At 64.8% G+C, this 57,671-nt stretch carries 47 protein-coding genes and 1 other RNA gene (2 of these 48 cut by a window edge); 16 read left to right on the plus strand and 32 right to left on the minus strand.

Translation table 11 applies throughout. The annotated features are described in order from the left end of the window. The 3 genes in view from FRC98_RS03935 to FRC98_RS03945 are tightly spaced (at most 45 nt apart) and all read left to right on the plus strand, a layout consistent with a single transcriptional unit that may run on beyond the window. A protein-coding gene (locus FRC98_RS03935; protein WP_146980004.1) for a hypothetical protein crosses the window boundary here: on the plus strand, positions 1-218 show its 3' portion. 985 nt of this gene lie to the left of the window's left edge; 218 of the gene's 1,203 nt are visible here — the last part of the coding sequence; the start codon falls outside the window, past its left edge; it ends in the stop codon at positions 216-218. After that, on the plus strand, positions 215-1,471 hold the full coding sequence (locus tag FRC98_RS03940) for a hypothetical protein (RefSeq protein ID WP_146980005.1): 1,257 nt from the start codon (positions 215-217) through the stop codon (positions 1,469-1,471). Before FRC98_RS03935 ends, FRC98_RS03940 begins: the two co-directional genes overlap by 4 nt. A gap of 45 nt (positions 1,472-1,516) precedes the next feature. Next, entirely contained in the window at positions 1,517-3,154 is a 1,638-nt protein-coding gene (locus FRC98_RS03945) for a vWA domain-containing protein (protein WP_146980006.1), read from the plus strand. A gap of 151 nt (positions 3,155-3,305) precedes the next feature. On the opposite strand, the gene FRC98_RS03950 is transcribed toward FRC98_RS03945, so the two are convergent. Beyond that, complete coding sequence (locus FRC98_RS03950; protein ID WP_146980007.1) at positions 3,306-4,055, minus strand: hypothetical protein; 750 nt, start codon at positions 4,053-4,055, stop codon at positions 3,306-3,308. Positions 4,056-4,082: 27 nt separating this feature from the next. Next, on the minus strand, positions 4,083-5,729 hold the full coding sequence (ffh, locus tag FRC98_RS03955; RefSeq protein ID WP_146980559.1) for a signal recognition particle protein: 1,647 nt from the start codon (positions 5,727-5,729) through the stop codon (positions 4,083-4,085). A 486-nt stretch (positions 5,730-6,215) separates the two neighbouring features. Between ffh and FRC98_RS03960 the strand changes: the two genes are divergently transcribed. From FRC98_RS03960 to ssrA, 4 genes are all read left to right on the plus strand, one after another. Further along, a complete protein-coding gene (locus FRC98_RS03960; RefSeq protein WP_146980008.1) occupies positions 6,216-7,292 on the plus strand; it encodes a tetratricopeptide repeat protein in 1,077 nt (358 codons plus the stop codon). A 122-nt stretch (positions 7,293-7,414) separates the two neighbouring features. Then, positions 7,415-7,912, plus strand: a complete 498-nt coding sequence (locus tag FRC98_RS03965; RefSeq protein ID WP_146980009.1) for a hypothetical protein — start codon at positions 7,415-7,417, stop codon at positions 7,910-7,912. A gap of 234 nt (positions 7,913-8,146) precedes the next feature. Beyond that, complete coding sequence (gene smpB / locus FRC98_RS03970; protein ID WP_146980010.1) at positions 8,147-8,611, plus strand: SsrA-binding protein SmpB; 465 nt, start codon at positions 8,147-8,149, stop codon at positions 8,609-8,611. A 106-nt stretch (positions 8,612-8,717) separates the two neighbouring features. Beyond that, positions 8,718-9,108: a transfer-messenger RNA gene (gene ssrA / locus FRC98_RS03975) on the plus strand. A gap of 73 nt (positions 9,109-9,181) precedes the next feature. Here ssrA and FRC98_RS03980 read toward each other — a convergent pair. Next, the gene (locus tag FRC98_RS03980) at positions 9,182-10,042 is read right to left on the minus strand and encodes a LysR family transcriptional regulator (RefSeq protein WP_146980011.1); all 861 of its coding nucleotides are present in this window, start codon (positions 10,040-10,042) and stop codon (positions 9,182-9,184) included. Positions 10,043-10,290: 248 nt separating this feature from the next. Here FRC98_RS03980 and FRC98_RS03985 point away from each other — a divergent pair, with 248 nt between their 5' ends. After that, positions 10,291-10,983 (plus strand): NAD(P)H-dependent oxidoreductase, encoded by a 693-nt coding sequence (locus tag FRC98_RS03985; RefSeq protein ID WP_146980012.1) that lies wholly within the window; start codon positions 10,291-10,293, stop codon positions 10,981-10,983. 189 nt (positions 10,984-11,172) lie between these two features. Here FRC98_RS03985 and FRC98_RS03990 read toward each other — a convergent pair whose 3' ends face one another. From FRC98_RS03990 to FRC98_RS21265, 6 genes are all read right to left on the minus strand, one after another. After that, positions 11,173-11,694, minus strand: a complete 522-nt coding sequence (locus tag FRC98_RS03990) for a hypothetical protein (RefSeq protein ID WP_146980013.1) — start codon at positions 11,692-11,694, stop codon at positions 11,173-11,175. Positions 11,695-11,777: 83 nt separating this feature from the next. Beyond that, positions 11,778-12,473: a nucleotide exchange factor GrpE gene (locus FRC98_RS03995; protein ID WP_146980014.1), complete on the minus strand. Its 696-nt coding sequence runs from the start codon at positions 12,471-12,473 to the stop codon at positions 11,778-11,780. A 51-nt stretch (positions 12,474-12,524) separates the two neighbouring features. Further along, entirely contained in the window at positions 12,525-14,006 is a 1,482-nt protein-coding gene (locus tag FRC98_RS04000; protein WP_146980015.1) for a lysophospholipid acyltransferase family protein, read from the minus strand. A 127-nt stretch (positions 14,007-14,133) separates the two neighbouring features. Next, on the minus strand, positions 14,134-15,153 hold the full coding sequence (locus tag FRC98_RS04005) for a putative porin (protein ID WP_146980016.1): 1,020 nt from the start codon (positions 15,151-15,153) through the stop codon (positions 14,134-14,136). A gap of 122 nt (positions 15,154-15,275) precedes the next feature. After that, positions 15,276-16,268 carry a hypothetical protein gene (locus FRC98_RS04010; RefSeq protein ID WP_146980017.1) on the minus strand — a complete coding sequence of 331 codons (993 nt, stop codon included), beginning with the start codon at positions 16,266-16,268 and terminating at the stop codon, positions 15,276-15,278. A 146-nt stretch (positions 16,269-16,414) separates the two neighbouring features. Next, on the minus strand, positions 16,415-17,194 hold the full coding sequence (locus tag FRC98_RS21265; protein ID WP_230467253.1) for a hypothetical protein: 780 nt from the start codon (positions 17,192-17,194) through the stop codon (positions 16,415-16,417). 303 nt (positions 17,195-17,497) lie between these two features. Between FRC98_RS21265 and FRC98_RS04025 the strand changes: the two genes are divergently transcribed. Together FRC98_RS04025 and FRC98_RS04030 are read left to right on the plus strand one after the other, a co-directional pair. After that, complete coding sequence (locus tag FRC98_RS04025; RefSeq protein ID WP_146980018.1) at positions 17,498-19,414, plus strand: type I restriction enzyme subunit R domain-containing protein; 1,917 nt, start codon at positions 17,498-17,500, stop codon at positions 19,412-19,414. 293 nt (positions 19,415-19,707) lie between these two features. Next, on the plus strand, positions 19,708-21,474 hold the full coding sequence (locus FRC98_RS04030) for an RCC1 domain-containing protein (RefSeq protein WP_230467254.1): 1,767 nt from the start codon (positions 19,708-19,710) through the stop codon (positions 21,472-21,474). A gap of 812 nt (positions 21,475-22,286) precedes the next feature. Here the strand turns inward: FRC98_RS04030 and FRC98_RS04035 are convergent. The 13 genes from FRC98_RS04035 to FRC98_RS04095 all read right to left on the minus strand — a co-directional run bounded on the left by FRC98_RS04035 (position 22,287) and on the right by FRC98_RS04095 (position 39,804). Further along, positions 22,287-25,838 carry an RCC1 domain-containing protein gene (locus FRC98_RS04035; protein WP_146980020.1) on the minus strand — a complete coding sequence of 1,184 codons (3,552 nt, stop codon included), beginning with the start codon at positions 25,836-25,838 and terminating at the stop codon, positions 22,287-22,289. Between the two features lie 854 nt (positions 25,839-26,692). Beyond that, positions 26,693-27,655 (minus strand): hypothetical protein, encoded by a 963-nt coding sequence (locus tag FRC98_RS04040; protein WP_146980021.1) that lies wholly within the window; start codon positions 27,653-27,655, stop codon positions 26,693-26,695. Between the two features lie 45 nt (positions 27,656-27,700). Then, positions 27,701-28,741, minus strand: coding sequence for a hypothetical protein (locus FRC98_RS04045; protein ID WP_146980022.1), 1,041 nt, complete (start codon positions 28,739-28,741; stop codon positions 27,701-27,703). A 717-nt stretch (positions 28,742-29,458) separates the two neighbouring features. Beyond that, positions 29,459-29,944, minus strand: coding sequence for a cupin domain-containing protein (locus tag FRC98_RS04050; protein ID WP_146980023.1), 486 nt, complete (start codon positions 29,942-29,944; stop codon positions 29,459-29,461). A 63-nt stretch (positions 29,945-30,007) separates the two neighbouring features. Next, a complete protein-coding gene (locus FRC98_RS04055) occupies positions 30,008-31,501 on the minus strand; it encodes a phytoene desaturase family protein (protein WP_146980024.1) in 1,494 nt (497 codons plus the stop codon). Between the two features lie 90 nt (positions 31,502-31,591). Next, a complete protein-coding gene (locus tag FRC98_RS04060) occupies positions 31,592-32,332 on the minus strand; it encodes a cytidylyltransferase domain-containing protein (RefSeq protein ID WP_146980025.1) in 741 nt (246 codons plus the stop codon). Further along, on the minus strand, positions 32,329-32,877 hold the full coding sequence (locus FRC98_RS04065; protein ID WP_146980026.1) for an acyltransferase: 549 nt from the start codon (positions 32,875-32,877) through the stop codon (positions 32,329-32,331). Before FRC98_RS04065 ends, FRC98_RS04060 begins: the two co-directional genes overlap by 4 nt. 157 nt (positions 32,878-33,034) lie before the next feature. Continuing rightward, entirely contained in the window at positions 33,035-33,646 is a 612-nt protein-coding gene (locus FRC98_RS04070) for a hypothetical protein (RefSeq protein ID WP_146980027.1), read from the minus strand. A gap of 131 nt (positions 33,647-33,777) precedes the next feature. Continuing rightward, entirely contained in the window at positions 33,778-34,143 is a 366-nt protein-coding gene (locus tag FRC98_RS04075; RefSeq protein WP_146972808.1) for a response regulator, read from the minus strand. A 105-nt stretch (positions 34,144-34,248) separates the two neighbouring features. Then, positions 34,249-35,715, minus strand: coding sequence for a methyl-accepting chemotaxis protein (locus tag FRC98_RS04080; protein WP_146980028.1), 1,467 nt, complete (start codon positions 35,713-35,715; stop codon positions 34,249-34,251). Between the two features lie 129 nt (positions 35,716-35,844). Continuing rightward, positions 35,845-36,756, minus strand: a complete 912-nt coding sequence (locus FRC98_RS04085) for an alpha/beta fold hydrolase (RefSeq protein ID WP_230467255.1) — start codon at positions 36,754-36,756, stop codon at positions 35,845-35,847. 175 nt (positions 36,757-36,931) lie between these two features. Beyond that, the gene (locus FRC98_RS04090; protein ID WP_146980030.1) at positions 36,932-37,693 is read right to left on the minus strand and encodes an alpha/beta fold hydrolase; all 762 of its coding nucleotides are present in this window, start codon (positions 37,691-37,693) and stop codon (positions 36,932-36,934) included. Positions 37,694-37,719: 26 nt separating this feature from the next. Continuing rightward, positions 37,720-39,804: a PAS domain-containing hybrid sensor histidine kinase/response regulator gene (locus FRC98_RS04095; RefSeq protein ID WP_230467256.1), complete on the minus strand. Its 2,085-nt coding sequence runs from the start codon at positions 39,802-39,804 to the stop codon at positions 37,720-37,722. A gap of 465 nt (positions 39,805-40,269) precedes the next feature. Here FRC98_RS04095 and FRC98_RS04100 point away from each other — a divergent pair, with 465 nt between their 5' ends. Next, positions 40,270-42,114 carry an ABC transporter ATP-binding protein gene (locus tag FRC98_RS04100; protein ID WP_146980032.1) on the plus strand — a complete coding sequence of 615 codons (1,845 nt, stop codon included), beginning with the start codon at positions 40,270-40,272 and terminating at the stop codon, positions 42,112-42,114. A gap of 88 nt (positions 42,115-42,202) precedes the next feature. Continuing rightward, on the plus strand, positions 42,203-44,722 hold the full coding sequence (locus FRC98_RS04105; RefSeq protein WP_146980033.1) for a helicase-related protein: 2,520 nt from the start codon (positions 42,203-42,205) through the stop codon (positions 44,720-44,722). Between the two features lie 18 nt (positions 44,723-44,740). Here FRC98_RS04105 and FRC98_RS04110 read toward each other — a convergent pair whose 3' ends face one another. Then, positions 44,741-46,066 carry an MATE family efflux transporter gene (locus FRC98_RS04110; RefSeq protein ID WP_146980034.1) on the minus strand — a complete coding sequence of 442 codons (1,326 nt, stop codon included), beginning with the start codon at positions 46,064-46,066 and terminating at the stop codon, positions 44,741-44,743. A 395-nt stretch (positions 46,067-46,461) separates the two neighbouring features. On the opposite strand from FRC98_RS04110, the gene FRC98_RS04115 reads away from it, so the two are divergent. Genes FRC98_RS04115 through FRC98_RS04125 form a run of 3 tightly spaced genes read left to right on the plus strand, consistent with a single transcriptional unit; the run spans position 46,462 to position 48,640 of the window. Beyond that, positions 46,462-47,427, plus strand: coding sequence for a hypothetical protein (locus FRC98_RS04115; protein ID WP_146980035.1), 966 nt, complete (start codon positions 46,462-46,464; stop codon positions 47,425-47,427). A 17-nt stretch (positions 47,428-47,444) separates the two neighbouring features. After that, positions 47,445-47,906, plus strand: a complete 462-nt coding sequence (locus tag FRC98_RS04120; RefSeq protein ID WP_230467257.1) for an SRPBCC family protein — start codon at positions 47,445-47,447, stop codon at positions 47,904-47,906. Beyond that, positions 47,903-48,640 (plus strand): hypothetical protein, encoded by a 738-nt coding sequence (locus FRC98_RS04125; protein WP_146980037.1) that lies wholly within the window; start codon positions 47,903-47,905, stop codon positions 48,638-48,640. Before FRC98_RS04120 ends, FRC98_RS04125 begins: the two co-directional genes overlap by 4 nt. A 25-nt stretch (positions 48,641-48,665) precedes the next feature. On the opposite strand, the gene FRC98_RS04130 is transcribed toward FRC98_RS04125, so the two are convergent. From FRC98_RS04130 to FRC98_RS04140, 3 genes are all read right to left on the minus strand, one after another. After that, positions 48,666-49,124 (minus strand): DUF427 domain-containing protein, encoded by a 459-nt coding sequence (locus tag FRC98_RS04130; RefSeq protein WP_146980038.1) that lies wholly within the window; start codon positions 49,122-49,124, stop codon positions 48,666-48,668. 91 nt (positions 49,125-49,215) lie between these two features. Beyond that, a complete protein-coding gene (locus tag FRC98_RS04135; protein ID WP_230467258.1) occupies positions 49,216-49,779 on the minus strand; it encodes an FKBP-type peptidyl-prolyl cis-trans isomerase in 564 nt (187 codons plus the stop codon). Between the two features lie 233 nt (positions 49,780-50,012). Beyond that, positions 50,013-50,177 (minus strand): DUF1328 domain-containing protein, encoded by a 165-nt coding sequence (locus FRC98_RS04140; protein ID WP_146980039.1) that lies wholly within the window; start codon positions 50,175-50,177, stop codon positions 50,013-50,015. Between the two features lie 310 nt (positions 50,178-50,487). Between FRC98_RS04140 and FRC98_RS04145 the strand changes: the two genes are divergently transcribed. Further along, entirely contained in the window at positions 50,488-52,422 is a 1,935-nt protein-coding gene (locus FRC98_RS04145; protein ID WP_146980040.1) for a response regulator, read from the plus strand. Positions 52,423-52,445: 23 nt separating this feature from the next. Here FRC98_RS04145 and FRC98_RS04150 read toward each other — a convergent pair whose 3' ends face one another. From FRC98_RS04150 to FRC98_RS04175, 6 genes are all read right to left on the minus strand, one after another. After that, positions 52,446-53,090 carry a CatA-like O-acetyltransferase gene (locus FRC98_RS04150; protein ID WP_230467259.1) on the minus strand — a complete coding sequence of 215 codons (645 nt, stop codon included), beginning with the start codon at positions 53,088-53,090 and terminating at the stop codon, positions 52,446-52,448. 28 nt (positions 53,091-53,118) lie between these two features. Next, complete coding sequence (rpe, locus tag FRC98_RS04155; protein ID WP_146980042.1) at positions 53,119-53,790, minus strand: ribulose-phosphate 3-epimerase; 672 nt, start codon at positions 53,788-53,790, stop codon at positions 53,119-53,121. Between the two features lie 22 nt (positions 53,791-53,812). After that, positions 53,813-55,135 carry a 16S rRNA (cytosine(967)-C(5))-methyltransferase RsmB gene (gene rsmB, locus FRC98_RS04160; protein ID WP_146980043.1) on the minus strand — a complete coding sequence of 441 codons (1,323 nt, stop codon included), beginning with the start codon at positions 55,133-55,135 and terminating at the stop codon, positions 53,813-53,815. A 15-nt stretch (positions 55,136-55,150) separates the two neighbouring features. After that, a complete protein-coding gene (gene fmt, locus FRC98_RS04165; protein WP_146980044.1) occupies positions 55,151-56,149 on the minus strand; it encodes a methionyl-tRNA formyltransferase in 999 nt (332 codons plus the stop codon). Between the two features lie 18 nt (positions 56,150-56,167). Continuing rightward, on the minus strand, positions 56,168-56,734 hold the full coding sequence (gene def / locus FRC98_RS04170; protein WP_146980045.1) for a peptide deformylase: 567 nt from the start codon (positions 56,732-56,734) through the stop codon (positions 56,168-56,170). Positions 56,735-56,842: 108 nt separating this feature from the next. Further along, positions 56,843-57,671, minus strand: the 3' portion of a protein-coding gene (locus tag FRC98_RS04175; protein ID WP_146980046.1) for a J domain-containing protein. 47 nt of this gene lie beyond the right edge of the window; only the last 829 of its 876 coding nucleotides appear in the window; its start codon lies off the right edge, out of view; its stop codon occupies positions 56,843-56,845.

Genomic DNA, 57,671 nt, shown 5'->3' on the forward strand with positions numbered 1-57,671 from the left:
TGGTCACCGTCGATGCATCGGCCGATGAGGCGCCGGCGGTGATCGGCATCATGAGCGCCTGTGAGGCGACGCCGACCTGTGTGGCGGCCACCGACACCGCTGAGACCCTGGAGTTTACGGTGCCCGCCGATGGCGACTACTTCGCCATCGTCGACAGTCTCACTCCGCGCCAGGGCGACTACAGCGTGTCGATCGACATCAGCGAGGTCGGGCAGTGATGCGACCTTCCTTTCATAAAACGCCATTGCTTCGGCGCACGCTGACGCTCCTGGCCGCGCTCGCGCTCAGTGTGGCCTGCTCCTCGGAGCCCGACGGCCCCGACCGCCCCATCGATATCGCCGAGGACGTTGGAGCCGATACCGACTCCGGCGATCTGGACGGCGGGCAGCCCGACGCCGACGCTGCGGATCCCACCGACGTCGAGGACGATGCCGACGATACCGATGTGGATGCGACGACGCCCGATGCCGACGCCGAAGATCCTGACGCAGCTGACGCGGATGTCGATGAGCCGGATGCGTCCGACGCAGATGCTGACGAGCCGGACGCCGAGGAGCTCGACGCGTCGGATGCGGAGGAGCCGGATGCGGAGGAGCCGCCGACCGAATGCGACGCTGCTACCCTTGATCTGGGTGTGCTCGAGGCCGGCGCGAATGTGGTCGAGCTTCGTGCTGATCTGGGCACTGTCGCCGGGTTTGATGCCTGTGAGGGGAGTGCGCCCACCGACTCGGTCATTCTCCGCTTCGAGTTGGCGGAAAATAGCCAGATCGCGTTCCCGTCTTCCGATGCTACCTTGTTGCAGTCGACGTGCTCGGCAGTCGGAGCATTTTGCGTAGACGCCGGCGTCGCTTTCAATGCACTCAGCGGTGTCGAGCTCTACGTTGCAGTTGAACGGCCGACGGAGGCGTCGTCGATTACGATCGACGTGACGCCACTTGTCCCATGCTCGCCCGAGGGTGAGCGCACCTGTGTCGATGGTGCACGCATTGAAGCGTGCACGACTGGGTTCGCCTCTCCTCAGGTAGCAACCCGTGTTGTCGTGGATTGTCCACAGGGGTGTGAGGACAACGCGTGTCTCGGAGACACGTGTGCAAACCCAATCCTGGTGGACTCCGCGGTCACCGTCGAAGCTCCGGGGGAAGCGCTCTCCAACAGTTTCGATAATCAGGGCGCGACTGGCTGCAGCTGGGATACGCCCTCGCTCGGACGAGAGGTGGTCTTTCAAGTCGATCATGTCGAGGCCGGCGAGAACATCGAGATCACGATCACGGACCCACTTCGATTCTACCGAGTCTCGATCATGCAGAGTTGTTCTGAGACTGCGGAGTGCCTGGAGAGCGCGGTTCTCGGTTCGGTGCTTACCTACGAGGCACCTGCTTCCGGGACCTATTTTGTGGTGGTGGACGCGGAGTTCGACCTGCCAGCTGCCCCTGAGATCAGCGTGGAAGTTCACGCAGTAAGCGAGATTTAAGAGATTGCTAACCGCCCGCTTTGGCGTCGCGATAAGGAGCGTACGATGGGTTCGGAACGAATGAAAAATCGAGTCAGCAAACCGTTCGTCCTGGCGGTGGCAACGGTGATCAGCTCGGTGATGTTTACGCCGCAGGTCTTTGCGTGGAACTTCGACGACACATGCAGCCCCACTCAGGTCACTGAGGTTGAGGTCACGCGGCCCGGTGCGCTCTTTATGCTCGACCGCTCGGGATCGATGGCGAACACAGGGACCAACTGCTGGATATACTATTACGGCAACTACTACTACGGGCCCTACTGCAATCCGACCCTCTGGGAGATTGCTAAAAGCTCCATCGGACAGGTGCTGGCGTCTTTGACGTCATCGACGGCTCCCGACGAAGTGAAGTTTGGCATCGGGTACTTTCCAAACACGACGATCGCGTATCAGACCGGTGAGGATCGTCGCTACCAGATCGTCAACTCGATGAATAACACGGGTCCCAACGGGGGGACGCCAACGGATTCTGCCATCAATGCTCTGCGAAACAGCTGGTCGTTGAATCAAACGAACTATCCGGCGGCCGGGGTGTTGATCACCGACGGTGCTCCCAACGACGCGTCAGCGGCAGTGTCGCGAGCCTGCCAGCTGCGAAATGAAGGCAAGTCGATGTTTGTCGTTGGTCTCGGTGGTGGAACCGATACCGCGTTCAACAACAAACTTGCGGCGGCAGCTGGCAAGGGGTGTTGCGGATCCTCTGCAAACGCGTCGTGCTCCAATGGAATTGGCACCGATCCCTGTGTGAGTCCCGGTGTTGGAAAGAACAGCTGCTACGGTTCCTATCAGGCCAATAACCAGACCGAGTTCCGCAACGCCCTCCTGAGCATTGCGTCGGAGATTGCCTGCACCTTCCCGATCGATTTCTCGCAGTTCAGCAGTAACTCCGCGCCGGAGAATCCGGCGGCGGTGCGTGTGCGCATGAACACGGCTTCCGGTCAGATCCAGATCCCGCATAAGGACGCTAACGGTGGCCAGGGTTGGTTCTACGCCTCGGACAACCGAGAGCAGGTCACGCTCACACAGACCTATTGCGACCAGGTGCGGACCCCCGGGCAGGTTGAGAGCGTGGAGACTCAGCTGGCCTGCGATTGTCAGCAGCCCCAGGGCCAGGAGTGCGATGTGCCGAACGCGCCCTTCGGTGTGTGTCCGCTGGGTACCTGGATCTGCGATGAAGGCTATGACGTGTGTGAGCCCATCGCGGCGGATAGCTGCCCGGTGCCCTGCTTCGGGTTCCCCGAGGGTGAGTCTTGCCACACCGACAACGAGTTCCCCTTTACCGAGGGGCCCAATACAATCGATGGCGAGCGCAACCGCTGCAAGATCGGCGTGACGGTGTGCAAAGATGACGTGCCCAGCTGTGAACCGATCTACGAGCCGATGCCCGAACTTTGCGACGGGTTGGATAACGACTGTGATGGTCAGATCGATAACCTGTCGGCGAGCTGGAGTAAGCCGGAGTTCGCCAGTCTTTCGCTCAGCGGAACCAACTCCGGCGCGGCGTGTATGGAGCGCGATGTGTGCGTCTGCCCCAGCGGCACTGGCGAGCACTCCGGGGCCGGGGCAAACCAGAGCACCGAGTTCCAGAGCTTCGTGAGCGGCTGGGATCCCATCTGCACGTGTTCCGAAGGCGTGGGCTTTTAAATAAGGTCACGCGACCTCAGCATTGAGGTCGCGTGATCTGCCCGAAGCTGAATCCGCTGTGCAATGAAAAACGCCGGCCCTTTTCGGGGCCGGCGTTTTCTATTGGACGTCCATGAAGATCTCGGGTGTGGCGCATGAGGCTGTGTTGCGATCAGCCTCCGCCGGTCATCGAGAGCAGCAGCATAAAGGGAACTAGCACCGCCAGCATCGAGCGCCAGAAGCCAAGACCGAAGAGCAGGCGCGCGGCGGTGACCTCCAGATTGAAGAGCCAGACGACCATCAGAAAATGCCCGATCTCAAAGGTGCCAAGCGGCGGAATGAGCAGGAGCAGGTAGGTGGCCATCGCATAGCCGGTGAGCCTTGCGACCAGTCCCCAGCGCGCCTGCGCCACGCCGAAGATGCGCAGGGTGAGGTAGAGCATCGCCGTGTGCAGCAGATAGAGCGTGAGCGCGCCCATCGGCAATGAGGCGTACATCGCCCACTCGGCCAGGCCAGGGGCGATATTGAGCTCGGTGGCGTAGAGCTCGACCATCTCGGGGTAATGGGGCGAGAAGGCCTTGCGCCAGAGGGTCTGGGCGAGCGTGCCGACCATGACGGCGATGAGCCCAAAGCCCGCCGCCGGGGCCCAGCGCGGGTTGGCGATGAGCGCCGGGAAGAAGGTCCGCGGCGAGGTCATGGCCTGCACGGCCGTGAGCACAAAGCCCGAGGGGGTAAAGCGTCGCTCGCCAGCTTCCCACTCCGGGAGGGCGGGCATGTGCTCCTGGCGGCAGGGGCGGCACACGGCAAAGCCCCGAAGGTCGGTGCCGTGGCAGCCCCCGCAGATCTCGGCGCCGCAGGCGGTGCAGCGCGCAATCGACGGTGCCGAGGGGTGGTGCGCGCATGTGCGCGAAGATGCTGTCAAAAGGTGCTCTCTGCCCCGAAGGGGCGCTTACTTCTTGTTCTTTTTGCGGGCTTGCTTGACGGTGCGGCGCTTACGCTTGCGCTTGTTGGCCGAGAGCGACTTGCTCTTGGTGCCCTTGCTGCTGCCAAGCAGGCGCCCGCCCGGGGGCGAATAGCCCGGCGGGAGGTTGGGACCGTCGAAGCCGGGCAGGCCGCTCAAGCCGCCGCCGGGGCCACCGCCACCGCCGGCGCCGCCCATCAGGTCGCCCAGGATCGAGCTCATGTCCATGTCTTTCATGCCGCGGAGCTGGTTGAGCTGCTTGAGCCCGGGGATCTTTCCGAGAAGTCCGCCGCCGCCCATCGAGCTGAACTGCTGCATCATGCCGCGCATCATGTTGAACTGCTGGATGACCTGCTCGACCTTCTCTTTGTCATTGCCGGAGCCTTTGGCGATGCGTCGCACGCGGCCGGGCTGGCGGGTCAACACGTCGGGATCTTTCTTCTCGCGGGTGGTCATCGACTGGATGATCGCGCGGATCTTGGTCAGCTCGCTGTCGTCGATGTTGGCGTCCGCGGGCATGCCGCCGCCGAAGAAGGGCATCATCTCCATGAGCTCGTTCATCGAGCCCAACTTCGAGATCTGCTCGAGCTGGTTGTAGAAATCGTTGAAGTCGAACTCGCCAGAGAGCATGCGCATGGCATCCTTCTCGGCGCGCTGAGCGTCTTCTTCGCTGAGCGAGCGCTCGAACTTGTTCATCAGGCCCATCACATCGCCAAACCCTAAGATGCGGTTGGCGAGGCCTTCGGGGCGGAACTCCTCAAGGTCGTCGAGTTTTTCGCCCACACCGATGAATTTGATGGGCTTGCCGGTGACCTCTTTGATGGAGAGCGCCGCGCCGCCGCGGGCGTCGCCATCGAGTTTGGTCATGATGAAGCCGTCGATCTCCAGGCGGCTGTTGAACTCTTTGGCGGTGTTGACCGCGTCCTGGCCGATCATCGCGTCGGCGACCAGGAAGATGTTCTCAGGGGTGGTCGTCGAGACGATCTGCTCGAGCTCGTTCATGAGCACATCGTCGACGGCCAGGCGACCGGCGGTGTCGAAGAGGATCACGTCGCGATCCTGGTCTTTGGCCATGGCCACCGCGTCATTACACACCTGGACGGGGTCGCCACCCTCGACGGCGTGCACCGGTACGCCGAGTTGTTGACCGAGCACGCGCAGCTGCTCGATGGCCGCCGGACGGTAGACGTCGGCGCCGACCAGGAGGGGCTTTTTGCCGTGCTGGTCCATAAGGAGTTTGGCGAGCTTGCCGGTGGTCGTGGTCTTACCGGAGCCCTGCAGGCCGACCATCATGATCTTGGTCGGTCCGACGCGCGGGTTGGCAAAGACGATGGAGCTGTCGACCGGCCCCATCAACGCTTCGAGCTCGTCGTGGCAGATCTTGACGAAGTGGTCGCCGGGGGAGACCTCCATCTTGCCCTGGCTGCCCTTCGCCTTAACTTTCACGACCTCGCCGAGCGCCTTTTCTTTGACGCGGCCGATGAAGTCTTTGGCGATGCGGAAGTTAACATCGGCCTCCAGCATGGAGCGGCGGATGTCTTTGAGCGCCTCGTCGATGTTCTCTTCGGTGAGCTCGCGCTTGCCTTCAAAGCGCATACGGACGTCGCGAAAGCCTTTCGCGACAACGTCAAACATAGCCATGGGTGTGTCCTCGTATCGGAAACCGTTTTACTTCGCCGCGATCGTTCGTCGATGTCGTCGATGCGTCATCACGATCGGCTCGCGGCGGAACGCGAATAAAAGCGGAGGCCTCAGCGTGTGCACCCACTCCTCAGGCGTCTCGGCAAAGAGGGCAGGGGAGGGCGCACAGGCACCAGTGGGCCAGTCGATGGAGGAAGCATATGCGGCCCGCGCTTTAAAAGGTTGCCGGTCGCGCGGGAAGTCGCGCCGGCGAGCGCAGTCGGGCCACTGTCAGGTCGGCGGCCAACCTAGACACCGACCGGGGGTGTGTCAATCGCCGGGCCTGGCCGGGGCAAAACTTGCCCCACCTCCCTGGCGAGTCTATAAGCGGGCGCGAGGTGCCCGCCGATGGCGCTCCGGGCGTTGATCGTCGGGGAGTTGCTGGCGAGCTGCGCTATGTGCCGAGATTGAATCAAAAGAAACGAGTAACCTGGAGGCTCCATGCGAGCTGGACGCTGGCGTCAGAGAGTGGCCGTGGGCCTGATCGTGATCGGGCTCGGGGGAGGCTGCAAAGAAGAGCCCCGCGACCACCTGATTGAGGGGCAGCGGGCGCTGGCCTCCCGGGATGCGGAGCTGGCCGAGCAGCACTTTGAGGCCGCGCTGGCCGCAGAGCCCAACCTCTTTGAGGCGCGCCGGCTGATGGTCGATGTGGAGATCATGCGCGGCGACTATGCCCGGGCCGAGGCCGAGCTCAACGCGCTCTGGCAGGCCCGCGGATTTGATCGTGAGGAGGGCCTGAGCACCGCCGAGCGGGGTGCGCGTCGGCTGATGGCCGATCAGTACAACAAGCTCTACCGGGCCTGGGCCAGCGATATTGATCGCGCCAGCCACCCGGAGGTGTTTGAGGAGGTGGCGCTCAAGGCTCTCTCGTCAAAGAGCCGCGATACGGGCATCAACGAGATGTTGAGGGGGTTTTATCGGGAGCGCGCCGACCACTTTATCGACCAGGGCGACAAAATTTCTGCGGCCCGAGAGCTGGAAAAGATTCAGGGGCTGCGCACCTTCCCTGATACGCGTCAGGAGTACCTGGATCAGGCTCAGCGTCTGCGACGCGAGGCGTTTTTTGAAGAGGCGCGCGCGCGCTTCGCCGCCGAGATTCAGCCGGAGCTTGAAGAGAGCGGTGCGTACGATGCGGAGAACGAGCGGATATTGCTGGCGATTGAGCAGCCGGTGGACCGGCGGTTGAGCCCCTCCAGTGAGGAGTCCACGATCCAGGCCCGGGCGATGGCGCGTCAGACGCTCTTCCCGACGCTGGCCCAGCTGGCCGTCTCCATCGGTGGGCTCGACGCGGAGACGGTAGATATCGGCGCGATGAATGTACCTCAGGGGGAGGTCGAGCAGGAGAAGTTTCGGGTGGGGCGCTACGATATGGTGGCCGCGTTTACGCTGGAGAGCTTGATGGAGATGGCATTTGAGTACGCCGAAGAGCAGCGCCGGGAACACGGGGAGCCGATCGGTGAGTCGCCTGTGGAGTCTCCTGAAACGATGCCGGACGATGGTGGTGAAACTGCCCCTTGACGCATGCGTGATACGCCCTTTGACGAGGTGGGCCTTTTCCCTTGACTTGCCAGGGCGGGCTAGTCCATATCAGGCGCGCTACCGCCCCACCATTTCACCCTCAAGGACGCGGAGAGACTGCGATGAGCCACGAGAGCGAAGAAGAAGTTGAAGAGTCGTTGGATTTTGATGACGGCTTCGATCCGGAGATTGAGGAAGACATCGAGCTTGATGACGACTTCGATGCCGATGAAGAGGAAGAGGACTTTGTGCCCTCAAAATCCTCGTCGAGCAGCGACAGTGACCTGGTGGATGCCAACTACGCCGATGTGGTCAAGGCTAACCCCAAGCGCCTTAACGCCGCCCAGCGTAAGAAGGCAGCCTCGGTGATCGAGGGCATCATCAGCGACGCCGAGCTCAGCGATCCGGAGGGTCAGGCCCGCGCCTGGAAAAAGCTCTCCGATAAGTTCGGTGTGGCCGATGCGCGCCCCTTTGATATCAGCGCCGAGCTCACGGAGAACGACGTGATCGACCACCCGCGCTTCGGTGTGGGATTTGTCGTGCAGCTGCTCACCCCGACCAAGGTCGAGGTGATCTTTGAGGACGGGCTCAAGAAGCTGGCGCACAACCTCAAGCGCTGAACGTTGGCGGGCAGGGCTGCTAAGGCCCGGCTCTCCCGGCAGGTTGGATGCGAGGCGGCAGGCAAATGAGGCCTGCGCGCCTCGTGTCGTTTTACCCCCCTTAAAGCGCAGCGTCGGGGGGCTGTGGGGAATAGTCCGGCGGGCTCTCCCGTTGAGCCCCTCACGACAACCCGAGCTTGATGATTGGATTCTGGCGCAGTGACGCGCACCCCACCCCAAAGGGGCAGGAAGGCTATGAGCGACGCCGTTAAAAACATCACCCGAAACCGCAAAGCCTATCACGACTACTTTGTCGACGATGAGCTCGAGGCCGGCATGGTGCTGCTGGGCTCGGAGGTCAAGAGCCTGCGCCAGGGGAAGGTCAACCTGAGCGACGCCTACGCGCGTTTTGATAATGGCGAGCTCTACCTGGTCAACGCGCATATCAGCCCCTACGAGAACGCCACCCACACCAACCATGAGCCGGAGCGGGTGCGCAAACTCTTGATGCACAAGCGGGAGCTGCGCAAACTCTCCAATAAGGCGAATATCGCCGGCTTTACGCTGATCCCGCTGGCGCTTTATTTCAAAGGCAGCACCGTCAAATGCAAGATCGGCGTCTGCCGCGGCAAGAAGCTCTTTGATAAGCGCGAGGATCTGCGCAAACGCGACGCCGCGCGCGAGATGGCGCGCAGCCACGCACGAAACTACCGTCGTTAAGCTTGCTTCGTTGACAACGGTGTACATTCTTGTAGTAGTAACCCCCTGCGGCGCGCGTTGAGACTGACGCGCGGGTCATCTCGCGGGTTTGCAACACCCCTTGTACGGGGGCGCACTGGCTTCGACGTGGATACGGCGAGGTACGTGGCGTGTCGGAGGTCTCAGTAACTCCGTTATTAACTGCTGAGAACGTTATAACTGCCAACGATGACGCGCAGTTCGCGATGGCCGCGTAAGCAGCTTTTCGCGACAGATGCTCCTTAACCGGAGCCCGTTAATCAGAGCTTTGCCTATGGGCTTTGCTTAACGACATACAGTAGGCTTGGTGAGTCGGGCTTCATCCTTCGACGCCTCACGACATTCCGAAGGGTCCTCAAAGAGCATGGCCTGTCCGTGGACAGTGCTCGGAGAGGTTAAAAGTCAATCGCGGACTACACACGTAGAAGCGTACATTCAATGGTTCGCGGACGCGGGTTCGATTCCCGCCGCCTCCATCCGACAAAGGCCCGACACTTGAGAGAGTGTCGGGCCTTTGTGTTTTCCCGGGAAAGCAGCGGCCCGGCGATCCACCTAAGCGCAGGAGGGAAACATCACATCGATATCTGCGATCGCCCGCCATACGGCGTCGATTCGAGGCAGGTTGCGGACGCTGAGCGGGGCCACCAGATAGAGGTCGATGACCGGTCCGTCGGGAAGGTCCAGGTCCAGGGGGGTGAGCTCGGGGTAGATCGTGCTCAGCGCCCGGGTCATCAGCGCGACGCCTTGCCCTTCGCGAACAAGCTCCGCCTGCATCAGGTAGCTGTTGGTGGTCCATCTGGCCGGGGTCGAGACGTTAGCCTTTCGCCAGGTCTCTTCCGGGGGGGTAAAGCCCGGCATGGTGACGCCGATCCAGGGGAGGGCTTCCGGGGCCGCGTGGCGCCAACGCTCCAGACCCAGCACCGCTGTCGGCAGCCGGGCGACGCGTTGCACGGCATACTCACCGGTGTGCGGGCGCTCGAATCGCAGGGCCAGGTCAGCCTCACGACGCATCAGGTCGACGGAGGGGTATCCGGTCAGGATTTCAAAGCGCAGGTGCGGGTGACGTTTGGAGAGCCCGGGCAGCAGGCGCGAGAGCACGAAGACGGCGAGTGCCTCGGTTGTGGCGATACGAACCAGCCCCCCGACCCGGGCACGGAGGCTCTGCGCCTGATCCTGAATGTGTTGGGAGCGCCGCGCCATCTCTTCGGCGTCTCCGGAGATCCGCGTGGCCGCCTCGGTGGGCACGAGCCCCTGCGATGTTCGCTCGAAGAGTGCGACGTCGAGGACCCGTTCCATCTCCGCGATGCGACGACTGACTGTGGATTGCTCTACAGATAAAAGCCGCGCGGCTTTGGTGAAACTTCTCGTTTCGTAGGCGGCCAGAAAGTAGCGCACGCTCTGCCAGTCCAACATCTCAAGTTCCGTGCGTTTGGCGCGCGAGGGTATCGGTTGCGACCGGGCGCTGGTGCACCGTCTGCCGCACGGCGGCGCGCGTGTGGTGGGGTTTGCCTGCGTGACTGTTGATGATGCCGCGAAAGGAGCAGCGTGAAGCACCTTCAGGTATGCATGTTCGCATGGCGATCATCGAAAATCTGCGATTCTCAGGGCGCATCGCATGCGCATAATGGGGTGCATGACCGGTGCTTACAAGGAGAGTATCCATGCGTGACATCCTCGTTCTCGATGCCCACCCCGACCCCTCGCCGGAGCGCTTCGGACATGCGCTGGCCCAGGCTTACGCCGAAGAGATCCGTGACGGTGGTGCCCCGGTGCGTGTCCTTCGCTTGAGCGATCTGACCTTTGATCCGGTGCTGCGCGATGGCATCGACACCCCCCAGCCCTGGGAGCCGGATCTGCACGCCGCCATGGAGGCTATCGCCGGGGCGCGGTGGGTGACCCTGGTGTTTCCCACCTGGTGGGCGGGTCCGCCCGCGTTACTCAAGGGGTTCATCGATCGGGTGATGTTGCCCCATGTCGCCTATCGCCACGAGGGTAAGGCGTTGCCGACCGGGTTGTTGGCGGGGCGAGGCGCGAGGATCGTAACCACGATGGATGCGCCGAGCTGGTGGTACACGCTGGCGCACAGGCGATCGGTGCACGCCAGCCTGATTCAGGGGACGCTGCGTTACGTGGGGTTTGGGCCCGTCCGGGAAACGACCGTGTATACGCTGCGGGAGCTCTCGGAGGCGCAACGCGAGCAGAAGTTGCGTCAGGTGCGCAGCGCTGCGCGTAAGGATCTGGCTCGTGCCTCCCGGTGTCAGCCGGTCCACGACCAGGTGCTCGCCGACGCGCTGGCGAGGCGCGCTCCCGGGGGGAGTGCGGCGGTGATGATCGAGCAGGTTGGTGGCGCGTAGGCGCGCTTCGAGGGCAGGCGGGTGAGGGGAGGGCGTGGGCCTGGCTTTTCGGTGTGTCGGCGGGCGCCGAACTCGGCAGCGTTTGAGCTTCGTGGAGCCCTGGCTGGAGCGTGTGGGTCGACCCGCGCTTTGAGCTGCCTTCGGCACTTTCGCGGCGCGGGTCGACCTGTGGTGTGGAACCTCCCCGGGTCAGTGAGGGCGGAGCCGGGCCGGTGCCATGCGCTGCAGTCCCTGGCGCACCCCGGCGTTGACCACGCCGTAGGTGGCGCGGCCGCCGAGCGCGGCAGCGTGGGTTTGCCAGGGGATCTTTCGGGCGCCGGGGTGAGCGCCGAGCCGGGGTTTGATCAGCTCTTCGACCAGGACAAAGAGAGCGGTGTCGAAGGCCGCGCCTTTGAGCGGGCTTTTTGTGGCGCCCAGTTTTCGGCGTAGCAGGATGCCGCCCACGGTGCTTCCAACGCCGAGCCCGAAGCGCAGACGTCGGGCGGCCAGGCGGCGCGCCTTGCGGCGCATCTTCCAGCCAAAGCGTTTGTTGGCGCGGTCGATAAGCAGGCGTTGTGGATCTTTTCTATCGCGAAAGGCATCGCCTACGCGTGGCGTTTTGGGCTGTGCGGCCTCCAGCAGCGCGGTCATTTTGTTCATGGCGATCGACGCCACCGAACCCGCCACCAGGGCTGTGCCCAGTTTGAATGCGTTTTGTTTCCAGTCGCTCATCGTCTCCCTCGTCGTCTGGGTGTGCGGACGTTGTGGGAGAGAAGTTAAACACGCGGAGGGAGGGCCCGGTGGGCCGCTGCGCATCAGGACGCGACCACCACCTCGGCGTGGCGCAGCACGGTGCCGTCGTCGAGGCGAAAGCCGGGGCGGAGCACCTCCACGATCTGGCCGCGGGAGAAGTCTTCGCTCTCGCGCACATCCACCGCCTGGTGCAGCCAGGGATCCAGCGGCTCGCCAGCTTTGCCCAGGAGCTCGACGCCCTCATCGCGCAAAAATCGGACAAACTGCGCCTCGATGCCCAGCAGGCCCTCGCGCCAGGCGCCCTCGCTGTGCTGGATGGCGCGCCCCAGCGAGTCAAGCAGCTCGCCGAGGCCGCGGAGCAGGCGCACCCGCTCCTCCTGGCAGGCCTGCTCGGAGGCCTCGCCAACCCGGGTCTGGAGGGCTCTGGACTCGGCGATGAGGTGGGTGATCTGTTTCTCGAGGGCGGCGCGCTCGTGCTCGAAGGAGGGGGGCGCCGGCGCCGGCTCGGCGGGGGCCGGACGTGGGTGCTCGAGCTCGGCGCGAAGACGCTCCAGCTCGTGGTTTTGCTGGCGGAGCTCTTGTTGCAGCGTGCGGTTTTCGAGCAGCTCGGCGCGAAGGCGATCCTTGAGTTCCCGCTCTGTCTGCTCGGCACGTTTAACGCGCGCCTGCAGATCTTCGACTTCGTTCAGGAGGGCGTCGAGGACGTTCTGGGTGTACGCGCTGCCGCGCCGCATCAGGTCTCGGAGGTTCAGTCGCATAGCGTGCTCGGGAGGGGAGGGGGGGGGATGCTGGAATTTCAGCAACGTGTGTCAGGTGGCGTCTTCGAGCAGAGGCTCGGGCTCGTTCTCGATGGCGGAGGTGCGGCGCAGCTCCTCAACGTAGCGGGTCTGCAGGGCGTCGAAGGTGGTGATGAGGCGCTGGCGCTCGCGCTCCACCGCCGCCAGCAGGTTTTTGCGCGTACGAAAGAAGGTCCGCAGCAGGATGCGATCGCGGTAGACGAGGATCTGGCGCCACCAGCGCAGAAAGAAGATGCCGGCGGTGGGAAGGCTCAGCACGTAGAGCGCGATGAGCAGCGGGTGGAGCTCGGTGAAGCGGGCCAGGGTCCAGGCCTGGAGGGCGTAGAAGAAGGGGAAGGCCACGAGCCCGGAGACAAAGGCCGAGATGGCGACCATGGCTTCATCGGGGGCGCGGCGGATGAAACGCCGCACGATCAGCGCCGGGAGGATGTTGTTGAGCAGGCCGAAGATGGCCAGCGGGCCGGGCAGGATCAAAAAGAGCGTGAGCTTGAGCGCTTCGCGGTGGCGCCGGCGCTCGGCGGCGCCGTCGACCAGCAGGCCGTCGCGGATTCTCAGCTGGCTTAAGTGGTCGCGGTAGCGGCGCACATCCATGCGCACCCGGCCGACCACCGCCGGGTCGTGCTTCTGGAAAAAATCGACTGCGTCGGCGATGCGCTGCTCCTGCTCAAAACGGTCTTCCAGCAGGCTTGTGCTGCGCGGGGCGGGGGCGTCGTCGAGGCGCTCCTGGCGGCCGGAGCGGTCGTAGAGATCCAGCGCCAGCTGGTCGCCATCCACAAGCTGTGCCTTGAGCTTCGCGCCGTAGATCGCGCGGATGTCGCTGACGAGCTCATAGTTGCGCTCGTCCTGGATGTGGGTGGAGAGTCGGCGCATCTCGTCCTGCAGGCGCTCGGTGAGCTCGCGCACCGCCTCGCGCGGATCTTCGGCATAACGCTCGGCGTAATCAGCCACCTCCATGGGCTCGCCGAAACGAATCAAGACGCGGGAGTGGAAACGATCGCGGTCCTCGAAGTTCAGGCCCACGGGTTGAATGCGGCCGCCGAGCTCAAAAGCGTTGCGGGCCTCGGCGGCCAGCGCGATGCGGGCGGTGCCCGTCTTTAAGTCGCGCACCATCTTCTCGGGCGAGTTGCGCCCCTCGGGGAAGATGCCGATGCACCCGCCTCCTTCGAGCGCGCGGTAGGCTTCCTCGAAGCTGTCTTCGTTCTGCCCGGTGCCGCTGCCGTCTTCGGCCCGGTAGATGGGGATCACGCCGAACTCATGAAAGAGGGTGCGGGCGGCCAGGTTTTTAAAAAGCCCGCTGCGCGCCATGTAGCGGATCTGGCGGCGGGTCTGGGTACCGAGCACCACCGTGTCCATGATGGAGTTGGGGTGGTTGGCCGCAAAGATCAGCGGGCCCTGCTCCGGGATATGCTCGCGGCCGGAGGACTGCACCTCGGCAAAGTAGAGCCCGACCGCCGAGCGCAGCAGCCTGCGCGTGATGCGATAGAGTCGGGACATCGGAGAGCCTCGGGAGGGCGGTGGGCGTCGGGAGGAGTGAAGCGCTGAAGGTCTGGGGGCATCTTAACGCCGGGCGGGGTCGGGGGGAAGGCGCTCGACGCTGGTCACCGCGCTCACTCCGCCCCGTTTAAAACCCCGCGTGCAGCGTTAGCCAGCCGGTATGCGCCATCTCCCCATTGCGGATCGCCAGATCGTAGTTGGGGATGAATTTGAGAAAATGCCCGTCGATGAATAGGGTCGCGCCCAGGGTCACGCGTTGGGTCAAGACGCCGCGCTCGCGAAGCACCCCGTAGCGCGCGCCCGGCCCGAGCTCCAGGGTGTTGACCAGGGGCAGGCGGTACTGCCCATGCACGTACGCGCCCCAGTTGAGCTCCTCGGAGGCGTCCTGCGTGTTGGGGGCGAGCATCAGCTCGGCCTGGAGGTTCCAGGCGTCGGTCCAGTACATCAGCGCCACGTCGATGACGTGGGGATCGGGCACGGGCTGCACGAGCGTGGCGCCGGTGGGGTCGTCTGGCGAGGGGAGGGGCGCGTTGTCGGCGAGCATCAGGCCAAAGTAGGCCAGGTGCAGGCCGAGGCCGTTCTCAAAGTCGAGCAGAGCGCGGGCGCTCAGGTAGTTGCCGTCGCCCCCGGGCAAAAGCGCGCGCTCGGCCGGGTCGGGCATAAACCAGCCCAGGCTTAAGTCGAGCTCGGCTGTGCCCACCGGCAGCGTGCCGACCACCTCGGCGCCGGGCAGGCGCACGTCAGTAAACGTGCGCAGCATGGAGCGGCGCACAAAGGGCATGCGGCTGGCGAACATCAGGTCGTCGGCCGGAGTGGGGCGCACAAAGATGCCCGCGCGCAGGACGAGGCCCTCGGTGGGGTAGACCTCTACAAAGGCGTCCAGAAGGTCAAAGCTCCCCGAGGCCGCTTCACCGCCGATGTACGCCTTACCCCATTGGGTCTGCATGGAGCCCGAGAGGCGCGCGAGCTGAATGAACGCCTCCTGGTTGGGCGTGTGGCTGCCGCCTTCAAAGACCCAGCCCACGCGGGTGAGCCCGCCCAGGCTGAGTTTTCGGTGGTCGTCGTCGAGCAGCGTGTAGGCGCTGCCGGTGGCCGGGAGAAGGGTGAGAAGGAGAAGCGTTGCAACACAAAACCAGCGGGGACTCATTACGTTACTCCAGCACAACATTTACATCTGAGACCCGGCGCAAGATTTGGATTTTCCAGTAGGGGGGGGCGCGCCAGGCCTGGCGAGCGGGCCCCCAGAACTCGGTGCGATGGCGAGGACTGTCAAGCCGGTGGCGAGTTTGAGGCGGTGCGCTCCCCGGCGAGGAAGCGGTAGGCCGCCAGGGGCACGATCACCATCATAGGGGTCGAGTAGAAGAGCATCAGAAGGTACGCGCCCAAGATGGGGCCCGTCAGAATCACCTGGGCCAGTCGGTGGATGACGTCATTGGCGATCACCTCCACGAAGAGGTTGGAGAGGTCGGCCAACCCGTAGGTGATCGCAATCTGGATCTGCATCGCGAGCAGCCCGCTGAGTTGCATGATGAGGTAGATCCAGACAAGCCGGCCCCACTGTGTCCGGGTCATGCGCAGTGCCGTCACCGGTGCGCTGAGCAGGGAGCGTCCCTCAAAGAGCATAAGTGGCACGAAGGGGAAGAGCAGGATGGTGATGAGCGCCGTGACGGCGCGTCCCTCCCAGATCAGCGCCGCCGAGGACGTGGTTGTCTGCAACACGACCTCAAGTCCGGAGCTCACAAAGCAGAACAGGAGCGCCGCAAGCACCATCGGCAGGGTCCGGGGAAAGGTGCGCTTGATGGCGACTGCGATCGAGGTGGGTTCGCCCTGGATCGTGTTCGCGTTGGCCAGGAAGAGACTGACGACGTAGAGCCAGGCTGCCGGCAGGCTGGCGAGCATCAGGAGCTGATTGGGCGTGAAGTAACCCCCTAAAAACTCTTTTGCGAGCATCCACACTCCGCCGGCGGCCAGGGCGATCGACCCCAGCACCAGATGGCTGGCCATCCAGACCCGAAACAACGCGGCGAACATGCGCCCCCAGGCGGTGGTGGGCCGGGCATCGGGGTCACGGCGTCGGGCGCGGCGAACGAGAAAGAGCAGCGCCGTCAGGAGCATGAACGCCATCAGCAACGGATCCACCTCCTCCGCGAGTGACGTCACGATGAGAAAGGCCAGGAGAGCTGCGCACGCCAGCAGGGCATGTCCGAGCTGCTGAGCCTGGGTTTTCCAACCTGAGGGGGGAACGTGGGCGCGATCGGACATGGGGGCTCCGTACTCTGGGGAGAGATGATGTGGCGGGTGTGCTTTGAGGTTGGGTGGTTGGGTGGTTGGGTGGTTGTGGGGCGCCGGGGTTTGCGGGGTTGGTCGATTCGTGTGGGCGGTGGCGGGTTTGCGGGGTTGAGGGTCGTTCAGCGCTCGACGTCGAAGCTGCCCTCGATGGTGAGCGTGGAGCCCTGGCGGGGGCCGGTGCCCTCGACCGTCATGGCAAAACTGCCGGCAAGGCGAGTGGCGTCGGCGGTGGTGATCTCCAGCGTCCAGCGGGTGACGTCGTCGCCGCTGAAGGGCTCGCTGACGCAGTGGCTGTTGTTGAAGTTCAGCCCGCGCCAGGCTTCGGGCAGCGCGTCCAGGCCGCTCCAGCCGTTGTCGAAGGTGGAGAGCGAGAGCAGCCCCACGTTGTTCCAGTTCTCATCGGCGCAGCTCAGCGAGGCTGGGGAGGCGATGCTGATCTGCACGTTTCGCCCCTGATCCGGGAAGTAGAGCTGCGCCGAGTAGGCGCCGCCGACCGGGCCCACCTCCACGCTATGGGAGGTGTAAACGACCTCATCGTCCACGCGCCAGACCACGGTGGATTCGGGGGCTTCGCACAGGCCCTGCTCGGTGCAGACCTCGTCGCCGGAGCAGGTTCCGCAGGAGGTCTGGCAGACCGGGTCCAGCCCGCAGGTGCGGGCGGAGCAGTCCGGGGTGCAGGTGTCGGTGTCGGGTGTGGTGTCGGCGTCGGGTGTGGGGTCGGCGTCGGGTGTAGCGTCGGTGTCGGCGTCGGGTGTGGGGTTGGTGTCGGCGTCGGTGTCGGTGTCGGGGGAGGTGTCCGCATCCGGGGAGGTGGGATCGGCGTCGGAGGAGCAGGCCGGGGTGAGGATGGCGAGCAGGATGGCGAGGGCGGTGAGGGGGAGGTGGCGAGAGGAGAGCATGGGGGCCTCGTTGCTAGGGGGGGAGGAGAGAGAACAGATATGGGGAAGGGATAGCGCAAAGGAGTGGGGATGTCGCGGGGGGGAGAGAGGTTTCAGGGGGTTTCAGGTGCTCGTGTGGGCGGCTGGTGGGGCGCGTGTTGTGGTTAGTCACGCTCTCGAACTCGAGTTCGAACTCGACCGCGATCACGGGCTGGATCTCGATCTCGATCACGGGCTGGATCTCGAGCTCGGTCTCGGTCTCGATCACGGGCTGGATCTCGATCTCGATACACGATCGACCAGATCGACCATACGCCCGGGGTGGTGGCCAATATCAGCGAGCATTCGCGCCAGTTGGCCGAGGCGCTGAAGGCCAAAAAGCCCATTATTGTGACCACGCTGCATAAGTTTCCGGTGATCGCCGATCAGGTGGAGGAGCTCAGCGGGCGGCGCTTTGCGGTGATTGTGGATGAGGCGCATAGCTCGCAGTCTGGCGAGATGGCAGCGCAGATGAAGAACATCCTCTCGCCAGATGGGCCGGGGGAGGTGGGGGATGAGGCGTCGGATGAGACGATGGGGGATGAGGCGGCCGATGTATACGCGCTGGCCTATGCGGCGGCGTTGCAGCGGGGGCGGCGCAAGAATCTGAGCTTTTATGCGTTCACCGCCACGCCCAAATACAAGACCCTGGAGCTTTTCGGACATCAGGATGAGGCGGGGGAGCCGGCGCCCTTCCACCTCTACTCGATGAAGCAGGCCATCGAGGAGGGGTTCGTGCTGGACGTGCTGCAGAACTACACGACCTACAAAACCTATTACGGGCTGGTGAAGCAGGTGGAGGAGGATCGGGTGCTCGATAAGCGCAAGGCCTCCCGGGAGCTTGCGCGCTTTATCTCACTGCATCCGCACGACCTCTCGCAGAAGACCGAGGTGATGGTCGAGCATTTCCGCCAGAACGTGATGCGCAAAATTGGCGGGCGAGCGCGGGCGATGGTGGTGACACGCTCGCGGCGTCATGCGGTGCGCTACCGCAAAGCCTTTGACGCCTACATCAAGGCGCAGGGCTACGAGCGCGACATCAAGGTGCTGGTGGCGTTCTCGGGCAGCATCGAAGACCAGGGGCAGACGCATACCGAGGTGGAGATGAACGGCGGCATCTCGGAGCGGGAGCTTCCGGAGCGCTTTGCCGAGGACCCCTATCGGATTTTGATTGTCGCCAACAAATACCAGACCGGCTTCGACCAGCCTCTCCTGCACACCATGTACATCGACCGGACCCTCCACGGGATTCAGGCCGTGCAGACCCTCTCTCGCCTCAACCGCACGATGGCCGGGAAGGAGGAAACTTTTGTGCTGGATTTTGCGAACCGGCGCGAAGACATCCTGGAGTCGTTCAAGCCCTATTACGAGGCCACGGCCATCGAGGAGCGCCTCGACCCCCAAAAACTCTACGAGCTGCAGACCACGCTCGACGCGTTTCGCATCTATTACCCGGAAGAGGTGAAGGCGTTTGGCGAGATCTTCTTTCGCGCCAACCACAGCAAACGCGACCACGGGAAGCTCAACGGCTGCCTGGCGCCAGCGTCGGATCGTTTCAACGTGGAGAGCGAGGAGGTGCAGAACGAGTTTTTAAGCACGCTCACCTCGTATCTGCGCGTGTACGCCTTCCTCTCGCAGGTGGTGCCCTTTGGCGACGCCAAACTGGAGATGCTCTACGTGTTCGGTCGCATGCTCGCCAGGCACCTGAAAACCAACCGCGACCCCGGCGAGGCGTTGGAGTTGGGGGACGACGTGGCGCTGAAGTATTACCGGCTGGAAAAGTTGGAGGAGGGCGCCATCGGACTTGTGGGCGATGGCAAAGTGCGCGGCCCGAGCGATGTGGGGACCGGGAGTGAAGACAAAGAGAAGAAGGTCGAGTTGTCGCGGTTGATCGACACGTTGAATCAGCGGTTAGGGACGGAGTTCAAAGAGGCGGACCAGCTCTTCTTCGACCAGATTGAGGCGGAGATGCGCGCCCATCAGGTAGTGCAGGAGGCCGCCCTGGCCAACGACCGCGAGAACTTTGGCTACTCCGCGCGCGACGTGCTGGAGGATGTGCTGCTGGGGCGGCACGAGCAGAACGGGGCGATCATCGACCGGATTTTTGATGAGGAGAATCGGATTTATGGCGAGACGGTGATCCGGTTGTTGTTGGATCGGGCGTATGAGGGGATTCGGGAGGGGGAGGGGGAGGCGGTGTGAGGTGGGGCGGGCACGCCTGTGCAGGGTTGCGTTCGGAGGGCGGTCCGGCTATCACTGGAGCCGTTCACTTCAACCTGATGTGGTAGTACGCCGTTAGCCAGCGGGGATGTCGCGTTTGTTGGTTTGAGAGTATGTGAGCGTGCGTTTTGCGCTGTTCATCACCGTCTCGATCGTACAAATAGCGACATCGACTTTGGCTCATGGCGTCGTTCCGGGAGGGCCCTGCCATGCCATACGTTCGATTGAGTTTCATTGTCTGTAGTTTGATGTCTGCTTCCGGGTGTATTTTTGCTGTGGATACATCACCTCTCTGTGATGACAGCGAGCCGGATTGCGAAAACGGCGTTTGGATTATTGTTGATGCCGGGGATGTAGGCGACGTCGACTCTGACACTGACGCTGATGTTAATCCTGACGTTGAGCCCGACACCGACACCGACCTCCCTCCCGACCTCAGCCTGGAACTCACCGGTGGCGAGGAGAGTCCCTATGTCATCGACGAGGCCACGGGCGTTGTGAGTTTTGATGCGGCCTGCGCCCCCGATGGCTGCACCCTGGACGCGTGCACGTTGAGCTTTGAGGGCGGTGAAGCCGTGGCGCTTGAGAGCTGCACGGAGACCATCGAACTGACCACCGCCGAGCTCAACGCCGAGGGCAGCTGGACGCTTACCGTGAACGCCACCCTCGACGAGCAAAACGAGAGCACGTCGACGACCTTTGATGTGCGCTACGCCTTCGACGCGGGCATTGAGGGGCTTGCGATCGGCGAGCACACGTTTAGCCATCCGCCTGAGCTTGAGAGTTTTTGCACCCGCGAGGATTGCGAGCTCACCATCGCCTGCACCGACGCCGAAGGTGGCGAGCTGGCATGCGAGGATCTGGCCTTCCCCGAGGGCGAGGCCAGCGTCAACATCAGCCTGATCGCCTGCGCCGCGGGTCTGGAACCGGAGCATTGCCTGGGCGAGCAGACCTACAACTTCGCCTTCGTGCCCCCTACCTGGACGCAGGTCGCCACCGGCGCCGCCCACTCCTGCGGGATGCTCGACGATGGCACACTCTGGTGCTGGGGCAACAACGGCAGCGGTCGCCTGGGAGACGGGTTTAGCACCCAGCGCGATCAGCCCACTCGAGTGGCCGGCGATGGCGTGTGGATCCATGTGAGCGCGGGTGGGCAGCATACCTGTGGGATTAAGGAGGGGGGGAGTTTGTGGTGTTGGGGCGACAACGCCGCGGGACAGGTCATTCCAGGATCTGGCAGCGACTCATCTTATCCTACGCCGCAAGATGTAAGTGAAGGTTTGACCTGGACGCAGGTTGCCACCGGAACGGCACATACCTGTGCCATTACCAGTGATGAAGCGCTTTATTGTTGGGGGCGTGATGAGACGAGTCAGCTCGGAACCGGCACGGCAACCAACGGTCGGGTGCGGGTGAGGATTGACGGGAGCATCGAGCGCTTTGTAGCCGTCGCCGCCGGCGATGCGCATACCTGCGCGGTGACGGCGGACGATGCGAATGCGTGGTGTTGGGGGAGTGCGGGGGAAGGGCGGCTCAACGGGGATCCGGATGCGGGCTCGGGGCCGGTGAAGGTGCAGGGGGTTCCGGGATTGTCGAGTTCGGTGACGACGATGGTGGCGACGGGCGGAGCGCATTCGTGTGCGATTGTAATTGGTAGTTCTGCAGACCAACTTTTTTGCTGGGGTAGCGACTCTTTTGGGCAGGTTGGACATAATATTAGCCCAACGGTGATGACGGTAGTGGGACTGTCTGACGCCGAGATGGTCTCTGCGGGTAAGGACCACACCTGTGCCGTCGCTGCGGGGGCGGCATATTGTTGGGGCAACAACGCGTATGGTCAGTTAGGTCGTTCTGGTGGCAACGAGCCCGCTCAAGTTAGCGAGCCAGCTACGGGGTGGCTCGACATCGCTGCCGGCGGTGAGCATTCGTGTGGGATTGCTGACGGTATGATGCGTTGCTGGGGACTTAATACCGTAGGCCAACTGGGCCACACCGGTAGTGGCTCCAACCCAACCCCCATCGCCTGGCCCTACACCCCTTAAACTCGGGCTCTGGCCAACACGTCCCATCTAAAACCACCCCACCCCCGGCAAGCGCTGGAGGTGGGGTGTTTTGCGATGGGCTCGACCTCGGGCTCGCTTTTAATTTTGGGCTTGGGTTCCGGTGAGCGTGTTGGAGTTGGGGGAAGAGAATGAAGTTCATGAAAGTGCCCCTCGCCAGATGCGGGGGGCTTAGTGTTGGGCTCAGTTAGCCCGGAAGGGGGGAGGTGACCTCCCCCCTCGTCCGTAGGGCATACGGCCTGGGAGGCTTAGCGGCGCTCAGAAGCCGTTCGAGGTACGGGTCGGGGGGGAGGTGACCCGGGTAAAATGGCGTTCGAGGTACGGGTCGGGGGGGAGGTGACCCGGGTAAAATGGCGTTGGCGGTACGGGTCGGGGGGGAGGTGATCCGGGTAGGATGGCGTTCGAGGTACGGGTCGGAGGGGAGGTGAGCCGGGGGGGATGGCGTTCGAGGTACGGGTCGGAGGGGAGGTGAGCCGGGGGGGATGGCGTTCGAGATACGGTCTTGGAGGGCCAGCGGAGCTCGGGTGGGGTGAAGCGTGTGGGTGGGGCAGCTGAGTCTATTTGCTGGAGCTGGAGGGGGCATTGTTGCTCGCGGGGCAGTGGATGGTGGAGGTGTAATAAATCATGAGGGGGGAGGCGGTGTGAGTTGGGGCGGTGGATGTGGTGAAAAAGAAAAAGCCCCTCGCCTGATGCGAGGGGCTTTTTGTTGGGTTGGACGGTTGTGTTGGTGTGGTGGGCTCCACGCCCGGATGTGACGGGCGGGCGTGGAGCAGGGAGGGCACACTCAGCGAGGATTAAGGCCAGGTGATTTCAATGGGACTCAACTGATCGTTCGTGGAATCGTTACCAAGCTGGCCGTATGCGTTATGTCCCCAGCATCGGATGGCGCCGGTCTCGCTAAGAGCACAGGTGTGGGCATTGCCGGCACTGACCGTGGTTGCGTCAGACATAGTGTTAACCGTGACAGGTGGGTACCGATTTTCAGTAAAGCCGTCACCAAGCTGAGCGTTCGACCCTCGTCCCCAACATCGGATGGCGCCGGTCTTGATAAGAGCACAGGTGTGGCCACCACCGGTGTCAATATTAATGACCTCAGCGAGATCCGCCACGGCGACAGGACTGGGGGTGTTTGTTTGGAAACCAGTTCCTCCACCCCACCCCCAACAAACAACAGTGCCCGTTTCGCGAGTTGCGCACGTGAACATGCTTCCGACACGGACAGTAGTGGCATCGGTGAGGCCCGAAACCATGACCGGGGTTGAATGGCTGGTGTAAGAACCGTTGCCAAGCTCACCATTCGTTCCATTTCCCCAACAGGCGACGGAGCCGTCTTCACGTAAAGCACAGGTGTGGGAACTACCTGTGCTGACGCTGATAGCATCAGATATGCCAGTTACCGACACAGGAGTCAGTGTGTGTGTTGTAGAACCATTACCCAGGCGGCCAGCACCATTATGACCCCAGCAGAGAATTGAACCGGTTTCGCGGACCGCACATGAAGACGAATTTCCAGCGCTTACGGAAACGGCATCAGCAAGGCCCGTGACTTCGACGGGCGTTGAACTGTTGTCAGAGAGCCCATTTCCCAGCCCTAGGCCACTACCCCAGCAAAGTACCGCACCGGTCTCGCGCAACGCACAGGTGTGGTTGAATCCGGCGCTGACGGCAATGGCATCGGAGATACCTGTGACTTTTACGGGAATCACGCTGTCGTTGGTGGAGTCGTTTCCTAGCTGGCCGAGCCAGTTTGCGCCCCAACACCAAATTGTACCATCTGCCTGAAGACCGCAGGTATGATTATTTCCAGCAGATACATCTACGAATGGCGAGGAGATTGTACATTTGGAGGCATTGGGACCCCGGCTTATCTGCTCGTCAGGACATGCCTCGCATTGACGGTCCATTGTCTCCGTACCATCTAAGAAGACGTATTCATCATCAACGCAAACAGTCCAAATTTCGCATTGATCGGCATTCAGATCATCCGAGTAGCTTCCTTCAAAGCAGCTGTTACAGACGCGATCTTGCGCCGCCGAAGGCTCCTCAACGACATATTCTCCAGCGAAACAATCTGTCCACGGCTCACAGCTTGTAGCATTGAGGGTGGTATTATAGGTGCCAGGTGCACAGGCGGAGCACTCATTGTTGGAGCTGGAGGTGCCGGTAGCGACTAGAATTTCACCAGGCTCACATTGGCTCCAGCTTGTACAATGCTCAGCGTTTACAATATCGCTAAAAGTTCCGGTCGCGCATGCTGTACATTCTTGGTCGGAGGAGGAGGAACCCATAATGCTGACATACTGCCCGGGGGCGCACTGGGTCCATTCGGTGCAGTTGGAGGCGTTGTCGGAGGTGGAATAGGTGCCGGTTTCACAAACTAGACATTGACGATCTTCACTACGACTGCCGTCTAGAGCGACAAACTCCCCTACACCGCAATCGGACCATTCCGTGCAACGGGAGGCGTTGTCGGACGTGGAATAGGTGCCGAATTCACAGGATGAGCATTGACGGTCTTCGGTGTCGCTACCGACTTGAGCGACAAACTCACCGGCGTCGCAGGTGGTCCATTCGACACAAGTCTCAGCGTTCTGGGTCGAGGTGAAGGTGCCACCCTCGCAAATGGTGCAAGAGCGGTCTGCGGTCGACGAACCCTCAATGTCTACAAACTGTCCGGCGTTGCAGGTGGTCCATTCGACGCAAGTTTCAGCGTTCTGGGTCGAGGTGAAGGTGCCACCTTCGCAAGTCGAGCACGCGCGGTCGGCGGTGTCAGAACCTTCGGATTCTACAAACTGTCCGGCGTCGCAGGTGGTCCATTCGACGCAAGTTTCAGCGTTCTGGGTGGAGGAGAAGGTGCCGCCTTCGCAAGCGGTGCAAGAGCGGTCGGCGGTGGAGGAGCCTTCGGCGTCGACAAATTGGCCAGCGTCGCAGGTGGTCCAGGCGGTGCAAGAATCCGCGTTCTGGGTGGTGGAGTAGGTTCCGTCAGCACAGGAGGTGCATGAGCGGTCGGCGGTCGAGGAACCTTCGAGGTCTACGAACTGTCCGGCGTCGCAGGTGGTCCACGCGTCACAGCTCGGGGCGTTCTCCGTGGACGAGAAGGTGCCGCCTTCGCAAGTCGTGCATGTGCGGTCGGCGGTCGACGAACCTTCGACGTCGACAAACTGGCCGGCGTTGCAGGTGGTCCAGGCGGTGCAGGATTCGGCGTTCTGGGTGGTGGAGTAGGTTCCGTCAGCACAGGAGGTGCACGTGCGGTCGGCCGAGGACGTTCCTTGCTCGCTGATGCGCTCACCAGGCTCGCAGGTGGTCCATGCCTCACAGCTCGGGGCGTTTTCCGCAGACGAGAAGGTGCCGCCTTCGCAAGTCGTGCAGGTCTGGTCGGAGGTCGCCGAACCTTCTGTTTCTACAAATTGGCCGGCCAGGCAGCGGGTCCAGGCCACGCAGGCGCTGGCGGGGTTGGCGTCGTGGTCCCAGGTGCCGGTGGGGCAGATCACTTCAGGGGCGTCGCCGCCGGCGCAGAAGGTTCCGGCATCGCAGGCGTCGCAGACTACCGGGGAGGTTTCGGTGGCCGCTTCGGTCTGGACGGTTCCGGCGGCGCAGGTGCCGACGTCGCTGCATTGCGTGGAGTTGGGGGCGTCGGAGTATGTACCTTCCGGGCAGAGGTCGCAGGTTTGGTCGACGCTGTCGGAGCCGTCGGCGTCGACAAATTCACCGGGGACACACTCGGTCCAGGTCTGGCAGCTTGAGGCGTTTTCCTGATCGGAGAAGGTGCCGGAGGGGCACGAGGCGCAGCTTAAGTCTTCAGTTGCGGAGCCTTCGGAATCTACAAACTGGCCCGCCGGACAGACCGACCAGCTCTGGCAGCTTGGGGCATTTTCGGTGGTGGAGAAGGTGCCCTGCTCGCAGGTCTCGCAGACTCGGTCGGAGTCCGTGGTACCGTCGGAGGCGATGAAGTCGCCGGGTTCGCATACGGTGAATGCTGAGCACGCGCCGCTGTCGTTGAGAAACTCTCCCTCAGGGCAGGTCGAGCAGACCACGTCTGTGGTGGCAGAGCCCGGCGTCGCGACGAGCTCATCGTCGGCGCATTCGCTAAAAGGGACGCAAGGGGTGGCCGGGTCGGCGTCGTCGTCCCAGGTGCCTTCGTCGCACGCTACGGGGTCGGACTCGCCACCGGGGCAGTAGGTTCCCGCCTCGCAGAGGGCGCATCCGGGGCCGGCGGCGCCCTCGTCACAATCTGGAATCTCGGCCGAAGGGTCTTCGGCGCCGCAGGCGACGGCGAAGAAGAGCATGGCGAGTAGCAGAGCGTTGCGAAGTGTTTGCGAGATGGGAGGGCGGTGGGGGGCGGTCATGGTGTGGTCCTGGGATAAATTCGGATAGTTCGCATAAGAAGGTCAGGGTTCTCGAAAGCAATAGTGGCTGGGATACAGGCACATAGCGGTGAGGGCCGGGTTTGGGTGGGCGCTAAGGGCTGGTGTGCATGCGCCGTACCGCGCCCGCGGTTTTTTCCACCCCCCTCGGGTTGATGAATGGTGGATATGTAAAGAAGCGTATAGGTGGGGGGAGGGGGATGTCAATGTCGGGGGGGGGTTGGAGTTTGGACGTGCCGGTGTTTGTGATGGCGTAAGCACGTGAATGAAAGTGCCCCTCGCCAGATGCGGGGGGCTTTTTGTTGGGCTCAGGCAGCCCGGGAGGGGGGAGGTCACCTCCCACCTCTCGGGCAGGCCGAGCCCCTCAGGGGCAGGTGGGCTGCGGCGATGGGGCACAGCCAGCTCGGTCGGAGCGCTGGCGGCGCTCGGGAGAGGCCAGGGGAGGGTGTTCGGAGCGCTGGCGGCGTAAAAAACAGGCTCGGTCAGCCCTTCGAGGGGGAGGGTACCCCCCCGGGTCGGGACAGGGGGAGGGCGGCGCGGGCAGGTGGGGTGGCGGGGTTGGGGCAGGGGGAGGGCTGTCGGAGCTCGGACGGGGCGAAGCGTGTGGGTGGGGAGGGCTGTCGGAGCTCGGACGGGGCGGGGCGTGTGAGGCGTTGGGGTTCGCGGGTTGTGGTTGGGTGGTTATGGGGCGCCGGGGTTTGCGGTGTGGGTCGATTCGAGCGTGCCGTTGGGGTTTGCGGGTTGCGAATGGAGGCTTAGCGCTCGCCGCCGGTACGCCCCGGATCCAGGGGCCAGTCGGCGTCGCTGGCGAGGTGTTGCAGCCAGTTGAGGAGTGGTTAGGAGCGGCGCAGGATGCGGTACGCGGCCACCGGGCCTACCACAAGGAGGGGGAGCGCGAGCATGACGGCGGCGATTGCCGTCGCGGCGAGGAGGACCGGGGGCGCGGAGGGTAGGGCGCCGGCGTCGAGGGACGGGGCGAGCAGGACGTGGGTGAGCACGGTGAGCGCCATCGTGGCCGACATGGCGATCATGAGCATCATCAGAGACCAGAACCCGGTGAGTAGGAAACAGACGAACATCAGACCCCAGCGTCCGGTCACCAGCTCGATGTTGCGTCGGAGCGCTTGCATGGGGCTTTTGTGCTCCAGGAAGAGAATCGCGACGTAGGGAAGCAACGCGCCGCCCAGCACGGCGGTCGTCATCGCGATGGGGATGGCCATGACCTCGGGGAGATCGAGGGCACGGGCCATAGGCTCGATCTCCCAGAGCGCCAGGTAGAAGAAGAGAGCCAGCAGCAGCGTGCCGGAGCGGTGGGGCTTCTGCGCCAGAATGGTCGTGAGGGGCGTTGAGTTTGGGCGATCGGTGTTCTGGCTGGCGAGCAGGTGGGCGCGCCCGTAGACCAAGCCAAGGGCCAGGGAGGCGACAAACTTCAGGGGGACGGCGTCGATGCAGGAGGGGGCATGCTCGGAGATCAGCGAGGCGATGAGCATGGCCAGGCCGGCGCTGGCGCCGGCGATGAGGCCCAGATCACGGCGGTTTGCGCGCCAGACTTTGCCAGCCTCATGGAGCCAGGCGTTGAGGCTGGGGGCGTGGTCTGTATCACGTGTCTTTGTGTGGAGCTGGTGCATGGCGAGGAGCAGGGCCGCGAACGCAAGGAGCGTAGCTGTGATCATGGCGCCTGCGTTTAGCCAGCCGCCCAGAAAGGCCCCGCCAACGAGAGCGCTGACGACGACCGTGAGCAGCCCCAGCTTCACGTCGGTCGAGCGCCAGATTGCGCGTAGGTCGTTCATCCAGGACATACGATTCATTTCCATTCTTCGGAGGGCGCCTTGCGCACGCTTGCCTCAGAGCGCAGCCACCGCGTCGGCTGACTCGCCGGCCCGCTTCTCGGGCGATTTTGCCTCGTTATGCTGTGTCAGGACCCGATACGTGGCCACCGGAAACACCACAAACACCGGCAGCGAATAGAAGCTCAGGAGCACCCACGCTGCGACCAAAATACCCAGGACGCCGAGCAGCGCGACCGGGGCGGCGGCGGTGCCGACGAGCATAGGGGTCAGGAGTCCGACGGTATAAATGGCCGAGACGATGAGGGCGCCTGCGGCCAGCGCGACGAAGATGAAAGCGAACCAGGTGAGCACGAGGAAGACGAACATCAGGCCCCAGCGTCCGGTCACGAGGTCGATGTTTCGTTGGAGGGCCTGAATGGGATTTTTGCGCTCCACCATGAGGATGGAGACGTAGGGGAGCATCACGCCAGTGATCAGGCCGCCGGCAATGGCCAGGGGGACGTCCATAAACTCGGGGACGCCCAGCAGCTTGTAGATATAGGCGAAGTCGAAGGCCGCGGCGTAGATCAAGACGCCGATCACCACCGTGCCGAAACGAAAGCTAGAGAGCTTTATGACGTCTTTCAGGGGCGTCGACTCGCCGCTTTCGGTGTTGTGATGGGCGAGGAGCTGGGCGGTGCCATAGACCCAGGCGATGGCGACGGCGGCGAGGATTTTCAGGGGGATGGCGTCCACGAAGGTGGGGGCGTAGGTCTTCATCACGTGGGCCGTGAGCATCCACACCCCGGCGCTGGCGGCGGCAATAAGCCCGAGATCCCAGTGGCTGGCGAGCCAGACGCGGCGGACTTCACGGAGCCAGCGTCCGAAGGCGCTTCTGGGTTCTGTGGCGGGCGTGTCGTCGTCACGTCGGCGGATCGCGAGGAAGAGCAGCCCCAGGGCGATGACGGCCACGCCCAACAACGTGATCGCGGACATCTCGCCGAGGAACGCGGAGAGCCCCGCGACTGCGACCAGCGCAAGGACGATCAGGCCGAGCTGGTTGGCTCTGGCCTTTCCGAGACGGCGCAGGGCATCGATCCATTCTTTTGAATCCATCACGTCTCCTTGAGGGGGGCTGCGGCGTTTCAGCGTAGGTGTGGGGAGAGGGTAGCGAGCGGAGGCGGGGGAGACAAATGGAGGGGTTGGGAGGTGCGCGGTGTGGGTCGATTCGGGCGGGGCGTTGGGGTTTGCGGGTTGTGGTTGGGTGGTTGGGTGGTTGGGTGGTTGTGGGGCCTGGGAGGTGCGCGGTGTGGGTCGATTCGGGAGGACCACCGGGGTACGCGGGTGTGCCGACCGCCGCAGGTCGACGCTGGCAGCGTCGCTGCGTCGTCGCGGTAGCGCTGCTACTCGCTCCTCCTGGCTCCTTGCCAATCGTCGCCCTGGATGCCGGTCGGGTTGGGGGGGGAGAAGTAAAGGTAGGTGGATTTTGGGAGATGCCCATGATGCGGTGCAGGTAGTCGGGCTTGATCTCGGGCTCCGGCTCGGGCTCGTAGCTGGTACTGGTGCTCGTCCTCGTACTCGTCCTCGTAGCTGGTACTGGTGCTCGTACTCGTAGCTGGTACTGGTGCTCGTACTCGTAGCGGGCACTGGTGCTCGAACTCGTGCGCCGCCGGCCGTACACACGAATCGACCAACGCCGCGAACCGCCGGCGCCCCACAACCACCTAACCACAAACCTCCCAATCCCCGCGGACCTCCCGAGTCTCTCAACCACCTAACCACACCGAGAGCCCGCCAACACCCGCACGAACCTCCCCACCCCCGTGAACCCCCTCACCCCTCGGCCATCTCAAAGTCCTGAAAATCAAAGCCGGGGACGACCACGCACGCCATCAGCGCGTAGCCGGCGGGGCCGGGCTGGGGGTGGGCGCTCTGCCAGTGGCCGGCGGGGACGAGGGCCTGCAGGCGGAGCTCGGAGGTGGGGCCGAGTGTGAGGGTGCTCAGGCGGCTTTCGTCGGGGGCTTTGATGCGCAGGGTGAGCGGGTCGCCCATCAGGTGGAACCAGAGCTCGTCGGAGCTGACGCGGTGGCGTTTGGAGTGCTGGTGGCTTTTGAGGAGGTAGTAGATGGCGGTGCCGGCCTGGCGGCGGCCGTCTTTGCCGGGGAGGACCTCGGGGGGAAGGGTGATGGAGGAGCGCCAGGTTTCTGAGTAAAAACCGCCCTCGGGGTGGGGTTTGAGGGCATGGCGGGCGATGAGCTCGTCGGCGGTGGGTTTTTCAAACTTTTCGGTGCGGTTGATGGTTTCGGCGCGGTCGGGCATGGGTGGATCCTCATATCGGGTAAAAAGCGGAAGCCAGGGGCTCGTGTGGAGCGCGAAGCGCGATCATCGAGCGGATTTGAAAATATGCTCTGCGGTGCGCAGGCCGCCAAGGGCCACGGCCAGGGTGCTTTGCCCGGGGAAGGCGGTGTCGCCGACGAGGTAGAGGTTTTTGGCGACCTGCTGGGGGCCGAGGTCGCGGTAGTGGTGCAGGCCTTTTACGCGAGGGATGCCGCCGACATAGCCGCCGGGGCGGCCGGTGAAGCGCTCGAAGGTGCGAGGGCTGCCGGTCATCTCGAAGAGGGTGGCGCGGGCAAGCTCGGGGGCGCGTAGCTGGAGGGTCTGGCGCATGCGATCTTGCACGGATTGGGTGTAGGCGGCGCGCTCCTCGGGGCTTGCGCCCAGGTAGCGGCGCATGTCGACGTGGGTGGAGACGGTGACGACGCGCTGGCCCTCGGGGGCGCGATCGCGCTCATCGGCGCCGCTGACCGAGCAGAAGATGTGGTTGCCTTCCTGGAAGGGGCGGTGGGGGTCGTCGACGAGTTCGAGGTGGAAGGCCTCCTGGCGGGCGATGCGCTGGCGGTCGACGCCCAGGTAGAGCATGGCGGCGCCCCAGCCGCCTTCGACGGCGCGCTGTTTGCGGTGGAGTGAGGGGCTTGCGAGCGCGGGGTCGGCCAGGAGCTTCAGCAGGGCCGAGGGCAGGAGGTTGGCGATGACGTGACGGGCGCGCAGGGTGTGGCGGCGGCTCTCGACGAGCCAGTGGTCGTGCTCGCGGGAGATGCGGCGCACGGCGTCGGCCATCAAGACCTGGCCGCCGAGGTTTTCGACGGCGTCGGAGAGGGCGCTGGCGAGCTGGCCGATGCCGCCGTGGATGTGGCCGGTGCCGCGAAAGAAGTAGTCCATGGCGGCCAGGGCGAAGGGGGCTTCGGCCTCGTCGGCGCTGGCCTGGACGGTGATCTGGCAGACGGCGTTGAGGTAGGTGCGCAGGGGCAAAAAGTTCTGGAGGTCAAAGCGTTTGAGAAGATCGCCCACCGAGCGCCCCACCGCGCCCAGGAGCACCAGGTAGCCCGGGGAGCGGGCGATGTGGCGCAGGAGGTTGGAAGGGTTGAAAGGGGGGAGGAGCGTGGGGTCGTCAAAGAGCTGCCAGAGGGCGTCGGCGACGCGCTTCTGGTAGGCGAAGAAGCGTCGGATGGCCTCGGCCGGGGCGCCGGGAAGGGCGCAGAAGGAGGCGGTCAGCGCGTCGCGATCGCTGGAGATGGGGAGATTAAGGTCGGGGGCGCGCAGGGTGACGAGCGGGTCCATGCTCTCAAAGCGCACCGGAAGGTTGTGGCGCTTAATCCAGCGGTCAAAGAGCTGGCCTTCGCCAAAGCCGCTGAAGAGGGTGGCGCCGGACTCAAAGCGGTAGCCGCGGCGGCGGAAGGTGCTGGCGCAGCCGCCCGGGTAGGTCAGCCGCTCGAAGATGGCGAGTGAGGCGCCGCGTTCGGCCAGGGTCAGCGCGGCGCTCAGGCCGCCAAAACCGGCGCCGATGACGATGGCGTCCAAAACATCGGGGGTGTTCATGGGGATTTACTGCCGACTGCGGGGGAAGGGAGGGGGGGAGGAGCGTGTCGGCAGAAGAGGTAGGCACCGGGGAGCGATGGCAAGGGGGCGTCAGGGGCTCGTGTGCGAGCGCGCTAAGGTGTGGGAGAGGGAGGGGGGAGGGTGGATGAGCTGCAGGAGCCTGGCGAGGTCGTAGTCGGTGTGAGGGCCCTGCATGCGGGCGACGAGTGTGCGGGCGAAGATAAGATCAGAGAGCTCGTCGATGGCCAGGTGCAGGCCGGCGGCTTCAGGGTGGTGGGTGTTGTAGAGGTAGAGGCGCCGGCCGAGGTGGGGGCGCTGGTAGAGGGCGAGTGTGACGTGTTCGAGGTGTTCCTGGCGGGTGAGGTGGTTGAGGTGTCGGATGTAGAAGGCGGTGCGGAGGATCTCGATGCTCATGCCGGCGGGGAAGGTGCGGCCGTTGACGTTGCTCAGAAAGTCGAGGCGATCGTCTCTGGCGATGTCGATCATCTGACGCAGGGTGGGGATGTCGACAAAGGCGTTATCCCCGTTGATGCGCGTGGCAAAGTCGAAGCCGGCGGTGCGGGCGGCGCCGGCGAAGCGTCCGGCCACATCATGAAGATCGCCGCGGTAGCAGCTTACGCCCGAGGCGTCGCAGAAGCGGGCGATGGGGTCGTCGGAGGGTTCCACCGAGGTGGCCACGACGATGTCGTCGAGGGGGAGGGCTTTGGCCAGGCGTTCGATGACAAAGCCGAGCAGGGGGCGGCCCCCCAGGGGCATCAGGGCTTTTCCGGGGAGGCGACTTGAGGAGAATCGGCTCAAGACAACGGCGCCGACGCGGGGTTGGGTGATCATTTGCGCTCTCCCAGGGTTTTTGCGGGCACGCCGCCGACGATGGCGTAGGGGGCGACGTCGCGGCGCACGATCGCGCCGGCGGCCACGATGGCGCCTTTGCCGATGCGCACGCCTTTGAGGATTTTGGCGCCGGCGCCGATCCAGACGTCGTCTTCGATGACGATGGCCTGCGCCTCGTTGGGCTGGGTGTGGATGGGGGCGTCGCGGCGGGCCTGGTGATCGCTGTCGACGATGTAGACGAAGGGCGCGATCAGGCAGCCCCGGCCGATGGTTATGCCGGCCGATGCGAAGAGGTAGGTGTGGTAGCCGATCGAGCAGTCCTGGCCGATGCGAATATGGGCCCGGGGGTTGCAGGCGCAGAGTTTGGCGCCTTCTTTGAGGACGGTACGCGCGCCGATGTGGATGTTGGCCGGGTAGCGCATCAGGGCGACGTTGCGATCCAGGAAGACGTCTGTGCCCAGGTAGCCCAGGGTGGGTTTGTGGCGCAGCCAGCGCAGGCGGTGGATGAGGCGAAAGCGCAGGTGCTGGCGCATTTGATTGCTCATGGCGACCTCCCGTGGAGGGGGCAGCAGGTCTGCCGGAGGTCATCTACGAGCGTCCCCCGGCGACGATGTCGCATAGCCTAAAACTACCCACGCCGGCCGGAGCGCAAAGCTCGGGCCGGCGTGTGGGTGGGGCCGGGAGGTTGTGGGGCGGTGCAGATCAGAGCTCGGGCGCGACTTCTTCTGCGGCGTCGCCTTCGGGGGTGACTTCGTCGGCGGGGTCGCCCTCGGGGGACTCGCCAGGCAGGGCGGGCTCAGCAGGCTCGGTGGGCTCAGCAGGTTCGGTGGGCTCAGCAGGCTCGGCGGGCTCGGTCTCGGCCGGGGGCGGCACGATATCAAATGCGCCGGAGGTCACCTGTTTGAAGTCCAGGCCCACGGGCATCTCGATGGGGGTGGTGAAGCGGTAGCGGCCCGGCTCAAGGCCCACCGGGTTGAAGGCGGCCTCGCGCACGCCGCCGGGGTTGACGAGCACGGCTTCGCTGGTGGCGTCGCAGCTGAGCCAGTCGGGGGTGAGGTCGGAGGGCTGCCATTCTCCAGCGGTCTCGATGTGCAGGGTGGCCTGGCAGAGGTTGACCTTGAGGGGGCGCTGGGCCTTGTTTTCCAGGCGCAGCACCAGGTTGCCCTCGGTGGTGGGTGCGGTGCTCAGGTTGACGGCCTGGAGCTCCGACTGGGCGGTGCCGGTGTCGGTCTGCGGGGTGGCGCAGGCCATCAGGCCGCCGGAGAGCAGGGCGGTGGACGTGAGCAGGGCGGTCAAAAGCTGGCGCGTTCGCATACACACTCCTTTCAACAAGGTGGGGGATGGGCGGGGCAGGGAAAACACCTACATCAAGGCGAAAAAAAACGCCCGCCGCGGGAGCGGAGGGCGCTTTGAAGAAGGCCCGCGTGGGAGCCTTTCAAAGATGCTCAGCCTTCGAGGAAGGCGTTCATCTTGCCGAGCAGGCGCTCGATGTCGACCGGCTTGGTCTCGAAGTCGTCGCAGCCGATGTCCAGCGCCTTGGTGCGATCGCTCTCCAGGGCGTGGGCGGTCAGGGCGATGAGCGGGATCTTGGCGGTGGGGCCGTGGGCCTTGATCTGGCGGGTGGCTTCCCAGCCGTCCATCACCGGAAGGCTCAGATCCATCAGGATGAGATCGGGCGCTTCGCTGCGGCTCATGTTGACGGCTTCCTGGCCATCGGTGGCCACGGCCACGGTGAAGCCGCGGCGCTGGAGGCGACGGGCCAACATGTCGCGGTTCATTTCGTTGTCTTCTACGAGGAGGATCTTCGCCATTGAACTACTCTCGTTAAACGTGGTCGATGTTACTCTTTTTAAACTTAGGAGGAGCCCACGGCCTTCCCGTAAGAAGGGCTTCTGGCTCCCCGAGATCGGGTGTCATCAGTGTGCGGTGTGCAGGTTCACCGCGGGCTCGGGCGCCTCGACTTTCCAGCGCTCCACGCCGTGGCGGTCACCGACGTCGAACCGCTCTACCATTTCTCGCAGGGATTCCGAAAGGGTCGCAAGCTCAGAAGCGGTCACGGTGACCTGACGGATGCCGGCCACCGAGTTGGTGACCAGGCGAGAGAGGTCTTCCATGGCGCGATTGACCTCACCGGTGTTTTCGCGCTGGTCCTGAGTAACCACCTTGATTTTTGTGGCAACCTCTGTGGTCTCCTCCGAGCGATCGAGACCCTCCTGGCAGGCCACCGCGGTGGTGCGGGCGCTGTCCTGAATATCGCCGACGAGGCTCTTGATGGCGCCGACCGACTCCATGGTGTTCTCGGCCAGGCGGCGCATCTCGTTGGCGACGAGCGCAAAGCCCTTGCCGGCTTCACCGGCGCGGGCGCCTTCCAGGCTGGCGTTGAGCGCCAGGAGGTCGGAGCGGTCGGCGATGCTCTTGATGAGCTTGAGGATCTCGGAGATGCGCTCGCTGTGCTGGTTGAGCTCCTGGATGTGGGAGCCGATCTGACGGTTTTTCTGGCAGGTGTCTTCGGCGGCGCGGGAGACCTGGCGGGCGCTGTCGGCGATGGCGTCGGAGGAGTTGAAGAGGCCTTCGACGGTGAGCTGGGTCTGGCGAATCTTGGCGGCCTGATGCTGGGCGGACTGCTCGTGCTGGTGGAGCACCTGGAGCATCTCTTCGGTGGAGGTGGCCACGTGCAGGGCGCTGCGCATGATCTCTTCAACCACCTCGCGCAGGCCGGTGACCATTTCGTTGAAGACGTTGGTGAGGTCGCCGTCGCCCTCGACCTGGCTGGTGAGGTCGCCGCCGGCGATCTGGCGGGCGCGGCCGGCCAGGTTTCGCAGGTTGTGCACCATCATCCCAAAGGAATCCCCCAACTCGCCGGGCAGCTCCTCGTCGAGGGCCGGGTTGAAGAGCTGGTCGTTGGCGATGATGTAGGCTTTGACGGTGAGGCGGCGCAGCTGGTTGGTGAGCTGGGCGAAGCTGCGGTTGAGATCGCCCTGGCTGGCGCTGGCGGGCAGATCAACCGCCGAGAGCTGGCCGGTCTCGAGCACCTTGCTCTGGAGCTGGCGCACGCCGATGTAGCCGTTGGCAAGCTCGGTGGCCTCTTCGCTGAGCATGCGCAGCTGGGTCAGGAGCTGGTTGACGGCGGTGGCCATGCGGCCGACCTCACCGTCGAGGTTGAGCGTGAGGCGGGGCTGGGTGAGATCGCCCTGGGCCAGGCGCTCGACCGCGTCGATGACCTCCCCGTAGGGGTTGAGGACCGAGCGGGTGTAGGCGATGGCGGCCAGGCCCCCGAGCGCCACGAGCGCGGCTGCAACATACGCGCCCTGGGCCAGCGCGGCCCCCGCGCCGATGACGGCGACCCCGCCGATGACTCCAGCGATCTTTTTCCAACTGCTCATCTGGTGGTCCCTAAACGCAATGCTGCGATACAAAAACGCCCGACCCTCACGCAACTTCAGTGGGCCGGGCAGTGCGGCCCGGAGCTCAGTGATGAGCTCCAGGCCGGCATTATGCAGCAGGTAAAGCTTTCAGTCGAGGCCGCTGATGAAGGCGTCGAGGTGGGCGGCGCTGGAGGCCGGATCTTCAACGAAGAGGTAGTGGCCGCTGCCCGGGAAGTACTGCACCTGGCTGTTGGCAATGAGATCGCCGACGGCGGCCTGGAGCAGGGGCGGGTTCATGAAGGGATCGTCGGAGACGAGGATCAGCGTCTCGGTGCCGATTTTGTGGAGCTTGTCGGCGAAGTCGGCGCCGGTCCAGGAGTCGAGGCTCTGGCGGATGGCCTTGGGAAGCACGCCGGAGGCGTCGGCGGCCATCGCGGCGAAATCGTCGGGCTGAATGTCCACGCTGGAGATCTGGATGATCAGCTCTTGCAGCGAGGTGTCGTAGGCGGCCGCCGCGAAGAGATCATAGCTTTCGGGGGGCAGCGGGAAGCCGGAGGCGGGCACCGGGCTCATCAGGATCAGGCCTTTGAGCTGGTCGTCGTATTTGGTGGCGTAGAGCTGGGCCAGCGCCCCGCCCATGGAGTGTCCGGCGAGCACGAAGTCGGAGGCGCCGGAGTCTTTGACGACGGCTTCGATGTCCTTGATGTAGTTCTGGAGCGGGTAGCCCGCCGGGGGCTTCGAGGAGAGGCCGCTGCCGCGCAGATCGGGCACGATCAGACGGTAGTCCGGGCCGGCCATCTCCTCGATGAGGTTGTCGTAGACGGCGCCGGAGACCATCCAGCCGTGCACGAGCACGACATCCTGGGGGCCGTCGCCGATGACGCGGTAGGCGATGTCTTTCTGATCCTTGGTACGCGCGTAGCGAAGCTCGGCTTCTTCCCCCAGCGACTGCGCGATCTGCGAGCTGGTGTCGTCCGGGGCGGGCTGCTCCCCACAGCCCACGATGCCTGCCATCCCCACCACCAACGAGAGCGCTGCGATCTTCATCGTGTTTTTCATTGTCGTACTCCTTTTCGAACACATGAATCGACAAACCAATCAAGGGGCACCAACGACGGTCCAACATGTCGTCGGTGATGAGCGCCGTGCCGGATCAGACCATAAAGCCTCGCGTCTTAAGGGTTTTTTGAAGGGCTCCCCGCAGCGGGGGAGCCCGAGGGTATGAACTCGAAGATCAGTAGAAGTCGTTGAGGACGGCGGCCAGCTCGCCGCTACGCTCGATCTGCGGGTAGTGCCCGGCCCCGGCGACGACGGCGAAGGAGGCGTTTTTGATGGGCTCGACGACGGCCGCTTTGAGGAAGTCGTGGGGAAGGAAAGGATCGTCGGAGCCGACGACCAGCGTGGTGGCCTCAATCTTCTCAAGGCAGCCTTCGATGCCGCCGCCGGTCCAGCTCTCGTAAGACTGACGGATGCAGTCGGCGGGAATCGTCATGGCGTCGTCGAGCATCTCGTCGAGCGCGCCCTCGGGAAGATCGAGGGTGGCCATGCCAATGATGGCGCTGAGCATCTCGCGTTTTTCGCCGGCGTTGATAAAGAGCTCGTGGGCTTCGGGCGGAAGCTGCATGCCGCTCGCGGGTACCGGGGTGACGAGCGCGAGTTTTTTGACCTTTTCGGGGTGGGTCGCCGCATAGAGCTGGGCGATCTGGCCACCCATCGAGTGGCCCAGGAGGTTAAAGGAGGAGGCGCCGGCGTCTTGAACGATGGCGTCGACATCGGCGACGTAATCCTCCAGGTGGTAGGTGTCGCAGGAGGCGGAGTGGCCGGCGCCGCGATGATCGGGGATGATCACGCGGAAGCGCTTGTCGAGCAGGGGGAGGAGTCGGTTGAAGACCGCGCCGGAGACCATCCAGCCGTGCACGAGCACGAGATCTTCGGAGCCCTCGCCGTGGATGTGGTAGGCGAGGGTGCGGCCGTCTTTCTGAAGCGTCTTCTTCATGGCGACTCCTTGTGGGGTGTTGGGGGTTAGATACGTACCTTCGTGGTGGTGCCACCGAGGCCGATGACGTCCATGACTTCGGTCATGACCTCTTCGATGGAGCGAACGTTTTTACTGAGAATGCGGGAGACCGAGCGGCGCAGCCGGGCGGTCTCGGCGGCGTCGAGGTCCATGGCGGTCACCACCACGATGGGGATGTCTTTCCAGCGGGGCTCCTGGCGCATGATCTCGGCGACCTCAAAGCCGTCCATCTCGGGCATCATCAGGTCGAGGATCACCACATCGGGGCGCTCCTCATCGAGATATTCCAGTGCAAGCTTGCCATTGGCGGCGGTATCCACGCGCCAGCCGGCGTTGCGCAGGTGGCGGGAGATCATCTCGCGGATGGCCGGCTCATCTTCGACGACCAGCGCGCTGGCGCCCTCTTCGGGGTGAAAACGCGAGAGGGTCTTGAGCAGGCGATCGCGCTGGATGGGCTTGACCAGATAATCGGTGGCGCCGAGCGCAAAGCCAATGTTGCGGTCGTCGATCATCGAGACCATCACCACCGGGATATGCTCCAGGCCGGCCTGAGATTTGAGCGTGGAGAGCACGCTCCAGCCGTCGCGGCCGGGCATCATCACATCGAGGGTGATGACGTCGGGGTGCTGCTCGCGAGCGAGCTCCAGTCCCTGGTCGCCGGAGTAGGCCGAGATGAGCTCGAAGCCGCGGGGTGCCAGGATGCGGTGGATGAGCTCGTGGACGTTGGGGTCGTCGTCGATGATGAGGACGCGGGGGCCGCGCGGGGCGCCCGGGTCGAGGGTGCCGCTCTCAAAGTCGGGGCGCCAGACCACGCTGGAAGACTCATTGAGGCCGGCCGGATCGGCCGAGGGGATTTTTACGCGGAAGGTGGTGCCCTGGCCCGGCTGGCTCTCGACCTCGATGTGGCCGCCCATCATCTCGCAAAATCGTTTGCAGATGGTCAGGCCCAGGCCGGTGCCGCCGTGGCGGCGGGTGGTGGACTCGTCGGCCTGGGTGAAGGGCTGGAAGAGGCGCTCGATCTTGTCGGCGGAGATTCCCATGCCGCTGTCGATGACCTCCAGGCACACCCCGGCGCTGCCGTGGAGGGTGGCCGGGGAGGTGACCAGGCGGATGGAGCCCTTCTCGGTGAATTTGACGGCGTTGCCCATCAGGTTGAGCAGGACCTGCTTGAGCTTGGTGCGGTCGGCGACCAGGTCGCCGCGGTAGTGGCTGGAGAGCTCGATGTGGTTGCCGCTCTTTCGGGCCAGGGGATCGATGGTGTCGACGACCTCCTGGACGAGGTGCTCCAGGTCGAAGCTCTCGTTGAAGAGCTCCATCTTGCCGGCCTCGACTTTGGAGAGGTCGAGGATGTCGTTGATCAGTGAGAGCAGGTGGTTGGCCGAGGCGTGGACCTTGCCCAGATCGCGGGCGATGCTGGCGATATCGAGGGCGTCGACACCGTGGCCGAGATCTTCCTGGATGAGCTCGGTGTAGCCGATGACGGCGTTGAGCGGGGTGCGCAGCTCGTGGCTCATGTTGGCCAGAAAGGCGCTCTTGGCGCGGCTGGCCTCCAGGGCGCGCTGCTCAGCCTCGGTGCGCTCTTCGACCTCGGTCTGGAGGCGCGCGTTGATCTCGACGAGCTGTTCGGTGCGCTCGGCCACGCGGCGCTCAAGCTCATCGCGGGCCTGGCGCAGCTCTTCTTCCATCTCTTTGCGCGTGGAGATGTCCTGGATGGCCACCAGCGAGCCCCACTGGGTGCCGTCGGCCTCGCGCATGGGCTTGGCGGAGACGAGCGTCCACAGGCCGCTGCCGTCGCGGTGGGCGAACTGATGGTCGAACATCTCGGCGACGCCCTCTTTGCGGCGCGCCAGGTTCTCGCGGGCACGCTGAGCCCACTTCTCGGTCATGAAGTCGAAGAGGGTCTTGCCGACCATCTCCTCCTGCGCATACCCGAGCATGCTCGCCATGCTGATGTTGGCGTAAACGATCTCGCCATCCATCCTGCACACCAGGATGCCGTCGTTGATCGTCTCGACAATCGTCTCAAAAGGCAGGTCCCCACCCTGCGGCCCCGGAATCGAGATGCGTGTCGCGTCGTCGCGATCAGCCATACGCTCGTCCCAATGCGCGCAGCGCGTCCGCGTCAACGCGAAGGTGCTGTCGGTCAGGGCGCGGGCAGCAATGGATATGCTCCCGCGCGCAGGTTGTGTGATGCTCGGTCGATCTTCACTATCCGGGATTGCAGAGGAGGGTGGCAAGGGGGAAATGACCCGCCCGAGGTAGGTGCCCAGGGGGTGGGGCGTATAGGGGGAAGCTAATCTCGGAGGCGGAAGGACGAAAACGCAAAAGGGGAAAGACCGCGAAATTTCGCGGGTTCTGCGAATTCTGAAGGGACGCGGCGGGTTCTCAAAGCGGTGTCTGCAAGGCGCAAAAAACGCGCTTGTGAATAGTTGTAAATGAAGATCGCCGATACCCCCGCGCCGGGCGTCCTGTAAGAAGAGGGTCAACGCGCACCGTCTTTGTGCTGCGTCTGGTGTATGAACGTTTCGCACGTTTCGCATTTATGATGAGGGAAGATGTCACGTCGTCATGCTCAACCCGAAGCCCCCGATGCGGATGTCTCCGCCGGGGAGCGTTATCTGGGCGTCTTTCGCTACAGCGGTGAGGCGCTGCGACTGGTGTGGTCGACCAGCGCCCGGCTCACGGTGATGCTGGGGCTGTTGACGCTGGTGGCCGGGGTGATGCCCGCGGCGATCGCCTACGTGGGAAAACTCATCGTCGATCAGGTGGTGGAGGCGGCGGCCTCGGGGCTGGAGGCCGATCGCACCCTGGCGCTGGTCTATGTGGCGGTGGAGGCGGGGCTGGTGGTGCTGATGGCGGGAGCGCAGAGGGGGTTGGGCGTGGCCCAGAGCCTGTTGCGCGCCCAGCTGGGCCACCGCGTCAACACGATGATTCTGGAGAAGTCGCTGCAGCTGAGCCTGACGCAGTTTGAGGACAGCGAGTTCTACGACAAGCTCACTCGTGCCCGGCGCGAGGCTTCATCCAGGCCCTTGAGCCTGGTCAACCGCACCTTCTCGCTGGTGCAAAACGCCATCACGCTTGCCGGGGCGGCGGTGCTTCTGTGGCAGCTCTCGCCATGGGCGGTGGTGATCCTTGTGGCGGCGGGGCTTCCGGCCTTTCTGGTGGAGACGCGCTTTAGCGGAGAAGCTTTTCGGCTTTTTCGCTGGCGTTCCCCGGAGGCGCGCCAGCAGATGTACCTGGAGACGGTGCTGGCCCGCGAGGACTACGCCAAGGAGGTCAAGCTCTTCGGGCTGGGGCCGATGTTGCTCGATCGATACCGGGCGATCTTCGATGTGGTCTACGGGGAGGATCGCAGCCTGACGTTGCGGCGAGGGTTCTGGGGGTATGCGCTGGGGCTGCTGAGCACCGGGGCGTTTTACGGGGCGTACGTGTGGGTGGTGCTTGAGACGGTGTACGGGCGCATCACGCTTGGCGACATGACGATGTACCTGCTTCTTTTTAAGCAGGGGCAGTCGGCGGTCTCGGCCAGCCTCAACTCGGTGGGGGGGATGTATGAGGATAACCTCTACCTCTCCACGCTCTATGAGCTGCTTGATGAGCCGGTGGAGTCGACCGATGAGGGGGTGAGCCAGGGCGTGAGGCCCGGCGACGGGCTGCGTTTTGAGGATGTGTGGTTCAGCTACCCGGGCCAGGAGGAGGCGGCGCTCAAGGGCTTGAGTCTGCATCTTCCGCCGGGGCAGAAGCTCGCGCTTGTGGGGGAGAACGGCTCGGGAAAGACCACGCTCATCAAACTTCTGACGCGGCTCTACAGGCCCTCGCGGGGACGGATTTTGCTCGACGGCACCGACTTGAGGGACTGGCAGCTGGCGGAGCTGCACCGGCGCATCGGGGTGATCTTTCAGGACTTTGTGCGCTACCAGTTCAAGGTTGGTGAGAACATCGGGGTGGGCGATGTGGCGTTTCTGGAAGATGAGGCGCGCTGGGAGCGGGCCGCGGCGCAGGGGATGGCCGATGACTTTGTGGCCTCGATGCCGGCGGGTTTTCATACGCAGCTCGGGCGCTGGTTCAAAGATGGTCGGGAGCTCTCGGGGGGGCAGTGGCAGAAGATCGCGCTGGCGCGGGCGTTTATGCGTGAGCGCTCCGATATTCTGGTCTTTGATGAGCCGACCTCGGCGATGGACGCGCAGGCCGAGTCGGAGGTCTTTGAGCGGATCAAGGAGCTGACCGAGCGGCAGATGGCGATCCTCATCTCGCACCGCTTCTCGACGGTGCGTATGGCCGACCGCATCGCGGTGCTCGACGAGGGGGCGATCAGCGAGCTGGGAAGCCATGAGGAGCTGATGGCGGAGCAGGGTACCTACGCGCGTCTTTTTAACCTGCAGGCCGAAGGCTACCGCTGAGGGTTGCGAAGGCGCAGGCGCCTCATTGAGAAGATCGGGGCGTTGGGGGTATGAGTGCGACTGCAACTTCTGCTGCTGGAGGCCATCTTTGGAACTGCCCGTCGACGCGATTCGCCCGCAATTTATGGAGGCGCTGCGCGCGCATCCTCGCCATATTCTCACCGCGCCCACCGGCTCCGGGAAGTCGACCCGGCTGCCGCTGTGGCTGGCGGAGTTCACCGGCAAGCCCGTGCTCGTGGTAGAGCCGCGGCGAGTGGCGTGCCGGTCGCTGGCGGGGTTTCTGGCGGGGCAGCGGGGGGAGAAGGTGGGGGCCACGGTGGGCTACCGGGTGCGATTTGATGATCGCAGCAGCGCGCAGACCGAGGTGCTTTTTGCGACGACGGGCATCGCGCTGCGGATGCTCAGCGAGGAGGGCGGGGAGCGGGAGCGTTTTGGGGCGGTGCTTATCGATGAGTTTCATGAGCGGGGCTGGGAGGTCGATGTGCTCAGCGCGGCGCTTCTGCGTGCGCAGGCCACCGGAAAGTATCAGGGACATGTGGTGCTGACGTCTGCGACGGTGGACGCTGAGGCGATCGCCGGGCGCATCGACGCAAAGGTGCATCACGCCAGCGGGCGCACCTACCCGGTGGCGATCCGCTACGCCGACGATGTTCCGGCACCCACCGGCGATGGGCTCGCCGCCCGAGTGCGGGACGCGCTGGCAAAGGAGCTCGACAGTGCGCGCGACGACGGGGGCGATGTGCTCGTGTTTTTGCCGGGCAAGCGCGAGATTCAGGCCGCCGAAGACGCGCTGGGAGGCCTTGCGCGCGCCCACGATCTGGAGATCTTGCAGGTTCACGGGAGCCTGCCGGTCGATGAGATTCAGCGGGCGTTTAAGCCCGAGGCGCCCCGGCGTCGCGTGTTTCTGGCGACGAATGTGGCGGAGACCTCCGTGACGCTCCCCGGGGTGACGCTGGTGATCGACAGCGGGCTGGCCCGGATGCGGGTGCACCGGGGCGGCCGCTCGGCGCTGGCGTTGGTGGCGGTGGCCGAGGCGTCGATGGACCAGCGCGCCGGGCGCGCGGGGCGAGTGCGCGAGGGTCGCTGTGTGAGGCTGTGGAGCGAGCGCTATTCGCCGCAGCCTCATGCCGCCCCGGAGATCGAGCGCATTGAGCTCGACGATGTGCTGCTGGCCGCGGCCTCGGTGGGGCTGGAGGGGCCGGCGTTTCTCGATGCGCCCTGGATTTCCCTGCCGCCGGAGTTTGCGGTGGAAGAGGCCCGTGCGCGCCTGCGGCGCGCACGGGCCCTGGACGCCCAGGGCCGCCTGACCGGCCTTGGGCAACAGCTCGCCACCATGCCTGTGAGCGGCGCCGAAGGTCGTCTGCTCATCGATCCTCCCGCCGAGCTTGCCGCGACCCTCTGCGACCTCGTGGCGACCTTGCAGCGCGGCCAGGATCTGCTCCTCCCCGACCATCTTCTGCGCGGACGCAAAGAGGAGGTGCGCGAGGCGCGGCGCGATCTTTTCGAGGGTCTGCACGACGAGGTCAGCCTGCAACTCGCAGCGCTGCGCCACGGTGATGTGCGCCGCCACGGGCTTCGCCCCGCGGCGCTGCGCGAGGTTCGCCAGATCGCCCGCTCGCTGCGCGAGGTGGTGGGCGTGAGCGCGTCGCAGGCAGATGCGCAGCTGGCATCTGCCGAAGAGCTTGTGCGCCACGCGCTGAGCCGCATCCCGGAGTCGGCTTTTGTGGTGCGCAGCCGCGCGCTCAAAAGGCGCGTCGACGGGCGCGCGGTGCGCGGAAAGCCCGAGCCCTGGGGAAATGGCGAGATCGAACTTCTGGTCTGGCCCTTCGCCAGCCCCGCGCTCAAGGAGGGGGAGAAGTCGCCGGCCGATCCGGTGGCCGGTGTGATCCTGGACACCTTCTGGATCGGCGATGATGGCACCGGGGTGCGCGGCTCCGGGAAGATGGTGCTGCCCTGCAGCTACGCCGATCTTGTGGAGGCCGATATTGGCGAGCGCAAGATCGGTGAGGTGCGCGCCGGCAACCACCGCGGCGCCCCCTATGTTCGGGCCCGCGTGGAGCGAGAGCTGGCCGGCGTGGCCCTCTCGGCGGCCGAAGAGGCCCTGCGCGGGGCGGAGCTCGTCGAGGCCGCGGCAAAAGCCATCCTGGAAGGCCGCATCCTCAAGCCCGCTGGCGAGCGGGTGCTCGACGATCTGCATATCTGGGAGGTGCTGGCCGGCTGGCCCAACGTCGATCGCAGCTGGACGGGCGAAGATCCGCCGCCGGCGCCGCAGGAGTATCTGGTGGAGCGTCTGCGCCTCTTAGGCGTGGAGCGCGAGCAGGATCTGATGCTGGTGGAGCCCGAGGATCTTCGCCCGGACCTTGAAGCGGAGCTCCAGATCCACCGCTTCGATCTCGATCCTCTGCGCGAGGAGTTTCCGCGGGTGTGGGAGCACCTGGGTTTTCGTTACCACTGCCAGGTCTCGCCAATGGCCAGGCGCGTGACGATGACGCCGATGGACAAGAAGACGGCGCGGGCAGCCGACCCGAAGGCTAACCTGCTGCCGAGGTTTCGGGGCTTTCGGGTGCGTTATAAAAACGCCAGCCGCGTCATCGATCTTCGGGGCTGACCTCGTTTTCGACCGAGTTCACGCGTCGAGCCCAGGTACACGCCGCATCGCCCAGGGCACACCCAGGGTGATGCCACGCACGATCATCAGCGCGGTGATCCCCGACCACACCCCGATAAGTCCCCAGCCCAGCGGGTTTGTGGCGAGCAGCATGGCGGCGGCGACGCCGGCGCTCAGGAGCATCGCGCGGGCCAGAAATCCAAAGGCCTGGGTGCCCATGTAGAGCCCGTCCCATACAAAGACGAGCGCGTTAAGCGGCTGCAAGATGGCCACGAAGGGGATGAGCATCATAATGCTCGCGATGACAGTAGGGTCGGTGCTAAACGCCCGGGCCAGAAGACCGCCGCAGAGCCAGATGCCCCCGCCCAGCACCAGCCCTGTGGCAAGGCCCCATTGCAAAAGGCGCGCGCCCATGGCGCGGGCCTCCTCAGTGGCGTTGCGGCCGATGAAGTTCGCCAGCAGGGCCTGGCCGGCGATCGCCAGCGCGTCGATGAGCAGCGCGAAAAAGCCCCAGAGCTGGTTGGCCACCTGGTGGGCGGCCACCGACTCGGCGCCCTGGCGCGCCGCCACGGCGGTGGCCAGCGTCATGGTGCCCACCAGCGCCCCGGTGCGCAGCAAAAGCGCGCTCCCCACCCGCACCAGCGGCAGCATCCCGCTCAAAGAGGGCGCGATCAGCGGCACGTGCATCGACTCGCTGCGGCGCACCAGCAGCAGCCATAAAAAGAGCAGCGCCCCCGACCACTGCGCCACCACCGTGGCGATGGCCGCCCCGGCGATGCCCCAGCCCAGCCCGAAGATCAAAAGCGGGTCGAGCACAAGGTTGATCAGGTTGAGCATCACCGTGACCCACATCGGGGTGCGGGTATCCTGAAAGCCGCGGAAGGCCCCGTGGGCCGCCGTGCTGATAAGCAACGCCGGTCCCGCCCACGCGCGGATCTTCAGGTAGGTCAGCGCCGGCCCGGCAACTTCGCCGGCGGCCCCCATCAGCGTGAGGAGCGGGGCGGCGAAGATCAGCAGGGCTGCGGTCATCATCCCGCCACACCCAATCGCCAGCCACAACGCGTGGCTCACCACCTCGCCGGCCTCCTCGGGCTCATCGCGGCCCAGGTGGGCAGCGATCTTCGGGGTGGTGGCGTAGGCCAGAAAGTTGAAGACGATAAAGGTCATCGCAAAGAGCGCGCTGTTGATGCCCAGCGCGGCGAGCTCGGCGGTGCCGATGCGTCCGACGAAAAAGGTGTCGACGAGCGAGACGAGCGGGTCGATGGCCAGGCTGCCAATGGCAGGAATGGCCATCGCCAGGATGGCGCGGTCGTGGCGGTGTTGCAGCGGGAGGAGTTCGCGCATCGGGGTCTCGTCGGGGGTGCGGGAGCAGCGGGGCGGTGCGGCGTACAAGGGTGCGGGAGCAGCGGGGCGGTGCGGCGTACAAAGGTGCGGGAGCAGCGGGGCGGTGCGGCGTACAAAGGTGCGGGAGCAGCGGGGCGGTGCGGTAAAGAAAGGTGCGGGAGCAGCGGGGCGGTGCGGCGCGCGTTAAGGAGCATGCGGACGCACCCGGGGTCAAGGGTGGACGCCGGCGGTGGGAGGTGTAGAGTCAGGGGGCTGTCTCAGGGCGGGGGCGCGAGGGCAAAGATCTGCAAATTCGCAATACTCGGTGCTGCGATCAAAGGCCTCACCGATCTTGCAATATACCAGCGCATCCAAGAGGATAGCCGCGGTGGTAACGGAACGTAACGAGGTAAGCGATGAAGTTGAACGACGTGTTGGTGGCAAGCATCGCCCTGGCGATGGTCGGGTGTTTTTCGGGTCCCTCCATGGGAGAGAGCGCCGAGGCGACCGAGGTTGAACCTTCGACGGAGACAGCGGAAGCCTCCGGGGAGCTGACGATGGAAGTCAGCGCCGAAGCACCTCTGGTCGAGGAAGGCGGTGAGAGCGGCGCGGTGGCAGAAGATGAAGCCAACACCACCCCGGAACTTGAGGCCGAGGCGGCGTTTCGCGATGTGACCTGGGCGAAGATGCAGGAGCGCGTCGAGGCCTTCAAAGCCTGCGCCGGCGAAGACTACGACACCACCAACGCCTACTTCGAGGCGGTGGCCACCCGCGGAGCGGAGAGCTTCAACCTGGGCAGCCTCAAAGGCGAAGAGCGCGATACGGAGCTCGGGCGCTGCGTGCACGCGCGCATGCAGGATGTGCTCAGCGAGGTTGAGGCCGAGGCCCCGGAGCACGTCAATCGCCTCGGGTTCAGCGTCTGGGTGTTGGGTCCGGATGTGAAGCAGGCCAGCTGCTCGGGCGACCGGGTGCTCTGCGAGGGCATGAACGGCGTGGCGATGAGCGACACGCTGACCAACCTCACCATCGCCGACGACACCTCCTGCCCGCATAGCGACGCGATCATCGCCGGTGGTGAAGAGGTCTTTAAAGACGCCATCGCCTGCCACACGATGGGCCAGGAGCTGGCGAACGAGGGCGGCGACGCCATGCCGCTGGGAGCCCAGGCCTGGGTGGCCGTGCGCTACTCGCCAGAGCTCGACCAGCACTATATCTACGCGCGCTACACCGACGCGGCCTACGAGCCGGTGGCACGCTGCCTGATCGACGCGCACAAAGAGCTTGTGCTCGAAGGTCAGGGTGAGGTCACCTGCCAGCAGAACCTCTGCTCTCGCCTCTACTCCTTCGCGACGCACCCGGTGCTCTCGTTGATGGTCCACTGAGCCGGAAAGGAGCCCCCGTGGCGCTTTCGTACACGCTGAATCATCACGTCAACGCGCCGCCGAAGGCGGTCTTTGAGGCAATGCTCGACATCGAGGACTTTGGCGCATGGATGGAGAACTTCGTGCGTGTGGAGCGCCTCGATGAAGGGGAGATGGGCCCCGGGTCGAGCTGGCGCGAGGTGCGCAAGATCATGGGGCGCGAGGGCGCGGAGGTCTTTGAGATCCGCGCTCTGGAGCCCGACCGCCGTCTGGAACTCTACGTCGATGGCACGAAGGGAAGTACCGGTCGCGGGGAGTACCACTACGTCTACGAGCTTGAGGAGCGCGAGGGCGGGACCGCCGTGAAACTCCACGGTGAGATGGAGATGGGCGCGCTCTTTAACCTCTTTGGCCGGCTGATGCTGCCGATGTTTAAGAAGATGGTGAACAAAGACCTCGAAGCGCTGGCGCGCCACGTGGAGGGCAGGGGGCAGGCGTGAGTTTTGGGCGCACCATGAGGGCGGGGATCTGTCTGGCAAGCCTGCTCGTCGCCTGCGGGGATGCGGCCGAGGGCGATGGCACACCCTTCGAGTATCAGGGGACCTGGGTGGTGGAGGGCGCGCGCTGCGAGGGCCAAGAGCAGCTGCGCGTGGTCGCCGTAGAACCCGCAGCCGATGAGGACGGAGCGCTTGTGGCGCGTAGCCTTCGCGCCGATGCCTGCCTGGCAGCCGGCGCCTCACTCTGGGAGGGGGACCCGGCCGGCGATGGCGCCGTGCGACTGGGCGACGACGAGGTTGGCGTGCAGACGCAGGGCAAAGACGTGATACGGCTGGACGCCCCCGATGGCGAGCTGACCCTGCGCCGCGTGTATCCCGACACCGGTCCGACACCTCTTCCCGAAATCGACGATCTCTCGCTCTCCGGGCAGTGGTTGATGGAGGGCTACCCCTGCGACGAGGAGCTTGTGCCGCAGGTCGTGCAGGTCTCGCACGCCGGGGGCACCTTCTCCATCACCAAGACCCTGGGCGACGGGTGCATCGAAGCCGGCACGCGCTTTGTGGAGGGCGAGCTCGACGGCCTGACGATGAGCGGTGAGGGCTACCTCGAAGCCCCCGACCCCTGGGGGGATGTGGAGGGCTTTGAGGTGAGCGGACGGGTGCGTGTGCCGGAGTATTTTCGGCTCGATGCGCTCGGCGTCGCCGTGGGCTTTCGGCGCGTGCTCGGCGACGAATAAGGTCGCTATCGCCTGAACATAGCGTCTAAAAAGGTCCGACCAGGTCGGGGGTGATCCAGCCCCCGCGCTCCGGATGCGGCTCCGGCATCGCCCGCATATGATCGACCAGACACCGATCCACTTTGTGGGGGTAAAACGCGATGTAGTCGCGCAGCGCCTGATAATGCTTGGGCGGCTGAAGGTACGACCAGGCCACAGCCTCAATGAAGGTCGGCCCGATGCGCAGATCGTAGTAGGTGGCCACCCCCTTCCACTCGCAGAAACTGCAGTGCATGGAGGGCTGCAGAAGATCGAGACGCACATCTTCGGGGGGAATGTAGTAGTGCGGGGCGTGTCCGGTGTGCACCAGACGCAGCGCGCGGGTGGTGTCGGCGATGGGTGTGCTTCCGACCAGCACGCGGATGCGTCGGTGGCTCTGTTGCACCGCCGGCGGGCTGGGAAAGTCCCAGATCGACTCCTGAGAGGAGGAGGTTTGCAGGCTCATGGGGCTCCCGTAGCGAGGGTGGCGTGTCACCCTTCAAGCTAGGTACCGCCGGGGGATGCGGCCAGCACTTCGGGAGCCCCTTACGAGCTGCTTACTCGACGATCTCGATGAGCTCGACGTCAAAGACGAGCATGCCAGCCGGCGCACCCGGAGCGCCCTTATAGGCCAGATCCTGCGGAATCCAGAAGCGGCGCTTCTCGCCCTCAACCATCAGCTGCACGCCTTCGGTCCAGCCGGCGATGACGCGGTTGAGGGGCATGGTCAGCGGCTGGCCACGCTTCACGGAGCTGTCGAACATCTCACCGTCGGTGGTCCACCCGGTGTAGTGCGCGCGCACTGTGGAGGTGGCGGTGGGGTGCTCGGTGCCGGTGCCCTCTTTGAGCACTTTGCTGGCCAGGCCAGACTCGGTCTTCTCGGCGTCGGCCGGCGGGGCAGCCACGTCGGCGGGCGCTGCCAGAGGATCGCCTTCCTCTTCGGCGGCGGCTTGCTCGGGAGCTTCTTCAGCGGCCTGCTCCTCGCTGGCCTCCTCCTCAACGGCCTCGCCCATTGCGGCTTCGGCGGTCGAGGGGGGCTCTTCGGCGGTGTTCTGTTCCGATTCGCAGGCGACGAGAGAGAACGCGAGAAGGCAGGTCAACAGGGCAATGCTTCGGCGCATACAGGCTCCATACGTGGGGACGCTGGCCATCGTAAAAGCCACCATCCTGGTTGCACATCAAAAGGGGTAAAATCCCCGGACTCACTCAACAAAAGGCGCCCACCGTCGCGGCATCGGACGTCTCCCAGAATCGTCGTGGGAGCGTCGCCGGCGAGGGTGGGCGCGAAGGTTTGCACGCGTTAGCCCGCAGGGCAAGGCGTGCCACCGGTTGTGTCAGTTTGCGCCAGCAGGCCTCAGGCGCGGCTCATGAGGTTGGAGACCAGCGAGACGGCCAGCAGCACCAGCGCGATCACAAAGACCACCTGCGCAATGGAGGAAGCCGCAGAGGCGATGCCGGTAAACCCGAGCAATGCGGCGATGATGGCGACGACGAAGAATACGACAACCCAGCTCATCATAACGGTACTCCTTGTCTTCTGGCAGCAAGCCGGGGCGATGCCCGATGACCCTCACGACATGAAGCGGGACTCGCTGCGTCGCTTCAAAGCCTTGTTGCGATCGGGACGATCTCAAGGAAAAAGCTTGTAACGCGGGGGGGCCGCTTTCGGGATCGGACTCGACAAAAACGTACATGCGCTGCACCCTGATACTCTTTTGGTGTTACCGGCAGGGGTGCCCGTTGCCTTTGCGATGATTCGATGAGAGCAGCGACGCTACAGCCCAGCACGCCCCTCTCCGGGGTGGCGGGCAGGTGGCGAGGTGAGAGTGATGACGCAAGAACCCCCGGATGATGACGTTCGCGATGACGATCTCTCGGAGCTGCGACGGCGCCACGAGACGCTGATGCGCGGGCTGGAGATGCTCAGCCGCAGTGGCGCGCAGACCGGCCCGAAGGCCGTCGTGGGGCTCCTCGATGATGTGGTCGGCGGCGACGGCGGGGCGGTTCTTCAGGTGCGCGACGATGGCGAGATCAGCGTGCTCTGCGCCAGCGACCCCAGGCTGGAATCTCTGCAATGGTGGGTGGGAGATCTCACCGAGGCGGTGCTCGAAGGCAACCCTCTGGTGCTCGATGATGTGCGCGACCAGGGGGCCTGGCAGGCGATGCTCTCCTCGGTGTCGATGCCGGTGGCCTCGGTGATCATGGTGAGTGTGGGAACGCCGATCAACCCCGCGCTCTGGATCTGTGTGCACGCCGAGCCGGGGCGTTTTGGCCAGCCGGAGCTTGAGCGCGCGCAGGCGCTACGCGGGCTGCTCACCCAGGCGATGGTCGGGTGGATGGCCGGGCGACGCTGGGCGCTGATGAGTCACGAGCTGCGCACCCCGGTCAACGCGATGATCGGCTTTGCGGAGCTGCTTCGCGAGGAGCAGCAGGAGCGCCTGCCGGCCGAGGCGCTCGACAAGCTGGCGAGTATTGAGCGCTCCGGTGCCGAGGTGCTCGGCATTGTCAGTAACCTGGTCTCCCTGGCCCAACTTGAAGCGGGCGATGTGGAGCCGGAGGTTTACGACGTCGATGTGCACGAGACGCTTGATGCGGTGCTGGGACCCCTCGGCGCGGTCGCAAAACAGCGCGGCATTGAGGTGAGGGTGGAGCGGGCCAACGTCAACGCCGAGGTGCAATGCGATGGCGAGAAGCTCGTGCAGCTCTTTGACGGGGTCGTGGGGGAGGCGGTGCGCTTTAGCGCCGGCACCCAGGTCGAGGTGGAGCTGCGCGCCGACGAGAGCCGGGTCACGCTACGGGTGGGCGACCTTTCTCCCGGGCGCCGCGGTCGCGCGCGCAGGCTGGAGCAGTCCGTGCTGCGTCAGCTCGCCGAGCTGCTCGGGGTGAGCTACCGGGTGGAGCGCAGCGTGCGAAAGGGCACGGTGGTGGAGCTGGGCGTGCCGCGCGCCTTTGTGGGTCGGGGCGCCGAGCAGGTGAGTTTCTCGGAAGAGATCGAGCTCAACGAGAACGCCAAGCTGGTGCTGATCATCGACGACGATCGCGATACCCGCGGGGTGCTCAAGCGCACGCTCGAGCGGGTGGGGCACACCGTGGTGTGTGCGCGCGACGGCCGTGAGGGGTTGAGGCTGGCCTCGGAGGTGCGCCCCGACGTGATCACGCTTGATGTGATGATGCCCCGGATGGACGGCTGGACGGTACTGGAGCGTCTGAAAGAAGATCCCGATCTTCGAAAGATCCCCGTGATCATGCTCACCTTCGTCGATGATAAGCAGCGTGGGCTGGCGTTTGGCGCCGACCACTTCATGTCGAAGCCCGTCGACCGCCAGGAACTTCTGGAGGTGATGGAGGCCTACGAGAGCGCCGTGGAAGACGGCGACGTGCTCGTGGTGGAAGATGATGAGGCCTCGCGCCAGATGCTTGTGCGCCACCTGGAGCGCGAGGGCTTTCGGGTCACGGCGGCGTCCAACGGCGAAGAGGGCCTGGCGCGGCTGGAGGCGATCGAGCCCAGCCTGGTCTTTCTGGACCTGATGATGCCGCATGTCGACGGGTTTGAGTTTCTCCAACGTTTTCGGGAGCGCCCGAAGTTTAAAGATGTGCCCGTGGTGGTGATGACCGCCAAGTACCTCACCGCCGAGGACTACGCCCGCCTCTCCGGCAACGCCACCCAGATCGTGCAGAAGGGGGGCGGTGAGTATATGGGGCTTCTGGAGGAGCTTCGGGATCTGGTGGTGCGGCTGACCCGGGGAAAGGCGCGCCGGGGCTGAACTTTTGAGATGTCGGGGGGCGTTCAGCCGGCGTGGCCGGCCAGGGCGTCGATGCGCTCGCGCAACTTCTCAAAGAAGATCGCGACATCGCGGCCGTCGGCCAGCGCGTGGTGGGCGGTGAGCTGGAAGGTCGCCTCGTGGCGTCCGGGCTCGGCCTCCACAACTTTGCCCCAGGCGATGCGCGGCGCCGAGTCCAGAGGTTGGCCGGAGAAGGCGTGGCTGATGCTCTGGAAGTCCAGCCAGGGCATCGAGGTGATGTAGACGAGATCCAGGCGATCGTCGTCGCCTAAGAAGAGCTCGGGGAGGTTGCGGGAGCGATCGGCGTGCTCCTGGAGCGTGCGGCTGAACTCGGCGACATCGTCGACGTAGGGGGCCGTGGCGTAGTTGAAGGTGCCCCGGTCGCTCATCACGGTAAAGGAGGGGGTGATCTGCGCGACGCGCACCACACCCTCGTCATCGAGGCGCAGGCGCAGCGCGTCGGTGGCGTTGGCCGCCACGCAGACGGTGTGCAGCAGGGTGGCAAAGAGGCGAAGATCGCTGCGTTGGGTCAGCGCGACCAGCGGGCTGACATCGACGCGGGCGGCCACATCGAAGAAGGGGCGCTCAAAGCCCTTAAAAAACTCATAGTGGGGGCGGCGCTTCCAGGTGCTCAGGTCGATGCGTTCCATGATCGGGTCCGGGCGAAGACGTTGAGTCTTAGAGCGTGGCCTGCTGGCGGATGGCGTCGATGGCCTCTTTGTAGTTCGGCGCGCCGAAGATGGCGCTGCCGGCCACGAGTACATTGGCGCCGGCCTGGCGAAGCTGAGCGGCGTTGGAAGGGGAGACGCCGCCGTCGACTTCGATGTCGAGATCGACGCCCAGTTCGTCGTGGCGAGCCTTGAGCTGTGCGATCTTCTCGAGGGTGTGCGGGATGAAGGCCTGACCGCCGAAGCCGGGGTTGACGCTCATGATCAGGACCATGTCGAGGTCATGGGCCAGGTGATCGATCCAGCTCAGCGGGGTGGCCGGGTTGATGGCCAGGCCGGCCTTTTTGCCCAGGCTCTTGATGGTGTGCACCGCGCGGTGGGGGTGGCGGCTGGCCTCGGGGTGAAAGCACACAAGGTCAGCGCCGGCGCGGGCGAAGGGGCCGACGAAGTCGTCGGGGTTGTCGATCATCAGGTGCACGTCGAGAAAGGCGTCGGGCAGGGCCTTGCGCAGCGCCTCGACCACGGGCAGGCCGATGGTGATGTTGGGCACGTAGTGGCCGTCCATCACGTCGACGTGCAGCCAGTCGGCGCCGGCGTCGATCACCTCCTGGCATTGCTCACCGAGGCGGGCGAAGTCGGCCGAGAGGATCGAGGGGGCGATGCGAAGGGGGCGCGTCGTCATAGGGAAGCTCGGCGGTGGAAGTTCAGGGTTGGGCCAGGCGCAGGCGCGCCGCAAAGAAGGCGTCGCAGTCGTGGTCGCGCGGGTTTAAGTCGAGCTCACCCAGCGCATTGACGAAGGGGGCCCAGTCAAACTCGCTCTCGGGGAGCGGGGCGCGCTCAAGCTGCGGGTGGCGCTCAAGCAGGCGCTCGATCTGCTCGGGGCCTTCTTCGCGGGTGAAGGTGCAGACGCTGTAGACGAGCGTCGCGCCGGGGTTAAGCCGGCTCACAGCGTGGTCGAGGAGCTCGGATTGCACGCGGACGAGCGCGTCGACATCGGCCGGGGATCGGCGCCAGCGGGTCTCGGGGTGGCGGCGGATCACGCCCAGGCTGGAGCAGGGGGCGTCGACCAGGATGAGATCGAAGTTCCCATCGGCCTCGGGAAGATTTTGCAGGGTGGCCTCTCGGAGCACGACGGTGGGGTCGACTCGGAGGTCGGCAAGGGTGTTGGCGAGCATCTCCAGCTTGGTGGGGAGCGGGTCGCAGGCCACCAGAGTGTCGCCGGGGCCGAGCTGCTGGGCGAGGAGCAGCGATTTACCCCCCAGGCCGCAGCAGGCGTCGAGGGCGCGCATGCCCGGGCGCGCGCCGCAGTAGTGCGCAATGAGCTGACTTCCCAGATCCTGAATGGTCAGCGCGTGCGCTTCGAGCAGCGAGCGCAACTCTGGCGAGGAGCTCTCCGCCTTGAGCGCTCCGGGCGGAGCCTCAAGCGGGCTGACCCCTTCGGGCAGGGTGTCGAGCGGCTGCAAGCGGCGCAGGTAAAGGGGTGGACGGCCGGCAAAGGCCTCGGCCAGGGCCTCGGCGCGCTCCAGCCCGTGGCGACCCAGCAAGCGACGGGCGATCCAGTCCGGAAGCGAATACTTCAGCCCCAGGTAACGCGCCGGGTTGGCGCTGCGGTCGCGCTCCTCAAAAGGTTGCCACTTCTCTTTGCTGCGGAGCATGTTGCGCAACACGGCGTTGGCAAAGCCGGCGGTGCGCTGGCCGCAGGCCCGTTTGACGAGCTTGACAGCATCATTGACCAGGGCGTGGGCCGGGATGCGGTCCAGGTAGAGGAGCTGGTAGGTGGCCATGCGCAGGTTGAGGCGCACCGGGCGATCCAGGCTCTCGAGTTTGCGGGAGACAAAGCGCGAGAGCACCGTGTCGATGGAGCGCTGCCTGGCGAGCGTGCCGTAGACAAGCTCGGTGGCGAGCGCGCGGTCGCGGGCGTCGAGCTCGCTTGTGGCCAGCTGGTTGGAGAGCGCGATGTGGCTGTAGGCGTCGTCTTGCTCAATGCGGCTGAGCACATCGAGGGCGACTGTTCGGGCGGTGGTCACGGTGGGGAGCTCGGTTTAGTCGGAGCGCTCATCGGGGAGCAGAAAATGGTGGTCGGTCTGAAGATCAAAGCCGTTGAGGAAGTCGCTCACCGGAAGCGCGCGCTTGCCGGGGGCCTGCAACGTCAAACACTCGATGTAGCCCTGCCCGCACGCGATGTGCAGCCCCTGCTCATCGGCGCGAATGACCTCACCGGGGGCGGCGCCGGTATCCGCGCCGTTGGTTGCCGCGCTGTGCGCCCGCGCCAGATGAAGTTTGACGCGTTGCGGACCTTCGGGGGTGTGCAAAAAGGCAAAGGCCCCGGGCCAGGGGTTCATCCCGCGGATGAGATCGGCGACCTCGCGGGCGCTCTTTCGAAAGTCGATCTCCCCGTCGCTCTTCTTGAGCATCGGCGCGTAGGAAGACTGTGCGTCGTCTTGAACGATCGGGTTGAGGCTGTCGAGGTGAATCAGGCGCATCACGTCCTCAATCAGCTCGGCGCCCATCTCGGCCAGGCGATCATGAAGGTCTTGCGCGGTGTCGAGCTCCTCAATGGGCGTCTTGCGCTTAAGCAGCATCGGGCCTGTGTCCAGGCCGCGCTCCATCTGCATGATCGTCACGCCCGACTCGGCCTCTCCGCGCACAATGGCCCAGTTGATGGGCGCCGCACCGCGGTACGCAGGCAGCAATGAGGCGTGGATGTTGATGCAGCCGTAACGCGGCAGGAGCAGCACATCGTTGCGCAAAATCTGGCCGTAGGCCGCCACCACGATCACGTCGGGGTTCCAGGCGCGAAGATGCTCCAAAACCTCCGGGCCGCGCAGCTTCTCGGGCTGGTAGACCTCGATGCCGGCGGCCTCGGCGGCGACTTTCACCGGCGGCGGGGTGAGCTTTTTGCCGCGCCCGCTGGGGCGATCGGGGTTGGTCACCACGCCGACGACCTCGTCGGGGCTCTCAATGAGTTTCTGGAGCGCGGGCACCGCAAAATCGGGCGTGCCCATGTACACGATGCGAAGCGGCGAACGTGCGGCAGTCATCGGCAACCTTTAAAAAGTTCAGGAGGAGGGGGCGTCGTTGGCCTTCTCGGCCTCTTTGCGGCGCGCTTCTTCGAGCGCTTCCAGGTGCTTTTTATAACGCTTGAGCGCCATCTTGCGCTTGAGGTGGCTGAAGTGGTCGAGCATGAGCACGCCGTCGAGGTGGTCGATCTCGTGCTGCAGGCAGACCGCCAGCAGATCGTCAGCCTCAAGCTCAAAGGGGGAGCCGTCGCGGTCCAGCGCCTGCACCACGACTTTCTGGGCGCGGGTGACCTTGTCGTAGACCCCGGGAATGGAGAGGCAGCCCTCTTCCCAGACGATCTTGCCCTCGCGGTGCACGATCTCGGGGTTGACGAGGGTGATGAGCTCGCTGTCGGCGCCCTCTTCGCGGGAGGAGACGTCGATGACGGTGACTCGCCGGGTGTCGTTGACCTGCGGGGCGGCCAGCCCGATGCCGGGGGCGGCGTACATGGTCTCGACCATGCTGTCGATAAGCTCGCGCACCTCGTCGTCGACGGTGTCGACCGGGGTGCAGCGGGTCTTAAGGACGTCATCGGGGTAGAGGACGATGTCGAGCAAGGATGCCATGGTTCAACTCATCAAAAGTCTGGGAACGTGAGCACGCTGAAGCGTGTCTAGCCGAGGGGGTAACGGCTGGCAAGGGGGGAACCTTCCGCCGGCCGCCCGGGCGGCCGCTCAGGGGCGCAGCGTGTGGCGAAGGTAGGGCTCGCGCAGCGCCGGATCGCCGAGCACCGCCCAGGCGTCTTCGAGCGCGTCGCGGATCTCGAGGAGCGCGTCTTCGAAGGCGTGCGCGGTCTGAAAATCGATATGGCGCGGGTCGAAGCGGGCGTAGAGGCGGTGAAAGGCCTCGCGGATGGGCTGGGTGTCGGCGCCGCGGCGCACTTCCAGGATCGCGAAATAGTCCTCGTGGCGCACCGCCCTGAGCTTGCGGCGGATCACCTCGGCGTCGACGCTGGCCTCGGGGTGGGCGAAGTCGCGCTGGGGGAAGACCTGGTCGCGATCCACCCTGCGTGTGGCCCCGGTGTCGATGGCCTCAAGCGTCAGCTCACCGGCGCGAAAGACCCGGGAGGGCTCCGGTGCGGGGGGCTGCTCCTGAGGAGGTTCGCCGGGTTGCTCGGGATGCTCAAGGGGCGTCTGCGCCGCATGCGTCGCGGGGGAGGCCGGGGTGGGGGTGGCGCTCAATGAGACATCGAGCGCGGCGCCGATGCGGGTCGTCAGCGTCTCAGCGCTGGTCTCCGGCGGGAGCCAGGCTACCAGATCGAGGGTGTCGGTGGTGGCCTGCACGCGCTCGGGTTCGGGGAGCGGGCAGATGAGGATCAGCGGCACAAGCTGCCCCAGCGGGCGGCTGCGAATGGCGCCGGCCAGAATCTCCACGCGTTCGCCGCCCTGGTCATCGGCGATGATGATCAGGTCGGCTGGCGAGGCCTCAAAGCGGCGGATGCCGGCCGAGGGGAGGCGCTCGTGGTCGATCTCCAGATCCTGGAGCTCAAGCTGGTGGAGGCGG

Source organism: Lujinxingia vulgaris, from assembly GCF_007997015.1.
Classification (GTDB): Bacteria; Myxococcota_A; Bradymonadia; order Bradymonadales; family Bradymonadaceae; genus Lujinxingia; species Lujinxingia vulgaris.

What these genes read in the sequence shown, in the direction of transcription:
- FRC98_RS03945 (WP_146980006.1), top strand. Translation starts at nt 1,517, where the DNA reads ATGGGTTCGGAACGAATGAAAAATCGAGTCAGCAAACCGTTCGTCCTG.
- ffh (WP_146980559.1), bottom strand. Translation starts at nt 5,729, where the DNA reads ATGTTTGACGTTGTCGCGAAAGGCTTTCGCGACGTCCGTATGCGCTTT.
- FRC98_RS03960 (WP_146980008.1), top strand. Translation starts at nt 6,216, where the DNA reads ATGCGAGCTGGACGCTGGCGTCAGAGAGTGGCCGTGGGCCTGATCGTG.
- FRC98_RS03965 (WP_146980009.1), top strand. Translation starts at nt 7,415, where the DNA reads ATGAGCCACGAGAGCGAAGAAGAAGTTGAAGAGTCGTTGGATTTTGAT.
- smpB (WP_146980010.1), top strand. Translation starts at nt 8,147, where the DNA reads ATGAGCGACGCCGTTAAAAACATCACCCGAAACCGCAAAGCCTATCAC.
- FRC98_RS03980 (WP_146980011.1), bottom strand. Translation starts at nt 10,042, where the DNA reads ATGTTGGACTGGCAGAGCGTGCGCTACTTTCTGGCCGCCTACGAAACG.
- FRC98_RS03985 (WP_146980012.1), top strand. Translation starts at nt 10,291, where the DNA reads ATGCGTGACATCCTCGTTCTCGATGCCCACCCCGACCCCTCGCCGGAG.
- FRC98_RS03990 (WP_146980013.1), bottom strand. Translation starts at nt 11,694, where the DNA reads ATGAGCGACTGGAAACAAAACGCATTCAAACTGGGCACAGCCCTGGTG.
- FRC98_RS03995 (WP_146980014.1), bottom strand. Translation starts at nt 12,473, where the DNA reads ATGCGACTGAACCTCCGAGACCTGATGCGGCGCGGCAGCGCGTACACC.
- FRC98_RS04000 (WP_146980015.1), bottom strand. Translation starts at nt 14,006, where the DNA reads ATGTCCCGACTCTATCGCATCACGCGCAGGCTGCTGCGCTCGGCGGTC.
- FRC98_RS04005 (WP_146980016.1), bottom strand. Translation starts at nt 15,153, where the DNA reads ATGAGTCCCCGCTGGTTTTGTGTTGCAACGCTTCTCCTTCTCACCCTT.
- FRC98_RS04010 (WP_146980017.1), bottom strand. Translation starts at nt 16,268, where the DNA reads ATGTCCGATCGCGCCCACGTTCCCCCCTCAGGTTGGAAAACCCAGGCT.
- FRC98_RS21265 (WP_230467253.1), bottom strand. Translation starts at nt 17,194, where the DNA reads ATGCTCTCCTCTCGCCACCTCCCCCTCACCGCCCTCGCCATCCTGCTC.
- FRC98_RS04035 (WP_146980020.1), bottom strand. Translation starts at nt 25,838, where the DNA reads ATGACCGCCCCCCACCGCCCTCCCATCTCGCAAACACTTCGCAACGCT.
- FRC98_RS04040 (WP_146980021.1), bottom strand. Translation starts at nt 27,655, where the DNA reads ATGTCCTGGATGAACGACCTACGCGCAATCTGGCGCTCGACCGACGTG.
- FRC98_RS04045 (WP_146980022.1), bottom strand. Translation starts at nt 28,741, where the DNA reads ATGGATTCAAAAGAATGGATCGATGCCCTGCGCCGTCTCGGAAAGGCC.
- FRC98_RS04050 (WP_146980023.1), bottom strand. Translation starts at nt 29,944, where the DNA reads ATGCCCGACCGCGCCGAAACCATCAACCGCACCGAAAAGTTTGAAAAA.
- FRC98_RS04055 (WP_146980024.1), bottom strand. Translation starts at nt 31,501, where the DNA reads ATGAACACCCCCGATGTTTTGGACGCCATCGTCATCGGCGCCGGTTTT.
- FRC98_RS04060 (WP_146980025.1), bottom strand. Translation starts at nt 32,332, where the DNA reads ATGATCACCCAACCCCGCGTCGGCGCCGTTGTCTTGAGCCGATTCTCC.
- FRC98_RS04065 (WP_146980026.1), bottom strand. Translation starts at nt 32,877, where the DNA reads ATGAGCAATCAAATGCGCCAGCACCTGCGCTTTCGCCTCATCCACCGC.
- FRC98_RS04070 (WP_146980027.1), bottom strand. Translation starts at nt 33,646, where the DNA reads ATGCGAACGCGCCAGCTTTTGACCGCCCTGCTCACGTCCACCGCCCTG.
- FRC98_RS04075 (WP_146972808.1), bottom strand. Translation starts at nt 34,143, where the DNA reads ATGGCGAAGATCCTCCTCGTAGAAGACAACGAAATGAACCGCGACATG.
- FRC98_RS04080 (WP_146980028.1), bottom strand. Translation starts at nt 35,715, where the DNA reads ATGAGCAGTTGGAAAAAGATCGCTGGAGTCATCGGCGGGGTCGCCGTC.
- FRC98_RS04085 (WP_230467255.1), bottom strand. Translation starts at nt 36,756, where the DNA reads ATGAAAAACACGATGAAGATCGCAGCGCTCTCGTTGGTGGTGGGGATG.
- FRC98_RS04090 (WP_146980030.1), bottom strand. Translation starts at nt 37,693, where the DNA reads ATGAAGAAGACGCTTCAGAAAGACGGCCGCACCCTCGCCTACCACATC.
- FRC98_RS04095 (WP_230467256.1), bottom strand. Translation starts at nt 39,804, where the DNA reads ATGGCTGATCGCGACGACGCGACACGCATCTCGATTCCGGGGCCGCAG.
- FRC98_RS04100 (WP_146980032.1), top strand. Translation starts at nt 40,270, where the DNA reads ATGTCACGTCGTCATGCTCAACCCGAAGCCCCCGATGCGGATGTCTCC.
- FRC98_RS04110 (WP_146980034.1), bottom strand. Translation starts at nt 46,066, where the DNA reads ATGCGCGAACTCCTCCCGCTGCAACACCGCCACGACCGCGCCATCCTG.
- FRC98_RS04115 (WP_146980035.1), top strand. Translation starts at nt 46,462, where the DNA reads ATGAAGTTGAACGACGTGTTGGTGGCAAGCATCGCCCTGGCGATGGTC.
- FRC98_RS04130 (WP_146980038.1), bottom strand. Translation starts at nt 49,124, where the DNA reads ATGAGCCTGCAAACCTCCTCCTCTCAGGAGTCGATCTGGGACTTTCCC.
- FRC98_RS04135 (WP_230467258.1), bottom strand. Translation starts at nt 49,779, where the DNA reads ATGCGCCGAAGCATTGCCCTGTTGACCTGCCTTCTCGCGTTCTCTCTC.
- FRC98_RS04140 (WP_146980039.1), bottom strand. Translation starts at nt 50,177, where the DNA reads ATGATGAGCTGGGTTGTCGTATTCTTCGTCGTCGCCATCATCGCCGCA.
- FRC98_RS04145 (WP_146980040.1), top strand. Translation starts at nt 50,488, where the DNA reads ATGACGCAAGAACCCCCGGATGATGACGTTCGCGATGACGATCTCTCG.
- FRC98_RS04150 (WP_230467259.1), bottom strand. Translation starts at nt 53,090, where the DNA reads ATGGAACGCATCGACCTGAGCACCTGGAAGCGCCGCCCCCACTATGAG.
- rpe (WP_146980042.1), bottom strand. Translation starts at nt 53,790, where the DNA reads ATGACGACGCGCCCCCTTCGCATCGCCCCCTCGATCCTCTCGGCCGAC.
- fmt (WP_146980044.1), bottom strand. Translation starts at nt 56,149, where the DNA reads ATGACTGCCGCACGTTCGCCGCTTCGCATCGTGTACATGGGCACGCCC.
- def (WP_146980045.1), bottom strand. Translation starts at nt 56,734, where the DNA reads ATGGCATCCTTGCTCGACATCGTCCTCTACCCCGATGACGTCCTTAAG.